The organism is Pedobacter sp. TM02, assembly GCF_059705275.1.
The window spans coordinates 3,053,795-3,111,465 of the sequence record NZ_AP046530.1 but is presented as its reverse complement, the minus strand read 5'-3'; the positions used below and the strand labels follow the sequence as shown (position 1 = coordinate 3,111,465).

The following is a 57,671-nucleotide window of genomic DNA, read 5'->3' as shown; positions in this document are numbered from 1 at the left end:
AAGTTGCAAGTTGGCTTTTAGCTCACCAGCTTCTCTATTTTGCTGAGCAAGGTATCCATTTTAAAGGGCTTGGCCATAAAATCGTCTGGTGCACATTCCATATCCTGTATTTCTCGCATGTCATATAACCCCGACATCATCAAAATAGGGATGTGGGTGGTGTCTTCATGGGATTTAAGCTGGCTGCAGATAATCCTGCCATCGATTTTACCCAGCACCACATCCAGCAATATCAGGTCAGGTTCAAATTCGGCAATACGTTCGAATACGATTTCGGCATCATTTAAAGGTTCTACATCGTATCCGCCAATTTCTAAAATCACGGCAATGGTATCTAGCACATCATCATCATCGTCAACAACTAAAATTTTCTTCATAGGATCAAATATAAAATATTGTACAGTTTAGCTATAGGTTATAACAACAAAAAACTGCGCATGTTTCTGTAAAATTCAATATACAGGCAGAAACTTTAAATCTTGGCCAAAAATAAAATTTTAGCGTGCAAAATCAGGTCTGGGAGAAATAAAAAATATATTTCAATTATTTTTGAAAGTTTGAAAATAAATTCTATATTTGAATATGGATTACTCAACTGCCAAAAACAAATTTCTGCAAACCTGGGGTGCATTGGGATCGCAATGGGGCATTAATAAAACCATGGCACAGATCCATGCCTTGCTGATGGTATCAGACGAAGCCATTTCGATGGAAGACATCATGCAAGAGCTGCAGATTTCGAGGGGCAATGCCAGCATGAACCTCAGGGCGCTGATGGATTGGGGCATTGTGTACAAGGAAAACAAGCCGGGTGAGCGCCGGGAATTTTTTATTGCGGAAAAGGACCTTGACGAACTGGCCACTAAAATTGCCAAAGAAAGAAGCAAAAGAGAGATTAAGCCTGCCTTGAAGATGCTGAAGGAAGTTTCATCTATCCAAGCCAATGAAACTCCTGCCGAAAAACATTTTGTAGAGCAGACCAAAAAACTGTACGATTTTGTAGGCCGTGCCGACGAAATGATTGATAAGGTAACCACCTACAAAGACAATTGGCTGGGCAAACTGATGATCAAATTGCTGAAATAAGCAATTTTTTTGACCTAAAATTTCAATAATTTCTGAAAATATAGTAATTAAAATATTATGAATTACAACCTGTTTGGTTACGCGACCTTTATCACCTTGATTGTGCTCATCATTGTTTTTGTGGGACGCAGCTGCTATCGGAACGGCAACCTTTTTGTGGCGGCACTGCTGCCCGGGCACCTCGACCTTTGCCAGCAAATCAATAAAATACTGCTGGTAGGCTATTACCTGGTTAACATCGGCTATTGTGCCATTACGCTCGTTGCCTGGCAACAAATTACCAGCATGCCCCAACTGATTGAAGTAATCGCTGTTAAAATGGCCATTATTATTGGTGTTATTTCGGTTTTGCATTACCTCAACATCCTTTTACTAACCACACAGATTCAAAAACTAATCCGCTAACAAATAAACATTCAATAAGATGGAAACTACAAAAATTCTGATCGGCTATGCAATTTATGTCCCTGTGGCACTTTTCTTGACTTTTTATGTATCGCGAACCTTATTCAGGAATAGCAAGGTTTACATGCTCGATATTTTTAAGGGCAGGGAAGAGATTGCCTTGGCCACCAACAAGCTTTTCGAAACTGGGTTTTACCTGCTCAACCTGGGGTTTGCTTTAATGATACTCGAACTAACGCTCTATAAGAACGACTACCAGTCGTTAGTAGAGGCACTGAGCTACAAAATAGGGACTTTCTCTATTTATTTGGGCGTAATGCTTTTCGTCAACCTCTATTTCTTTTTCAGGGGCAAAAGAAAAGCGAAAGAAAGCAATGCGCCTAAGCCCGGTCCGGTGCCTCCAAGATTTGAGGCTTAAAACAGCAAAGGCTCCACTCCGGAGCCTTTCTTTGTTTGCCTGCTATCGTTGGCCTTCTTCACCAACGATTTAGTACCTTAGTATGGCTTGTTGGTGAGGAACACCAACAAGAGCATGCTAACCTATTTTTTTATACTTGATGCGGTGCGGTGTTACATCGCCCAAACGTTTCTTGCGGTTTTCTTCGTAGTCGGAATAGTTGCCCTCAAAGAAATAAACCTCAGAATTGCCCTCAAAAGCCAGAATATGCGTACAGATACGGTCTAAGAACCATCTATCGTGACTGATTACCACCGCGCAGCCACCAAAGTTCTCTAAAGCCTCTTCCAAGGCACGTAAAGTGTTTACGTCGATATCGTTGGTCGGCTCATCGAGTAGTAGTACGTTGGCCCCTTTTTTAAGCGTAATAGCCAAGTGTACACGGTTTCGTTCTCCGCCTGATAAAATGCCCACTTTCTTTTGTTGGTCGGCACCGTTAAAGTTGAATTTCGATACGTATGCACGGCCGTTTACCGCCTTGTTGCCCAATTGGATGTTGTCTAAGCCATCAGTAATGTTTTCGTAAACGGTTTTGTTGGCATCCAGGTCGTTGTGCATCTGGTCTACATAGCCCAAAGCCACGGTTTCGCCTACCCTAAAAGTGCCTGCATCAGCCTGCTCCTGTCCGGTAATGAGTCTGAACAAGGTGGTTTTACCTGCACCATTTGGTCCGATAATCCCAACAATGCCTGCAGGAGGAAGCGAGAAGCTCAGGTTTTCGAACAAAATTTTATCGCCATAGGCTTTGGTTACATTGGTAGCTTCGATAACCACATTGCCCAAACGCGGACCGGCAGGGATAAAAAGCTCCAGTTTTTCTTCGCTCTCTCTGCCGTCTTCAGAGGCCAGTTTATCGTAGTTGGCCAAACGTGCCTTCGATTTGGCATGACGGGCTTTGGGAGCCATACGAACCCATTCCAGCTCGCGCTCTAATGTTTTTTGACGTTTGCTTTCGGTTTTCTCTTCCTGTGCCAAACGTTTGGCTTTTTGGTCTAGCCATGAAGAATAATTGCCTTTCCACGGAATGCCTTCGCCACGGTCAAGTTCCAAGATCCAGCCGGCTACGTTATCCAGGAAGTACCTGTCGTGGGTAACGGCAATTACGGTTCCTTTGTAATTTTGGAGGAACTGTTCTAGCCAATCGATACTTTCGGCGTCCAAGTGGTTGGTCGGCTCATCGAGCAGCAATACATCTGGTTCTTGCAGCAGCAGGCGACACATGGCCACACGCCGACGCTCACCTCCTGATAGCACGCCGATTTTGGTTTCAGGGTCTGGGCAACGCAGGGCATCCATGGCCCTTTCCAACTTATTGTCGAGTTCCCAGGCATTAACCGCATCGATTTTGTCTTGCAGTTCGCCTTGGCGCTGCATCAGTTTGTCCATTTTATCGGCATCAGAATAATTTTCTTCCAAACCGAAAGCCTCATTAATTTCTTCGTATTCCTTTAAGATGGCAGTGATTTCGGCTACGCCTTCTTCTACTACTTCGCGAACGGTTTTTTCTGGGTCGAGTTCAGGCTCCTGTGCCAAATAACCCACCGAATAGCCGGGAGAAAACACGACTTCGCCTTGGAAAGATTTGTCTAAACCAGCAATAATTTTCAGCAATGAAGATTTACCAGAGCCGTTTAAACCGATTACGCCGATTTTTGCGCCGTAAAAGAAAGAGAGATAAATATTTTTAAGAACCTGTTTTTGTGGCGGATAGATTTTGCTCACCCCCGCCATTGAAAAGATTATTTTTTCGTCTGACATAATTTATATAGTGTTTGTGCAAAGATGGGTAAAATGATGGAAAATGTAAGACGGAAAATGCAAGAGGCGTTTTAAGGCGCTTATCGCATAAAAAAGCCACCTCAAATTTCGAAGTGGCCTTTAAAAGATTTTCGTTTGCTTAGCTTACATGTCTATGGCTGGAGCGCAGGGATCTGGATCGCTTGGTGTGGGATCTACAGGTCTGGCGCAAGGATTTGGTTCGCAAAGGTTGGCCGAGGCATAGGCCAAATAGGCCGATGGATAAGGCCACTCGCATGAACAGATTGGACACAACGGATGCATCGGCTCTTCGCCGCCACCTCCCAAAACTTTCTTCAGCTCATTTCTGCTGAGTTTTGAAACGGATGATGTTTTCATATTTAATCAATGGTTAAGGTTGAACCTAAATATAAAAAAACAAAATGTGAATCAGGCTGTTTGAAGGCGAAATGTAAAAAAAGCGAACTTTTAAAGCTGATTTTGAGGATGCTGATCGAGCTGGCGGAAATGCAAAATACTGTCAAAACTGCTCGTTTGCCTATGGCTGATGTAACAATTTGTCAGTTTTCGGCTGGTGCTAAAACCTTACAAAAAACCGACAATATGATGGTTCTTTGCGCCTAAATTAGATTATTGATGATAAAAACCTAATTTCTATGGTATTACGTATATGCTAAAAACAGAAACTTCTTTGCGCAAATTGTTGTTTTTTGTTTAAGCTTGAATAAACTATTGTTATTATCCACCAAAATGGCGTAATTGTTGATAAAATATAAAAATCCGGAGGCCGTATTTATAAAACAAATTTATAGTTTAGAGTCGTCCCGATTACACACATATTATGGAAGCTAAATTTTCACCACAGGTAAAAGATGTGATTTCTTTCAGCAGGGAAGAGGCCCTGAGGTTAGGACACGATTATATAGGTGCCGAGCACTTGTTGTTGGGCCTTATTCGCGAAGGTGACGGTATGGCCATAAAGATTTTAAAATCATTATCGGTTGATACTTCTAAACTTCGCCGCTCCATTGAAGAGGCCGTTCGCGGTACTTCGAGCGTAACGGTTAATTTGGGAAATATTCCATTGACCAAACAGGCTGAAAAAGTATTAAAGATTACTTATTTAGAAGCAAAGATATTTAAAAGCGATTTGATCGGTACAGAGCATTTGTTGCTGTCTATCTTAAGAGACGATGACAATATTGCTTCGCAGATTTTGTTGCAATACGGCATTACCTACGAAATCTTTAAACAAGAGGTTGAGGTAAACAAAAACGGCTTTAGGGACGAGGCACAGGGAGGAGGCACTTCTAGCGGCGGCGACGACGACTACCAAGAGGAGGAAAGCTTCAGCACGCCTAAAAAAGTTTCCGACATTAAATCTAAAACCCCGGTACTTGATAATTTTGGCCGCGATTTAACCCGTGCTGCCGAAGAAGGCCGTTTAGATCCGATTGTAGGTCGCGAAAAAGAAATCGAGCGTGTTTCGCAAATCCTTTCACGTCGCAAAAAGAACAATCCGATTTTGATTGGTGAGCCTGGCGTGGGTAAATCGGCCATTGCCGAAGGTTTGGCCTTGAGAATCGTACAACGCAAGGTATCGAGGGTCTTGTTCAACAAAAGAGTAGTTACTTTAGACTTGGCTTCGCTGGTTGCCGGTACCAAATACCGTGGGCAGTTCGAAGAGCGCATGAAAGCGGTGATGAACGAGTTGGAGAAATCGACCGACGTCATCCTCTTCATCGACGAGATCCACACCATTGTAGGTGCGGGTGGGGCCTCAGGTTCGCTAGATGCGTCGAACATGTTCAAACCGGCTTTGGCCAGGGGCGAGATTCAATGCATCGGTGCAACTACTTTAGACGAGTACCGTCAGTACATTGAAAAAGATGGCGCTTTAGACCGTCGTTTCCAAAAGGTAATGATCGAGCCGGCTACGCCAGACGAAACCGTGGAGATTTTGAACCGTATCAAAGAGAAATATGAAGAGCACCACGGTGTGACTTATACCCCAGAAGCGATCAATGCCTGTGTGGCTTTAACTTCGAGGTATATTACAGACCGTTTCTTGCCGGATAAAGCCATCGATGCTTTAGACGAGGCAGGCTCGAGGGTGCATTTAACCAATATCCATGTTCCAGAAAACATTATCGCTATCGAAAGCAAGATAGAAGATATCAAGGTTGAAAAGAACAAAGTGGTGAAGAGCCAAAAATATGAAGAGGCCGCCAAACTGCGCGATACCGAAAAAAACCTGTTAGAGGAACTGGAACGCGCCAAGGCAGAATGGGAAGCCGAAACCAAAACCAAACGCTACGAAGTAAGTGAAGACAATGTAGCCGAGGTGGTTTCGATGATGACTGGTATTCCTTTGCAACGTGTTGGACAAACCGATAGCGTGAAACTATTGAATATGTACGATACCGTGGCTGAGAAAATTATCGGTCAGGATGATGCCATCAAGAAATTGACCAAAGCCATCCAACGTACCCGAGCCGGATTAAAAGACCCTAAAAAACCAATTGGATCATTTATCTTTTTGGGTCCAACAGGGGTTGGTAAAACCGAATTGGCTAAAGAATTGGCTCGCTTTATGTTCGACAGCGACGATTCGCTGATCCAAATTGACATGAGCGAGTACATGGAGAAATTTGCGGTTTCGCGTTTGGTAGGAGCGCCTCCGGGCTATGTGGGTTACGAAGAAGGTGGCCAATTGACCGAAAAAGTTCGCAGAAAGCCTTATGCGGTAATTTTGCTGGATGAAATTGAAAAAGCACACCCCGATGTATTTAATATCCTGTTGCAGGTATTAGACGAAGGCCAGCTTACCGATAGTTTAGGACGCAAGGTAGATTTCAGAAATACCATTATCATCATGACTTCTAATATTGGCGCACGCCAGTTGAAAGACTTTGGTCAAGGTGTTGGTTTCTCTACTTCGGCCAAGATGAGCCAAAACGATATCCACAGCCGTAGCGTAATCGAGAATGCATTGAAACGTGCTTTTGCACCGGAATTTTTGAACAGGATCGATGATGTAATCGTATTCAACAGCTTAGGCAAGGAAGAGATCTTCAAAATTATTGATATCGAATTGAAATCGCTGTTTGGCCGTGTTCATAACTTGGGCTATGAAGTGAAATTAACCGATGTAGCCAAAGATTTCATTGCCGAAAAAGGTTTCGACAGTAATTTTGGTGCCCGTCCGTTGAAACGTGCCATCCAGAAATATTTGGAAGATCCGATTGCGGAAGAAATCCTGAAAGGAGAAATCCACGATGGCGATACTTTAGAAATCGACTACAATAAGGAAAAAGAAGAAATTACCGTGGTGAACAAAAGCAACGGTAAGAAAAAGAAAAAAGAAGAGGGCGCTTAATACCATATCAAGTCCCAAATCGTTAAACACCTATCATGAACATGGTAGGTGTTTTTTTTGACCTTGCCTAAAGCGTTACTGAAATGAAGAGATTTATTGTTTTGCCTGTGGTACTCCTTTGTCTTGCCTTAAGCTGTAAAGACAACAAGGCCGAAGCTAATCCTGATCAAAACGGAAATGCCGATGCAGTAGGCACTAATCTGGATAACGTACTTCTACTCAAATTGGTTAACCAGGTACGGGCCAATGGTTGCAATTGTGGCACAACCGCTATGCCCCCGGTACCGCCTTTGAGTTGGAGCGATGTCATTGCCAAGGCGGCTTATTATCATAGCAACGACATGAACAAAAACAATTTCTTTGCCCATGTTTCGTCTGACGGCAAAACCTTATCCGATCGTTTTGATGCGGTGGGCTATCCTTGGAAAGCGATTGCCGAAAATATTGCCAAGGGACAAAATGATGAGCAAGCTGTGATGAATTCTTGGCTAAGCAGCGAAGGGCATTGCAAAAATATCATGAGTGCCAGTTACCAGGAAATGGGAACCGCTAGGGTTGGAAGCTACTGGACACAGGATTTTGGGACGAGGCGATAATTAGTCAAAATCCGAAGTTAGGTCAAAACTCGGCCAGTAGTAGCCACAGATTAACAAATCATTGGTTTTATGCTGATTGGAGTGTAAACCCAACGTTAAATGGGCCGAGATTGCAGATCCGATTGGCAAGTGATTAGTTGATCAACTTTATTAAGGCTTGATAATATCGTTCGCAGGCATTTGGATCTGTATCTAAAAACAGGAAAGGTTCAATCAGTTCCAGCTCCATCAATAAAAATTCTCCATTGACCACGGTTCCATCCACACGGGCATATAAACAATGCTGGGCAAACTGGTCTACATATCGTTGTGCGCTTTGAAGCAATTGGGCAGGTGCCTCTTGCGGGTGTATGCTGCCGCCATGGGCATGTTGTACCCGAAAATCGCCGATTTTGGCTTTTTTGAGCAAGGCATGACTAAATTGCTGGCCGAAGAACAAAAACGACCATTCGCCATTTTCCTCAATTTCGGCTAAGAATGGTTGTACAATAAATGCTTCTTCGCGTATCAATGCGCCCAGCTTGGCATTAATTTCATCAACATTGGCCTTGGTTACTTTAAAGGTATTTTTGGCGCCGCCACTTACACAAGGTTTTACAATGAGTTTTTCAGTTTCAAATTCGTCGAAATAGCTGTTTAGGTTAACATGGGCATCTTTCTCTAAGAAAATACTAGGCGTAACCAATAATCCTTTGTCCATGATGTTTTGGAGGTAATGCTTGTCGGCATTCCATTTTACGGTAGCTGTTGGATTAAGCAACCTTACATTTTTTGCTTTTAGCATTTCCAGCCAGGCATAAAAATCGGCAATGAGGTCAAAATAGTCCCACGGCGATTTTAAGATGGCCAAATCATAGTTCTCCCATTGGATTTGTGGATGGTTCCAAATTACCTTTTCAATGTTTAAGCCTTTATGCTGGAGAAATTCTAACAGTTTGTCGTCTTCATTTACTACAGTTGGCGAAGCATAGGCTCCTTGGTCGTGATAGGTGATTAAGGCAATTTTCATGTAATTGGGTTGAGCACCAAAAGTAGCAAATGGCCGAGTGATGCCCAAGCCGGCTTTGTAACGGAATTGCAAAAATGTGCTATTATGCTTGGGGTATTAAATATCCACAGTGATGGTAGACTGGAAAACATTTCCCGGCCAGCGCTTAAAACAGGCTCAACTGGTTTTTAGGAACCTTGAACTGGCTGCTGTCTAACTGGACTTGTTCCTGGTTTAATCCGTTTAGCCGGCAATGCAATTTGAAGGTGTCGCGTATCATTTGGGCAAAATTGCCTTCGCCACGCATCCGCATGCCCAAACGGCTATCGTTTACCTCGCCATTATGGCAGCTTTGTATGGCATGCCACACCTTTTCAAAACGGTCGGGGAAATTCTTTTGCAACCAATCTTCAAAGATGGTACTGATGGCTCCATTTAACCGAACCACTGTATAGCCTGCCGATTTAGCGCCGTTATCGGCCACGGCCTTTAAAATAGCGGGCATTTCGTGGTTGTTGAGCCCCGGAATCATAGGCGCAGCCATAACCCCGGTGGGTAGGCCAACCTTGCTCAGTTCTGCTATAATTTTGAGGCGTTGCTTGGCGGTAGTGGTACGAGGCTCAAGCTTAAGCCTCAGTTTTTCGTTTAAACTGGTTATCGACACAAATACCATAGCCAGGTTGTGTTTGGCCATTTCCTGCAAAATATCCAGATCTCGTAAAATGAGCGCATTTTTGGTGATCATCGATATGGGTTGTTTATAGGCTAAGGCAATTTCGAGCAACTGGCGGGTAAGTTTAAACTTGCGTTCGGCAGGTTGGTAGCAATCGGTATTGCCAGAAAGGGAAATAGGATAGGCATCCCAGGTTTTTTTTTCCAAGAACTTTTTGAAGAGCTCTGGTGCATCTTTTTTGACAATGATCTTTCTTTCAAAATCCAGGCCGGCACTAAAGCCCCAATACTCGTGCGAATTGCGGGCATAGCAATAAATACAACCGTGTTCGCAGCCTTGGTAGGGATTGAGCGAGTAGGCCATGCCCACATCCGGGCTATCCACCTTGTTTACAACCGATTTGGAAGTGCCTATAATGAAACTTGTTTTGCCACTGGTTTCTTCCCAATCGTCAATAGCCTCTACATGTGCCCTGCTTAAGGAGTTTTTGAGAAACCGGTTAACCGTATTGATTTGGGCGCCCCGGCCATTCAGGTAATCCTCTTTGTTTTCTTCACCGTTAACCATGTTTAAAATTGCTAAAAATATTAGTAATTTTAAAATAATGTTTTCCACATGATGGTGGATAACGATGTTTTTACAGGCTATAAAAGGACAAAAATACACTGTGAATCCCAGCAATCCCTATCAATAGGAAAATAGGATGCTGTAAGCACGAATTTACTTCTTAACAGTCGAGATGTAATCCATAGGCACCAGATCGGCTACCTTTTCGTAAGCCCAAAAGCCTTTGTACAACGTGCTTCGAGGGTCTACTACGCCCCCATTGGCATAAAACCGAACCGGAGGTTCAAGTAAGCTTACTATAGAAATCTGGTAGTTTGGCATATCTAAGGGCCTGTTTTGCCTGTTTCCTGAAAAATCGTACTCGGGCGTTTCGCGTTCATTCTTATAAATCACGTAGAGCTCGTCTTTAAAGTTCATGGTTTTAATATCGTTGTTGTAGGTTTTGACCAGGGTGTCGACCAGTACATCTGCACGACTGAGCACGCTCATGGTAAGGGGTTCGCGACGTTGCTTGAGCCAGTACGCAAGCGAATCGCCACTGGTAAAGGTAAGCGCGCGGGTAAGCCCGTTTTGGCCGGTAGTTAGGCGCTTGATGTTGGCATTGATCAGGCTGTCGGGCTTGCGGTTGGCATTGGGTATGGCAACCAGTTTGTTAATGACAAAGCCGTCTTGGGCAATGGTGTTGTGGTATAAAGATTTAAAGAAATGCTGGATAGAGCCGTTATAGGCTGTTTCGCGTGCCTGTTGCCATTTCTTTTGCTTCGATTTGCCACCCTTCATTTCCTCAAAATAAGGATGGCCTGCATAGAAAATGATTTTTGATTTATAGTTGTATTCAAAATATTCTAGCAGGTATTTAAGTCTATAGCCTAAAGCCTTGTTTTCGATGACGATAAATTCGTTGGTTCTAACCGTCAGCATTCCGTTTTCCCTGTCGTCGTTAATCATGAGCACATTGGTATTCAGGATTTTGCATTGGGCGGCATTGGGCGATTTGCCAATAAAAAAATCTTTAAACAAAGCAATATGTGCCATTCTGTTAGGGTCGGGCTTGATCACAACTTCTTTCAGCATGACGGTATTTTCTTGAAGCAATGCTTCGATGTTTACCGATTTGTCGGCAATGACTACATTTTTTGAATAGGGCAGGTAGCCGATCATCTGCACCAGTACATCGTAGTTTCCGGGGGCCAAATTGGGGATGGAAAATTTGCCTTCGTTGTTGGTTACGGTCGAAATCTTATAGCCACTGATGTAAATGGCCGCACCAGGCAGGGTTTCCTTTTGGTCTTTCACGGTACCGCTAATGGTATAGGTGTTTTGCGCAAAAATATAGTTAGAGCAGATGAGCAGCCAAACAAGGCTGGCCAGGAATTTTCTATTCATTCCGTAAATATAACTAATATTTTAGGTGCCTAAAATAAAAATGAACCTGCTGAATGTGAATTAGGTAACATTTTAATAGCTTTTTTTATGTATGTTTATCATACGCAATAGCCCTTTGTTTTATGAGCGTTCCCCTTACTTGCATTATTATTGATGACGACGATTTAGACAGATTGGCGGTAGAGGCTGAGCTTGCTAATTACGACGATTTACGGTTGATAGGAAGTTTTGGCAACTGCTTGGAAGCTATTAGCTTCGTGAAGCAACACCGGCCCGATGTATTGTTTACCGACGTAGATATGCCAGAAATCAATGGTATGGAAATGATCAAGACCATTAATCACTTGGGTTCTATCAATGTTATTATTTCCTCTCACCCTGAATATGCACTGCAGGGTTTCCAGCTAAAGGCTTTTGATTTTATCCTCAAGCCTTTAACCAGTGATCGTTTTGAAGAGAGCCTCAGAAGGATCATCGCTTTTACCCAGCTCAAAAACAAAGCCGAGGCCTACGATATTCTGTTCGAAAACGAAAAGATCATTTTTAAAGAAGGACATAAAATTGTAAATATTAGTGCCAAAGAGGTTATTTATTTAGAGGCCTATGGCGATTATACCAAAATTGTAACCGGAAACAAGGTGTACCTTAGCTTGATTACCTTGTCTAGCTTTCTCGAATCGTTGCCCCCTGGCAAATTTATCCGCATCCATCGCAGTTATGCCATTGCTATCGGCAAGGTAAAATGCCTTAACACCAAACAGGTTGATATGGGGAGTAGCCACTTGCCCATCGGTAAAACCTACCTGCGCGAAATCCGGGAGGTTTTGGGCAATTACATGGCCAATTGATGATGATAAATTGAAATAATAGCGCTTTATGTCTGCAAACGCTCGGTTTTATTTCGTTTTATGTTGCTGCTTGTGCTGTTTTGGGCTACACGCGCAACAACCGAGCTATGAAAGTAAAAAATGGCTGGATTATGCCACTCGCTTTTATAACCGGACAATTGAAAGAGGTATCTTTAGAGAATTCGACAGTGTAATTATTGTGGCCCGCAAAGGAGTGGAGATTACTTCCAAGAACGATTACCACAGTCTATCGGCCTATTCCTTTTTTATTGGCCATACCTACAAGGTGCAGCTCAAAAACGACAGTGCATTTTTCTATCTCAAGCAAAGCGTCAGGTACGCCATGCTGGGTCAAAATATGAAGTATGAAGTGATGGCGCTGCAACAGATCAACTATTTGAACCGCTACCTGGGCCGTTTTGAAGAGACTAAGCCCCATGTGAAACGGCTACACCAGTTGTTGCCACTGGCAAAGGACGATACAATTAAAGACCGCATCTTGTCAGCATTGAGCGAAGAATATCTAAGTATTGGCGATTACCATAAAGCCATTTCCTATATTCTCGAATCGTTGCCGTTAAAAGAGAAAATACTCGCACAAAAAAGAGATTACACCTCGAAAGTGAGTTTGGGTTTGGCTTATGCCAGTTTGGGCAATCTTTACCTGCAGTTGCACCAAAATCAAAATGCTCTCAACAGCTTTAAGCAGGCCGAACCCTATTTTGAAAAATACATGGGTGCCAAAATTAGGCTTTATATCAATTTTGAACAGGTTTATCTGAATATGCAAAAGATAGACAGCGCCAAGATCTACTACGACAAGGTTTATGGGGCAATGGCCGATAAAAAATTATTCTATGCCAGTTCTGAATTAAGCGCCGTGAACAGGATATTCGCTTCCTATTATTTGGATAAGAACATGGCATTGGCTAAACAGTATGCCACAAAGGCTTATCAGCTTGGCGTAGAATCAGAAAGCAAGGAAGCTTTGCTGTATGCACTTAACTTAATGGGCAACCTGAATTATGAATTGAAGCATTACCACAAAGCCATTACCTACTTAGAAAAAGCATTACCGGGATCTTATTCTTTTAGTAAGGATGTTTATGCCTCCATTATACTCAAACTTGCCCAGAGCTATGAAAAATTGGGCAATAATGGCAAAGCCTTGAAATATTATAAAGATTACAATGCTTTGTCTAGCAAAATTTATCAAGACAAATCTGATGAGCAGATTGCCAACATCGAGTTCAAATATAAAAATGCCGAAAAAGAAAAGCAGATCGATTACCTGTCTAATGAGCGTTTGGCCGCCAATAAATTGCTGAAACAGAAGAACCAGCTACAGTTGGCCCTTAGCATTGCCTTCGGACTTGCCTTGCTGGTAACCATCCTGATTTACCGAAACAACAGAAACCAGAACAGGTCAAATGTATTATTGCATCAGTCTAATGTAGCGCTAGATCTGGTTAATCAAAAACTGGCTGAAGCCAATCAAACCAAAGCACGTCTTTTTGGTATCATTAGCCACGATTTGCGTAGTCCAGTGAGCCAGTTGTTCACTTTCCTCAAGCTGCAGCAGGCCAAATCCGGATTGCTGTCTGAAGCGCAACAGGAAGCCCATCAAAAGAAGCTGATCCAATCTTCTACGGCCTTGTTGGCTACCATGGAAGACCTATTGTTATGGTCGAAAAGCCAAATGGAGCATTTTGAGCTAGATTTGTCTGATGTTTTGATCAGTGAGCTATTTGTGAAGGTGATTGCCTTGTTGCAAAATCAGGCTGAAGCCAAAGAACTGGAAATCAAGGAAGAAATGCAGGGACTATCCAGCTTGAAAAGCGATGAAAATCTTTTGCTCATCGTGTTGCGCAACCTCTTGCAAAATGCCATCAATCATTCCTTTCCGAAAGGCGTTATCGTGCTAAAGGCTGCTGTTAATGACAAGGGGCAACCGTTTATTGCCATCGTCAATAGTGGCTTGCTTATTCCTGAAGACAAAATTGCCGAATTGCAGAGTGGGTTTCATGTCAGTAGCAAGTCTAATGGCTACGGATTGCTCATTGTGAAAGAACTACTCCACCAGCTGAATGCCCAGTTGCTGATCAGGAGCAACGAACAGGAAGGTACCTGCATGCAGGTGCTTTTCGAAAAAGCCTAAGCCATTTCCTTTTATCGATTATTCCTATCCGTTCGTCGATAATTTGCCCAATTCGAATCGTGCCGAACTAATTTCATGTATCCGAAAAGATACATTAAGATGCGTTCTCCCTTAAAGTTGCCCCCGGTTTGCCTAGGCGCAAGAGGCAATTTTAGGACTTATGATTTCGGTTAACTTGTTAAGGCATTAAATTTTCAATAAAGGAACCGATATGAAGAACAATTACTTTTTCTTACTGATTTGTTTGATTGGCATTTTGCTCGGATGTTCCGAGTCGGGTTTAACGGGGCCAGAAGGTCCGGCTGGCCCTCAAGGAGCAACTGGTACAGCAGGAGCTGTTGGTGCAGCTGGCAAAGACGGCAGTGTCATCTACAGCGGCACAGGTGCGCCTGCAGGCACCTTGGGCACGACGGGCGATTATTACCTTGACCGTTCGGCAGGAAATTTATATGGTCCAAAAACCGCAACAGGCTGGGGTACACCCATTACTTTGATGGGGGCAGCCGGAACCAACGGAACCAATGGCAGCACCACTTTAAGCGGCAATGGTACACCATCGGGCTCGGCAGGAGTGGTGGGCGATTATTATTTGGATAAAACCAATTATTTATTATATGGCCCCAAAACAGCAAGTGGCTGGGGTGCGCCTATTTTGTTGCGCGGTGCTGATGGTACCCAAGGCCCGGCAGGCGCAGCAGGTAAAGATGGCAGTATCATTTATAGTGGCACAGGGGTTCCATCTAATACCATAGGCATTAATGGCGATTATTATTTAGATAAGAATTCGGGTAATCTTTATGGACCCAAAACCACGGCTGGTTGGGGAACAGCAACCGTACTGCGTGGTACCAATGGTACCAACGGAGCTAATGGCAGCACCACTTTAAGTGGTAATGGTGCCCCTGTTGGTGGAATTGGAAATTTGGGCGATTATTATTTGGATAAAACCAACTACCTCCTTTACGGGCCTAAAGATGGCAACGGTTGGGGCGTTCCTATTCTTTTGCGTGGCGCCGACGGAGCCCAAGGCCCCATGGGACCGGCTGGAGCGGATGGCACGGTTATTTATGGTGGCGACTATTTTCCAGACCCAACGCTGGGTAAAATTGGCGATTTCTTTATCGGTAAATACACCGTTATGCTATATGGCCCTAAAACGGCATCGGGCTGGGGTACGGGCACTTCATTGAAGGGAACTAATGGTACAAACGGAACAAATGGTACGAATGGCACCAACGGAAATACGGTGTTAAGTGGCAGGGGAGTGCCCGATAACGGTTTGGGCGTTGATGGCGATTTTTATTTGGATGTGATTACCTATATAATGTATGGCCCTAAGGCAAGCGGCTTGTGGGGCAGTGGTACTTCGCTTAAAGGAGCCGATGGTACGGGTAGTGTAATGGCTTTCGAAACTACCGAAGCCAGTACTTTCGATTGGATCTCTAAATTCAACGGATTTGATGGGCTTAACTTCAAGATGAGAATGGATAGGCATACCACCTTTAATGATACCACTTCGGTATTCAATTTGCCCATGTTGGCAGCGGTGGCCGCACAATCGGGCAGTACCTTGGTTTATGTTCGCATTAAAACCGTTGATCTGCAGAAAAAATGGATGCAGCTTTCCTTTACCAATTTCGATACCGGTCTGCCTCAATATTACTCGTACAATTTAACGGTCGGCCCAACCAGTGCAGCAGTAAGGGTCTTTGCCAGCCGAAGCAATATGAGCGATGTTTTGCTCGAGTTTGATAAAGTACGCATTGTAGTGGCTCCAGCAAGTACAACAGGCTTTTTGGGCAATAATGTAAGTGCAATACCGATGCAGCAAGTCATGCAGCGGCTTAACCTAAAGGAAAGCGATTTTGTAAAACTGAAATAGCGGAGCAACGATTCTTAACCATTTAAAAAACTAATGATGAAAAGATTAGTGTTGCCCATTGCTGTTGCTTTTGGTCTATTGGCCTTGCCAGATAAGCTGCTCGCCCAAGATTTGGGAACGATAGCTAAACAAAAGCCGTTTGCATTGACCGGATCTTTCGGTTTGGGCATCGGTACCTATCATGTAAATGGCATTCCCGCCAGGCAACGCGAGTTTTCCTATCTTTTGAGTGGTGCGCCAACGCTCTCGCTTTATGGCGTAGCTTTTCCGTTTTCGGTTGTAGTTAGCGACCAGCAGCGCAGCTATACCCAGCCCTTTAACCAATATGGCATTAGTCCAACCTACAAATGGGCCACCTTTCATGCTGGCTGGCGAAGTTTGGAGTTTTCGCCTTTCACCTTGGCTGGACATAACTTTTTAGGGGGCGGCGTAGAATTAAATCCTGGCAAGTTAAGGTTGGGATTTATCTATGGCCGCTTTAATAAAGCCATTGAGGCCGATCCCAATCAGCCTTTGGCCCTTGCACAGCAGCCAGCTTACAAAAGAACAGGCTATAGCGTAAAGCTAGGTGTAGGTACAGAACGCAACCATTTTGATCTTATTTTTCTGGATGCCAAAGACCATGTCAATTCTTTGAACACGCAGCCTTCGGTTGAGCTGAGCCCTTCCGAAAATATGGTACTGGGCTTTTCTTCCAGGTTTAGTTTCCTTAAGCATTTTGTAGTCGAAATGGATGCTTCGGGTAGCGTTTATACGCGCAATGTACTGTCGGATACCGTGCAGAATCTGAAGCTTGATAAAATAGGGTTCATTAAAAAACTGATTACGCTGAATGCCTCCACGCAATTGCTCACTGCAGCACAGACCAGCATCGGCTATAATGCCCAAAACTATGGCGTAAAGCTGATGTATCGCAGGGTAGACCCAGATTATAAGAGCATGGGTGCGTATTATTTCGAAACAGATGTACAAAACTATACCCTTGAAGGCATGTTGAAGCTGATTAAAGGCCAATTGCAGGTGAACGGAAGTTTCGGCATGCAGAACGACAATATCCTGCATGATAAAGCCTATCGCTCTAACCGAAAAATAGGCAGCATCAACGCATCTTTCAATAAAACAAATTATGGAATTGATGTACGTTACACCAATTATGGGATTACGCAAGATCGTGGCCTCAATCCCATTATCGATATGCTGCGGGTAGCCCGTACCAACCACAACCTGAATACGGTGCTCCGGTATAATATCAATCAGGAAAGCATGACGCACGGTTTTATTTTGGTCGGCAATATCCAGTCGCTGATCGATTTGAACGAATACACCGCACCAAATAGCAAGTCGAACAGTAAGGCGGTTAATTTTTCTTACCAGTTTGGACTACCCAAGAAGAGCTTTGCTGCCAATGCCAATATCAATTACACGGTGGCCGATGTAGCTTTCGGCCGTACGGTTTTTTATGGCCCTACTTTAGGTGTAACCCAAGCGGTTAATAACGGTAAGCTGGGGCTCAATGCTTCGCTCAGCTATCAGCTGCAACGCAATAATAACCAGAATGCCGGCAATATATTCAGTGCCAACCTCAATGGCTCCTATCGCATAGGTAAACGCGATGCCGCCAACCTGCAGGTAAACTACCTTAAAAGCAATTCGAAAGACGTTACGCTACCGTCATTCAACGAAATCAGGACGAATTTGGGCCTAGTGCACTCTTTTTAAAAAATAGCTATGAACAGTTTTAGAAAATATATCGCTTCGTTCGACAATAAAAATTGGAATCCTTGGTTTGCGGTTTCTGTTTTGATGCTGTTCCTGTTTTTATGGAATGCCAGAACAGTTTATGCACAAACCAATGCTGTAAATATTACCGTCAACATCATTCCGCCTTATTCGCCTTACTACTCAGATTATTCTGGGCCAAACGCCAGTAAGGTATTGCTTATCATCCAAAATACATCTCCCAGCCAGCTCAAGCTAAAGCTTACCGGTCAGTTACAGGGCGATAATGGCATTAAAATCTCTACCAAATCTACTTATGTGCCTTTACAGCCCATCATTTTAAATCCCAGGGAAACCAAACAGCTCAATGGTTTGGCCCTAAAGGATATTTTCGATCTTAATTCGCTTAATGTTTACGGCATCGACAAGGTAAAACTGGTACAAACCTCGCGCTTGCCCGAAGGCAACTATACTTTTTGTATCCAAGCTGTTGATATGAATACCAACCAAGTGGTTTCGGCAACAGCACCACTCGGTTGTACCACCATTAGCATTGCCTATCCTGATGCACCGGTGCTCATTAATCCGCTGGCCAATGCCAGTGTAAAAACCGTTGACCCACAGGTAATGGTATTTAACTGGATCAACGCGGGCTATGCACCACCTACTACCCAGTACATTTTGCAAGTGGCCGAAATGCCTTTGGCAGGTGGAGACCCCAACCAAATATTGAATTCAACTTCTTTTCCGCTTATCAATAAAACGCTTACTGCCACCTCTTATACGTTAAGCCAGCTCGATCCGCCTTTAAAAGTGGGCAAAAGATACGCTTGGCGCGTACAGGCCATCGATCCTACAGGGCAAACCTTGTTCAAAAACGACGGCAGGAGCGGTGCATTCGTATTTACTTATGGCTCACAGGTAATAGCGCAACAAAATATCGATAACAACAAGCTGTACGTGGTGAACCCTAACGAAAAAGACAACATCATCACCGTGACCGAGAAAAACCCGCTTAATTTCGGTTGGATATTGGCCAAGGCAGGTAGTTTGGAAGGAGCGACTCTTAGCAAATTGGCAGGTAAAGGCTTAGTCGACAATAAAACCCTAGGGGTTAACATCGACACCAACCTGTATCGGACCTTAGGCATTAAGCGCTATTTCCTGATCGTGATGAAAACCAACGCGGCCATTAACGAAGCACCGGTGCTGTTTAGCTCATCACTTTACGAAACCAATGGCGTGTTGCTGAGCAATTTTATCAAGTCGAAGAAAGAGGCTTTGGCACTTGGTTTTGTCGATCAGCAAAAGTATACGCTACAAGTGCAAGGGCTAGATGCCGAGGGCAAGGTAGTTAAAAAATCAGAGGCGATGCCTTTTACCTTTGTGGTAGGGCACGACATAGAGAAAAAATATTATGTACAAGTAAAAACCCAGCTCAAGTATAGCTTTGCCAACAAGCTGGGCGAATATGCGGTGGCCAAAACACCGGTTACGGTTAAGGTTACGGCTACCATGAAATCAGACAGGGGAAACCGAACCACTTATGTAGAAGGTAGTGCAGAAACCGATGCGCAAGGTAATTTAAAACTAACGGTAGGCATTTCCGAAAAATATAAGAATTGGGTACTTGATGCTTCCATGAGCATTGCCAATGCCTATTACGACAGCAGGAGCCTTAAGAAAATCCCCATCCCCGAATTTAAATCAGATACCAATTATGTCGATTTGGGCAAACAGTTCGCAGGTGTTTACGGCTACGGCCTTAAGCTCTATGTACAAAAAGAATTTCCTGTTTTTAAAGTAAGCGAACAGGGTAAATCGTGGCTAGCCGGCGGCAGCGCACAAAACGACTTTGGCTACGACGAAAAAGGCAATTTGGTTTATCAGGTTAAGGCAACCGAGTATGAGGCAGGCGTTAATATCCGGCTTTACCGCAAGGGCAAGCAAACCTACATTCCTCCAGGCGAAGGAAACGTAGACAGGCTGGGGCTGGTTGCCAAAGAAAAAGACGTACTGGTTGCTGAAGGGAAAACCCAGCTGGAAACCGTAAGCGGTGTAACCAAATCTTTTGTGAAATTCGAAAAACTGCTGTGCAATATTTACGAAGGCGACGAATATTATGTACTGGCAACAGCGGCTACGAATGTGTTTAAACTGCAGTCGGGCGGCACGAGTAAATATTACATTGCCGATGCCAGCCAGGCCACTTTGGGCGATGGCTTTACGGCGACAGAAAAAACCATCAAGTTTTTGCCAAAACAAGATATTCCTTATCATGAATTTACTGATACGTATGTCATTCTTTCCAATAAGCCGCCACAATCGGTAGTGAGTGGACGTATTTCTTATAAATGGGAGAAAAATCAGGATAACATCAAGCGTGCATATGCCAACCAAAATTTCCACATCGAAGTGGCTTACCGTTTTAGGGGCAGTGATGGCTCGATTGAATACATCACGCCAAATGTGGCCGACAATGGAGAAGAAAACTATTTTGTAACGACCAAAAACAATGTCGAAGACAAATTGGTACTATTCCGCGATGCAGGCGTAATTGCGGGCTCGGGTACAACCGATGCCACTGGCCGTTTTACCTTGCAAATCGATAACCTGGGCTATAAAGGCGATGTGGGTTCTGGCTTTATCAGCCGATCTAAAAACCCGATTGACAGCTGGAATAAAAAGCAGGAAAAACAGCCTGCCAAACCGAGTAAGGAAACCCTATTCGATTTATATGGACAAGGAATGGAAGATCCAGACTGGGGGCAATCGGCACTTGATATGTATGGCTCGATGAAAACCTTGCCAGGAGAAGGACAAAAGACCATTGGTGCAAATTTAGGCATGGCTGCACAGCTCTCGGGCCTTAACCTTACAGCTTCCAGTACTACTTTTGGGCAGTATCAGGTTAATGGGATAGGAAGCAATGTGGCCACACAAGGCGCAGTAAAAGGTGTTGGACAGATAAAGGGAGGCCCAGCGCAGGATGATGAAGAGATTTACAATAAAGAAGGTTATGGCGTTCTGGAACGTGTATTTGTGGTAGTACCCGATAATTACCATCTTCGCGATGCCAAGGAACCGCTGGTGGTACAGCCTTTCGAAGCTAAAGACTGTGGCGAATTTACGTCGCCGGTTTGGGAAACTAACCTCACGGTTTTGGCCAAAGGCATTGGCGATAAACCTCTGGGCAATATGAAAGTAATCATATTCCGTACCAAGGAACAGAAATTTCCAAACATGCCATTGGGCGAAGGCAATAACCTTTATAAAACCGGAAAATTGGTTAATCCACAAACCTACAGTACTGGGAACGTAAACATGCAGGGCGGCAATATTGTTGCTAGTGGTATTTACAATCAGGAGTTTGAAAAGCTTTGGGAAGGCGAAACCAAGAGCGATGGCAAGTTTTCGGCACCTCAGCTCTTGGCAGGTACCGATTATTACATGCAGGTAACCAGCAGGCCAGATGCCGGTAACGAAACCTATGAATCATATATTGCTTATGTAGACAGGATGTATGGCGCTAACGTAGAAAAGGCCGTAAGCCTTAAGCCGCTTCCATCTCGTATCGCAGGCAGGGTATTAGAGGCCGGTCAAAGTGCATTGCCTGTAATGAACGCCGTAATATTGCTTAATGGCCAATGGCATGCCACCACCGACAAAGATGGCTATTTTGAGGTGCTCGCTACCAAAAAGAACCTGCCAATGCCAATTACCAAGCTTGAAGCAAAGGCCAATGGCTACAAAGACTTCAAGAAAAACATCAACGTAGCTTCAGCAACAGGAGTACAGCATTCTGAGACGATATCATTAGAGCTTGGTGCATTGGCCAAAGGCTGGGTAGCCAATAGGGATCTGTTCAATTTGTTAAGTGGCAAGCCGATGGCCGTGCAGAGTTATGTGCGTCGCACCAGTAATGGAGCCATGGTATTGAGCGGTACTGATGGCGGTTATGCCATCAGCGTCAAATCGACTGTTGCCGGACAATCGCCCGAGAAACTCGAAATTATTCCGCTTGATGTGGCCTTCTTCCGTGATACGATTGAAGCCCATCCCGATCTTTCCGTGGTGTTGGGCAAAAAAGTTTACGACTTTGTGGTATCGCGTAACCACCGCATGAATTTTGTAACGGCTACCTCCGATGGCAAAGGCGGCATTAAAACCGTTCCCGACATTACCGTGCAGGTAGATGATTATAAAAAGGTAACCAATAGCAGTGGAAGGGCCGATTTTAATTTCCAAAACGTATCGGTTAATAACTATAACGTCATCCTGACCGGAAATCCAAAAGATAATTGGATTCCGCAGGTATATAATGTTACCAATCCCGAAACCAGGGATCCGATGTATTATTACGTCAATATGAAAACCGGTTACACGGTGAAAGGCATGGTTACGCTTGACGGCAAACCAGTTGGCAACGCCAAAGTCTACCTCGAATACAAAGCCAATAACGCGGGCTTGCTGAGCAGCAATGCTACCTTGGTTGAGGCCCGCTCAGGCAAAGACGGCAAGTTTACGCTGACGGGCATTCCGGTTGATCCTTCAAAGGCCTACGTGATCGCCTCCTTGGATACCAATTTTACGGTAACTGGCAATAAGCAACTGGCTACGGCCAACGGCGCAAACGGACCGGTATTGGCGCTTACTTCGCTCAAAGGAGCTTTGGTTAAATCTTTGCACGGCTTCCCGCTTTCGGTTGAAGAGCTTAAACCCGGCCTCAATGGCAACGAGTTCTTGGTAACGGGTTTGATCGACCTGAGCAAAGGTGCCACACCATTTAAGCTTCACCAGGAAGATGCCATGGTGAGGGTAAGGGATGTTCGCTATAAAGCCGAGGGCGATAAACTATTGCCGGTAAACAATGAAATACCGATTGAGGGCGTAAGCAATATCTCGCTCAAGTATCTCGACCGATATAATGTTTTGCTGAGCAAGGCTGCGGGTGGCACCAAGGAGCTTACCATTGCCAAGAATGGGGCTGGCAAGGGCGAAATTTTGGGCCTGGCCAAAATCATCGATAATTCATTCAATTATCCGGGTTCTTACCTCAACTTTACTGCCGGACAGGATTTCTACCTAGCCGATAAGGTAAACGATAACTCGGTAACTACCAAAATTGCCGGAATGACGGCAGTTTCTACAGACGAATTCTACCTGAATTCGATCAAGAGTGGTTATCCGATTTTCTACGTGATGACCAAAAAGAATTTCCAAATCAGCAATGCCGCGGGCGCCCCGATTAAATTCAAGTTTATCGAAATTGGAGCTACTGCAGATCCGCTGAATTCTTACATGGCTACCGATGGCAAGATACACCTTAACGTAAATCTCGATTGTACCATTGCCAATGCCAAACCCAACAAGTTCACGGTTAACCTTAAAGATGTAGTGCTCGATAACGACAAGGTCTATCCAGGTACGGGAGCACCGATAGAGCTGCAATTGGAAGATTGGAAGCTGGTGGTCAGCAACTGGACTTTTGATCCTAAAAAAGGAGGGATTTATTCTGCCAATTCGGTTATCAAAACTAATAAGCTCGATATTCCGATCAAGTTCTTTAACCTGCGCAGCGACATGATGGCGATTGATAGCATCGATGTGAAGAAATTCACTTTGGGTGGCGGTGTAGCCTCGCTCCAAAATATAGACGATAAAAAGGCCGTGCTGGTTTACGATACGAAAACAGGCAGCGACATGAGCCCGCACTGGCGCTTGAGCATTGCAGGCACAACGGCGCAACCGGCCGCCAAACTGATTGGCTTATATGGATTGGGCAATTTGGATATCAGCTACATCCAATTGCTGAGCAACAACGAAAACGTCTTGAGCTTGGCGCCAATCAGCACGCCGAAGTATATCTTAGACAATCCAATGGCGGCCTTTACGCCTACAACCATCACCAATGGAACTGATTATTTTGAGGTAAATGGAGCTCTTGACCTCAAAGCGCCGAGAATGGCCCCTTTTAATGTGGGTTTGAGCTATGGAAAGGCTGGTTTGTCGTTTACCAATGTCAATACAGAATTCGAAGGCAAGGGTTATGTACATTTCATGGCGAATAACAAAGCCATTAATATCACCAAAACCCAGGTAAAAATAGATGGCGAAGTGGTTGAAAAACCTAATCCGAGCTTTGAAGTGATGAAAGCTACCTTCTTTGCCGAAAACAAGGGCTACCATGTTGATTTGCCGGCCAACTTGATGCTGTCGTTAACCCCCGATAAAAACCAGCAATTTCAGATTGCCAATGGCGGCATGAAGGTAATAGATAAAGATTGGACAATCCTTTCGTTTAGCGGTAAGCTTATTTCGGCATCGGAAGGCCTACAAAATAACCAAATGACCTTTAATGTTTATGGCGATGTGCAGGTAGACGGCGATAAAATACAAACCGGTTCCCAAACCGAATTTGGCAAATTCAAAATGGTGTACGATTTCAATAAGCGAAGCCTCAGAGGGTCGCTCAATTTCGATGAAAAAGATTTTGGAGCTTACAAACTTGCAGGCAACGTAGAAATGCTGATGGAATCAAAAGGTTTTTATTTCTTGGGCAGTGGCAAGCTCAATACGGCCATCCCGATAGTGGGCGGAGGTTATACGGTGGGCTTTCTGATCAACAGTTATAGCGATAACGGCCTCGCCATTTCCCAAGCCAACTGGAATGCCCTGCAGGCCTTTCAGCTCAATAAAAACAATTGTTTTTACGAAATGCGCAAAACCGATTTCAAAGGTTTTTACCTAACCGCGGGCCGTAGCTTGATCGATTATCAAAAAGATTTCGATTTTGTGCTGGTTTCTGGTTTTGTAGAAGCCAAGGCGGCCGCAGAGCTGAGTATCTGGGCTTCGTTTGGTGGCAGTACTTCCGTTGGGGCTTCTATTGGAGCCACAGGCAGGTTGCGCGCAGGGATGTCGGCCATTACCGGTACAAGCATGTCGGGTGGCTTTGATGCCACAGGCTCGGTAGTGATGCAATATACGGGGGGAGCTTTTAGCTTGGCCGCCAATGCCGAAGCCAGTTTCGATGCGCATGTAAAGCAAAGCCTCGTATTCACCTCCATCAAGATTGATAAGCATGTAGCCGCGCGTTTGCACTTTGGTACAGACGGCTACTCATTAGAATTCTCATCTGGAGACAAGTTGCCAGATTGTCCGCCTCCACCTAAAAAATAACGTATGAAAACCCTAGTCTATTTGTTTCTTTTCCTTGCTTCCCTAACCGTATCGGCGCAGCCATCGGCAAAACCTGCCAAAAATGGGGTTTATTTGAGCTTGGGCAATCAGCTGCCGGTCAATTTTCGTTATGTTATTGCGCGCAGGTCGGCAGGCGAACGCTATTGGAAAGAGCTGGCACAAACAGATTTTCCCAGCTCAAGTGTCATGCTCAAAGCAAGGCTCATGACGGTTGATCCCATCTTGAGACAGGGCCAGGTATTGTCTGATACGGCAGTGAAAGTGCTGTGGCGCAGGGCAGAAGGAGCCTTGTTTACCGATTCGATCAGGCCCTACCACGAAATGCCTTTGTATGCTTCGGCGGTTGGAGTAGGCTATCTCGATACCACGGCCAAGCCCGGTGTTTACGAATACCGTATCTACAAACGCAACAGCGATGAGGTGAGTATGGATTCCGTTACCCTGAAAATTGATTATAAACCCATCAAGTTGCCTAATTACCTTACTCCAGTTAGTTACGAAGCCGCAGATGAAGCCGTGTCGATTGCCTATGTATTTCCCGGCGATGAAAAATTGGGTGGCGTTAGGCTTTTGAGAAGCAGGTTCGGCTATAACCAGTTTGAACAGGTGCCAGCCTTTACCATTTTCTCCAAAAAGCAAGATACGCTGATGGTACGGGTTACCGATCAAACAGCAGCCTATAAAATAGCTTATCAATACATCGCCATCCCTTTTGATGAGCTGGGCAACGAGGGCGACAAATCAGATACCTTATATATCTACAACAATTCGAGGGCACATGATATCGGCTTTTTTAAAAGGGTAACAGCCCATGCCGTAGATCAAGATAAAACGATTGAACTGCAATGGAAATTAAGCAATCCAGGCGATGTCACAGCCGTAAAAATTTACAAGTCATTTAGCTGGGACGGCGAGTACGTGCTTGTTGGAACAGCTCCGGCAAAAGACACCACCTGGACCGACATTAAGGTTAAGCCTATGGTTACTTATTACTATCGATTGCAGGCCCAAGGGCCCTATAGCAGCTCTGTTGGCAGCATTAGGGTACAAGCCTTAATGAAAGCGCCCAAAAAAATGGTAATGCCGCCACAAGGTTTAGCCGCAACAGCCAATGGCAATGTGGTGAAGCTTGCCTTTAGAAAAGTAGACCGCGATGCCAGGGGATATTATGTGTATCGCAGCGAAGGCTATAATGGTAAGCCCGTGCAGCTGTCAAGGTTGTTGCTGAGTAAAGATTCGCTGTTGGCTTATCAAGATACCATTAAAAATAGCTTCAAAGCAGGAATTTATACCTATACCGTAGCTACCATTAACACTTCTTATGAAATCAGTGGGCCAAGTGAAAGGGCATCGGTCATGTTAAGTGGACAAATTCCGGTTCCGGCGAAAGTAAGGGCGCAGCTCAGCAAGGAACAAGCCTTGGTATTTTGGAACGACATGACCAAAGAAAACAATATTTCGGGTTATATCGTTTACCGAAGCGAAAAGCTGGAAAATGAAGAAAGCTACGGAGAAATAAAGAAAATAGCTGATTTATTGCCCGAAACCAATTCATATGTAGACAGTACGCTGGCCGAAGGACACCATTATGCGTATTCCATTCAATGCAAGGGTATTGGTAATGAAGGAGCAGATCTTGGCGCATTAAGCCAAGCGGCCACCGTGCATTACAACGCACAAAAACTGATGCCACCCAACAACGTCATTGCCTTGGCTCAAGCCGATGGAATCGCATTGAGTTGGAACAATCCTTTAGGCATACCGTTAACCAAAGTCAAAATTTACAGAGGCAAGGTAAATGGAGAATTACAATTGCTTAAGGAGCTCAGCGCCAGCGAAAAAGATTTCTTAGATAAGAGCGTAGAAAAAGAAACAACTTATTTCTATACGTTAAGCATTATCGATGCGAGAGGCAAAGAGAGTGTGCAAACCGATCCTTTGGGCGTAAGGAGCAAATAAAGGCCATTTTAGTTCTCTCGCATTTGTATCGCCATTGGTCTTTTTTTGCCAACAGCATTTGGGCAATGGCTACTATTATTTTCTTTTGGGGTTAGTTTGCAAGGCCAGTGGTTTTTTGATCACTGGCTTCATTTTTTAGACGAAAGGTGCTAATCAGTTAGCTTAAAAACAATGTCTGTCTGATAAATTACATGAATAGGTCTTCTGTTTCTTATTCCCGGATTCCATTTTCTGCTTTTCTTCAAAACTTCAAGCACAGCCTCGTCACAACCATAGCCCAAGCCATTGATGATGCTTGGAAATAATAAACTACCATCTTTTGCAATGCTAAATCGAACGGTTACTGTGCCCTCAATGTTGTTTTTTATAGCATTGGGTGGATATTTTAAGTTCTTGTAAATATATTCTTCAAATTTAGACGGTCCGCCTGGATAAGATGGGTCTTGTGCGATGTAAAGACATCCGTCTACAAAATCTTCTGTTTTAAATTCCCTTTTCTCCTTTTGGATTGTTCTTTTTGCTGATATAATCAGGGCTTGTGGAGTAGGATATCTCAACGTACCAGGCCAAATAGTGATGTTTAAAAACCTGCTTCCATTATTTATAAAAGTATGTTCTTGATTTAAAGCAAAAAAAGTAAGCGTATCAATAGGTTGGCCCCCCTTCAATTTAAAATTTCCTAAACTATCTGTGACAGTGGTATATTTTAGATTAGAATTGCCGAGGCTTTGAGATCTGGTTTCAATAATAATATTGGAGAGTTTGGAGCCATCTCCCGCAATCAATCTGCCAGATACGTGGATCGTGTCAAGCTGCGCCCTATTGAGGTTGGTTTGTGCAGATGTAGCCTGAGTGAATACAAAATGAATGAAAAACAGTATAAATTTATTCATATGCAGATGATGAAGGCTGGAATAAAATTCCATAATTAGCCCAACAATTCTCTCGCATTTTGCATCGCCGATTCGCCAGGGTTTTTGCCACTCAGCATTTCGGCTATGGCTGTAACTCTTTCTGCTGGACTTAGTTTGCGAATGCCGGTGGTTGTTTTATCACTGGCTTCATTTTTATACACAAAATAATGCGATTCGCCTTTGGCCGCAATTTGCGGCAGATGGGTAATGGAAAGGATCTGCATGTTTTTGCCCAAATCGGCAATCACTTCGCCAACCTTAAGTGCCGTTTCGCCCGAAATGCCGGTATCAATTTCATCGAAGATCAGGGTAGGCAACGAGGTATGTTTGGCCAGTAGTGCCTTGATAGCCAACATCAACCGCGACAGTTCTCCTCCAGATGCAATTTTGTTGACTGGTCCGGGGCCCTGGCCTGCATTGGCTGTAAAGAGCAACGTAATTTGATCCAGGCCATCTTTGTTCAGTTCGGCCAGTTCTTGCTGATCTAGCACCAGCTTGGCATGAGGCATACCTACCAGCTTTAAAGTACGAGTGGTCTCGGTTGCGGCCAGTTCTGTAGCTTGTTTTCTGTTTTGGCTCAGTTCCCTGGCCTGAATATAAAGCACATCGGTAAGCTGCTTGATGTCGTTTTGTAGACTTTCAATCTGCTCATCCGAAGAAAGCAACTGGTTAAGATTGGCTTCAAGCTCCTGCTGTATGGCCAATAGCTCGGCATTGTTGGCTACACGGTGTTTTTGCTGCAAGCCATAAAGTACATCTAAACGTTGCTGTACCTGCTCCAGTCTTTCGGCGCTGTGAGCCGTATTTTCTTCTATGCCGGCTGTTTCTGCCACAATATCCTTGATTTCGATAAGGCTTGATTTGAGGCGTTCGTACAGGGCATTAATGGCCGGATCGTATTTTTCTACGTGCCCAAGTTGCGAAGAAGCTTCCTTAAGCAAGTCTAAGGCATTGCCCTCGTTTTCGCTGAGCAAGGCATTTGCGGTAAGCAAACTTCTTTTAATTCCCTCGGCATGGTTTAGCCGTTCCAGCTCCTGTTCCAGTTCTTCCTGTTCGTTGGGTTGCAGTTGGGCCTGTTCCAACTCGTTAAACAAAAACTGTTCATAATCCTGTCGGCCACGGGCTTCGTTGGCTTTTTGGCGCAGTTCTTTGAGCAGCTGCTGGTTTTGTTTCAACTGCTTAAATCCGTTTCTGTAGCGCGCCAAGAGCGCAGTGTGGTTGGCTAAAGAGTCGACCAGCAACAACTGAAAATCTGAATTGTTGATTTCTTGGGTGGCATGCTGCGAATGGATGTCAATCAACGATTCGCCAATCTGCTTTAACAAGCTCAAATTAACTGGCGTATCGTTTACAAAGGCACGCGATTTTCCATCGCTAGAAATTTCGCGCCTTAATATACTTTCCTTAAAAAAATCGAGGTCGTTTTCTTCAAACAAGCCCTTGAGCTTATCGTCGGGCAGCACAAAAGTACCCTCAATCACACATTTTTTATCCTGGTTAAAAAAGTACCTGCTTTCCGCGCGCTGACCCAAAATAAGTGATAGCGCACCTAAAATAATCGATTTTCCGGCACCCGTTTCACCGGTAATGATGTTTAATCCCTGGTCAAATTCGATGTCGAGGCTATCGATCAGTGCGTAATTGCGTATAGAAAGTCTTTGTAGCATACCGTTGCTAAATTACTACAAAAGCCCATGGTTTTCAAGAAACCACGGGCTTTTAATTCAAAAGCTATTTGCCAAAACAGGTTATTTTTGGTTCAGGATTTGACTGGTCTGTTCTACCCATTGATAAGGCGGAATGCTGCGGTCCATAAAGTAATCAGGCTGTATACCCTTGGCATCGATGGTAAAATCAGGTATTCTCATGCTTCTGGTTAGTGAATAGCCTAATTCAAATTCCTTACAGGGCGAATCAACAAAGTACATATTAGAAATATCGAGTACGCCGAAAGTCGTGGTGCCAAACAGTTTTACCTTTTTGCTTTGCTTGGCGGCCAGCAGAAACTGTTCGTCGGTGCTGCCATTGCCACCGTTGATGATGATGCCGACATTTTTAGGAAAAGGCAATACCTTGTCTTTCTTGATCAAGCCCACCACATCGTCGTTAAGGTTTACAAACTTGCCCAATTGCTTTTCCAGTTTGTCGTACGATTCCTTGGCCCATTTTTTATCTTCTTCGCTAAAGCCATAATCGGGCTTGTTGATGAAATCGAGCATTCTTTGGTTGTTCAGTTTGGTCGAAAGGTATTCAACTCCAACTTCGCGTATCGGGTTGGTATAAATAAGCGGAATGAGGCTCGAAAAGCTGTTGTCGCTGCCACCGGTTCCGCTCCTGATATCGATAATCAGGTTAGGGGTTTTCAAGATTTTTGCCTTGTTGATATTGATGACGCTGTCTATCGATTTCTTTTGCTGCGGCTGAAAGGAAGGAATCCGCAAGTAAAGCGTAGTAGGATTTAGTTGCGTTAAGTAGGGCTTGCTCGAAGAGAGCAATTTAAAATAATCAACAAATATTTGATCGTCTTTGAGTTCCGGATAAGTTCTGCTCAAAGAAAAATTGCCGATTTGCAGGTTGTTTTTTCCGGTCATCTTCACCTGGTTGGATTTGGTGGCAGAATGGTCTCTCATGTAAAAAACGCTGCTGGTCGAATCCATGCCTGGCGTAATTCGCAATTTGATTTGCCCTTTGGTCCAGCTTGCCGCACCCGATTCGATAATAAAACCAAGATATTCGTTGTTTACCTTTTTTATGCCGATTTGATAAGGCGAGGTTTGCCAAATGCCTTCGTAATCTACTTCTTTTTTGTTTTTAAGGTAGGTTTTGAAGTTTTCTAGATCTACCGGTAGCGTTTCCCAATCAGGAAATTGTTTTTCAGCCACTGCTGGCGTGCTAGTGGTGGAGCTGTTTTGGTTCTTTTGCCTGATGGCAATGTGGCCAGAGCGGAAAAAAGTAAGCCATTCGTACAAAATAGGGGTACAGTCGTTTAATGTCTTGGCTTCCTTTATTTTGGCCAAAATCCGTTTGTTATGGTCTTCGTAGGCCTGTTTGCCTTTGCTGTCGATTACATATTTAAAACCGGCATCGTTTTGCTCGAAGGTCTTTTTTACCCATTCGAAATTGGTTTCGCAGTTGCAACTTTGGGCCTTCGCCAAATTGGCTGTAATCAAGGCAACGATTAGTAGGAAGTAGAGTTTTTTCATTTTAATAATAGTTGGTGTGGACTTTACTACTTCAAAGACGTTGCCGATTGGCAAAGGTTGCACGATAACCTCAAATTAATAAAAAAGCTTATTGTTTGTTACAATAAGCTTGATTTGGACTTTTCTAATTCTTGGCTAATGACTGGATTTAATTGCCATTTGCTTTTTTATAGGCTTCTACATCCCATTTCATCTGGAAGCTCTTTTCGAGGTATTCGGCCAATGGTTGCAGCCCCATGGCTTTTCGTCTTTCATCCACATGGTCTGGGTCTTCGAGCGGGAAAAGGGATTTCTCACCCGTTTTGGCATCAGATTTCACTTGGCTGCCATACAGCTGTTTTTTGCCTTGTCTTAAGGCTACCCGGTCTTCTAGAATAGCCAAGTTGCTCGATAAGATTCGTCCGTCTTTTTCGGCCTTCCTGATCATGGGCAGGTATTTCTCCTGCATAGGCAGATTGGCATGCTGTATCACCAAAAATATAGCCTGGCTAGCGTTGAAACCCACATCTTGAGGTCCTTGCCAGCCATATTGGTTCAAGACTTTCTCTACAAACAGCTGATTGAGCGAATCGGTAGTTTTCATTTTGGCCATGGCCGCTTTTCCTTCAGGCGTATTCAGTTGCTTGGCATTGGCCAATTTGATAAAGGCAACACGGGTGTCTTGATCTTCCTTGTAAATGGAGTCGAGCTGTTTCATCAAAGGTTTATTGAACTTGGCGCTATCGAGCATAAAGGAAGTAACTTGGGCTTTGCTGCATAGGGCTGCACAAAATAATGGGGTAAATAAAATGGGGAGCAGTTTCATAAATTATTTCTTTTGGTTAAAATCGTTTATCAATTCGGTTTTGGTCCAACAATAGGGTCAGGTAAATGATCGGCCTGCCAAATACATAATGGTTTAGGAGGTACATTTTAAAAGGATGAAAAGTAAAACCTTATACAAGACAAGATTTGGGAAATAATGTTGCAATCGGCAATGAAAAAGGCAGGATTGCACCTGCCCGTTACTGTTTGTTTGGTTTTATAAATCTCCTTCGGAAAAAAGCGCCCGACTGGGCGCTTCTTAGGTTTTATTTGTTGTCGATTTTAATATTGAATTTAGCGTCGCCCTCCATTTTAAAAGTAGTTTTGAAAGCTTCTTTAAAAGTTGCAGGAGCGGCTTCGAACTTAAAGGTGTTGTTTTTGTTGAACACAACAGGCGTGGTATTGGCAAAAGCAAAATAAGTATCGAAAGCTTTGGTGTTAGGCAAAAAAGACAGATCTACAGTATGGCTGTTGTCGAACATCAAAAAGGTTTTGTCGGTTTTGATGCCTTTCTTCTTTTTGAGTTCTTCCAAATCGCTTTCATATTTTTTTCTCAATTCTTTGTACTCAGGCGATTCTTGCAGCTTTCTGTATTCTTCCATTTTTTCTTTCCACTCTGGCGAATTGAATTTTTTCTCCAATTCCTTGCTGTTCTGCTCTATCTTGAACATTTTATCTTTCCACTCGGCCGAGTTGAATTTTTTCTCGAGTTCCTTGCTGTTGAGTTCGATTTTAGCCATCTTGTCTTTCCACTCCGGTGAATTGAATTTTTGCTCCAGCTCTTTAGCATTGAATTCAATCTTGGCCATTTTTTCTTTCCACTCCGGCGAGCTGAACTTTTTCTCCAATTCTTTATTGTCGAACTCTATTTTGGCTATCTTGTCTTTCCACTCTTTCGAGTTGAATTTCTTTTCGAGTTCCTTGCTGTTGGATTCGATCTTGGCCATTTTTTCTTTCCACTCTGGCGAGCTGAACTTTTTCTCCAGTTCCTTGCTGTCGAACTCTATTTTGGCCATCTTGTCTTTCCACTCTTTCGAGTTGAATTTTTTCTCGAGTTCCTTGCTGTCGAATTCGATCTTGGCCATTTTGTCTTTCCACTCCTTCGAACTGAATTTCTTTTGGAGCTCTAAGTACTTGGCCTTGATGCTGTCTGGCATTTCATCGATCGACCTATAGGTTATTTCTTTGCCACTTTGGTTGGTGGTATACCAAATTCTTTCGATTTTCTTTTTCGATTTGGCCGTATCGGTATCAGAAACAACGATTAAATGGTTTTTGATGGGGTTGCCTTCACTAGGCACTATTTTTACGGTGAGCAAATTCGGCGCTTTCTTTAATTTGGCGGCAACTGATTTGCTAGGGTTCATCCAGGCCAGCGATATAACGGTTGCAATGGCTAGGGTCAGGATGAAAAACTGCTGTTTGGCATTGATGTAATTGGTCTTCATAGCGGTTATTCGTTTAATGCGTTGATACAAATGTTGATTATTGCCTGTGGCCGCAAGTGCCAAAGCAGGCGATTGTTTGTCTTTTAACAGCTCAAGCTTCAAGAGGGCATGGGCATAGGTTATCGGACTGCCTGTGAAATTAACCACCAAGTCGTCGCAGGCATGTTCTCTTTCTATGTGTATGAATTTGGTGGTAAGCCATACAAACGGATTGAAGAACAATAAGGTTTCTATAAAGGTTTTGGCCAGGTTGATCAGGTAGTCGTTTCTGCGGATGTGCGAGAGTTCGTGGATCAGGATGGCTTCTACTTGTTTGGTGTCTAACTGGGTTGCCAAGGCAATAGGGAACAGCACTACCGGTTTAAAGAAACCAATAACTACTGGTACGTTTACCCTCGACGATAGGTAGAACTGAACTCTTTTTTTGATTTTTAGCTGGGCCAGGGTCAGTTCAAAAATAGCCTTCCAATGGGCAGGAATAGCATCTACATGAGCTTGTTTCAGCTTTTTGAGTTTGGCATAGCTCGAAGAGAGCACCACCAGCTGGAAAAGGATGCCAATGATATAAACTACCACTACAATCGGAAAATAGGCTTCGGTTTTGGCATTGAAGCTGTTGGCCATGCCGGTTAGGCGCTGATAAATAGCAGGTGTGATGACGATGCTGTTGATTGCAGAACCTGTGCTTGGCCATTGGAAAATAGAGCCAAAGGTAAAACAGAAACTTGCAAAAATCAGAAATAGCGAACCAAAGGCAAGGTTATGTTTGATACGCGCGCTTATTTTGGGCCAAATCATTAACACCGCAAATAAGAAGGCATAAATAATGGCCCCTTGCCATAAAGAGTGGAGAATGCTCCAGCCGATTGCCTTAACAAGATTATTGATCATAGCTTCCATAGCTTATTTGTTTTCAAGTTTGCTTAAATATTCTTTAATCAAATCAATCTCCTCCTTGCTTGCCGTTTTGTTGCCAAGGGCCTGCATCACCAAACGGGCTGCAGATCCGTTAAATACATTGTCGATCATTTTGTTGACCAGTTGTTGCTGGGTTTTTTCGCGGTTGATCAACGCTCTGTACACATGTGTTTTCGAACTGGTGTCACGGTCTACCATTCCTTTTTCGTGCATAATCTGCATGAGTTTCAAAGTAGTGGTATAGCCAGAATCCTTTTTGTTCAGGTCTTCGTGAACTTCGCGTACCGTACAGTGGCCTTTTTTCCAAAGCACCTGTAGGATTTCCATTTCGCCTTCTGTGGGTTTGATGTTATTGTTGCTCATTTTGTTACACTACGAATTTTTTCGTATTCAAATGTACGAATATGTTCGTATAATCAAAATGTTTTAACAAAATTTTAACAAAAAAAATAAAAAAGCCCTCTGCAGTTAAGTTGAGGGCCTGTTTTTTTAATAGAAAAATGTTATTTCGATTTTAATGCTTCATATTTTCCAATGTTTGCCGGATCGATGTCGCTCAGCAGGTTATAGGCTTTGATCTTGTCTGGTGGGAGGCAGTTAGCCAGTACATTGGTAATTTCTTCGGCCTTGCTGGCAAAGTAAACATTGGGAAATATAGAGCCCAGCTTCTGTTTGTCCATCTGTTGCAGCGCAGGCAAAAAGCCCAAAATCGCTTTGGCACCATCGGCTACATTGTCTTGCAACTTGTCTAGCCCATTCCGGTGATAGTCGTAAATAAATACCCTCAGTTCCTTAAATACATTGTTCAGCAGGTTTTCGTTTAGCCAATAGCGGTTGCGCAAGCCATCAAATGCCTTCCAGCCTTTATTGCCCGAAGTTTGGGCCACGTTCAATACATTTTGGGCTTTTAGAAAAAATGGGGTGCCAGCCAGTCGACTAAAGCTGTCTTTGTCTATGCCGATAATGGTGTAGGCATAATAGCCTAAAAGCGAGCTCAGGTTGCCGATAAAGTTCTGGTCGGAAAAGTCTAGCGATTGGCCATCGTTATAGTTGAAATCAAAATCCTTGTCGTTGATGTTGAGCAGCGTGCTGTAATAGGAACTGCCAAAAACCGGGCGGCTCGATTGGATTTGTGCTTCGGCGCTATAGCCAGAGCTGCCATCCCAGTTGGTTACGGTAATTACAAAATTGCATTCGATGCGTTCTTGCGGCAAATAGGTATCGTTTGTCCATTTGTTGTTGTTCAGGAAATCGCGGATGGTATTTTGCAGCAGTTCGAGGTTCTTTTTGTTGATGTTGGAGATGTTTGGCGCCAGGATCTGTACCCTTGCATTGAGTTCCTGTGCCTGCGTTAAGGTTGCAAAGGCCATTAAAAGAACAATACCTATAATTTTTTTCATTACTTCAGCAATTTGATGATTTGAGCGCAAATGTCTTTGGCCACCTCGGTTTTGGACTTGGTTTCGAAGCTGGTTTTTTCCAAATTTTGATGGAAGATAGTGATTTTATTGGTAGCTGTTTTAAACCCCGCGCCTTTATCGTTCAGCGAATTTAAGACAATAAAATCCAGGTTCTTCTTCTCCAGCTTTTCCTTGGCGTAGGTTTCTTCCTGGTTTGTTTCTAGGGCAAAGCCCACCAGCACCTGGTTCTTTTGTTTGAGTTTGCCTAACTGCGCCAGGATATCGGTTGTTTTTTTGAGGGCTATGCTAAAGCCTTCGTCTTTCTTCTTGATTTTCTGGGCGGCCACATCAATGGGAGTATAATCGGCCACGGCAGCACTCATTACGGTGATGTCGCTTTCGGCAAAATGGGCCAGGCAGGCTTCTAGCATATCGGCTGCGCTCACTACATCGATGCGTTGCACTGGTGTGGTGGCCTGTTCGGCGGTTGGGCCGGCAATCAGGGTCACGTTTGCGCCGAGGTTGGCCAATTCGTTGGCCAGGGCAAAGCCCATCTTACCCGACGAGTGGTTGCCGATAAAGCGTACCGGGTCTATGGCTTCGTAAGTAGGGCCAGCAGTAACCATGGCTTTTTTGCCTAATAACGGCAGGTTTTTCCTGATTTCCTCTTCCAAAAAGGCCACAATCTCTTCAGGTTCTGCCAAACGGCCTTCGCCATGAAGCCCGCTAGCCAGTTCGCCCTTGCGGGGTGCAATAATGGTGTTGCCGAATTCCTTAAGCCTGGCAATATTCTCCTGTGTGCTTTCGTGCTTCCACATGTCGAGGTCCATGGCCGGTGCCACGAAAACGGGACATTTGGCCGACAGGTAAACCGCGGTGAGGAGATTGTCGCAAAGGCCGTTGGCCATTTTTCCGATGGTATTGGCACTGGCAGGGGCAACAATCATATAATCGGCCCAAAGGCCCAGTTCTACATGGTTGCTCCAAACGCCGGTTTCGGCTTCGAAATATTGGGTATATACAGGATTTTTGGAGAGTGTGGCCAGGGTAAGGGGCGTAATGAAATTACTCGCATCCTGGGTAAGAATAACCTTGACGTTTGCGCCAGCTTTGATAAGTGCCCTTACCAAAATGGCCGATTTGTAGGCGGCAATACTGCCACAAACGCCGAGGATAATGTTTTTGTTGCTAAGCATAGTACCTTTGTGCAATTACAAGGTGCAAGTTACGCAAAGCCTTTATTATTTTTGCTCTTTTGAGGGATTTCTGTGGTAAACTTTACCATTCAAGAACTCGTCGATGGCAATCAAAGTAGGTTTAGGCAAACGCTCATAGTGCTTGCTGATTTCGATCTGCTCCCTGTTCTCGAAAATTTCTTCCAAATTATCGTTAGACGAAGCGAACTCGGCCAATTTGCCGTGAAGCTCTTCTTTCATATTGTTAGAAATCTGATTAGCCCTTTTAGAAATAACCACTAAAGACTCATAGATGTTATCTGTAGCCCTGTCTAAATCGTGCACATTTCTTGTTACCGTTGTGTTCGGTATGGCCGGTTTTGGTGTATTCATTATGATTTGTTTTTAATATCGATTTTATTTGTTGTACTGTCTTTGCGTTTTTCGCTTTTCTTTTCTAATGCCTGATACTTGGCAATTTCGGCAGCCTGCTCGGCGAGGGCTTTTTTGGCGCTTACAATACCGGCTTCGCTATCGTCTTTCAGCTGTTTGGCCTCTTTGGCGTATTTGCTGTTCGGGTAAGCTTCTATAAATTCGTTATAGTAGCCTATTGCTTCGTTAAAACGGTCTTCCTGTCTGTTCGGATAACTATTTTTTGCATACATGTATTGCGATTTTACGATGAGCAAATTCATTTCTTCGGCAAATTTAATGTCGGGAAACTCAATCTGCGCATTTTTTAGGGCAACCACCGCCGATTTGTAATTGGTAATATCATAGCCACCCAATTCGTAATACATCTTGGCATTGTCAAAAGCCTTGGTTTCTAGCTTGTTGCGCAGGTTGGCAATGTATTGCGCCGCTTGTACCGCGCGGTCGCTTTTAGGATATAAGTTGATGAACAATTGCAAAGCGTCTATGGCCTTATAGGTATTTTCCTGGTCTAACGACGATTTAGGAGAATCCAAATAGTAGCAATAAGCACCCATATAGCGACATTCTTCGGCATTTTTGCTGGCAGGATAAGTATCTGCAAATTCCTTGAACTTGTAACGCGCCGTGGTATAGTCTTTCAGGCGGTACAGTGTAAAAGCATAATAATAATTCAGGTCTTCTGCTTCTGCGGTGCCTCTGTATTTTTGGGCCAGCCCCTCAAACAGAATGAGCGCTTTAGAATAGTCCTTTTTGTTATAGAGCCTAATCCCTTCCTGGTATTTTCGGCCCACATCGTTGCTTAAGCGCAATTTTTCGAAACTGCTTTTGCAACCGGAGGTACCTAATAAAAGGGCAGTGAAACTTAAAATGAGTAGGTGTTTAATTTTAAACATTTTGCAAAGATAATCAATAATATAAATAACGTCAATAAAAAACAAATCTGCGCTAAGCTATACAAAGGAAACAGCATGCTGAAATGCTTAACAAATTTTAACATTTGCGATAAAAAACTGGCTGCGTTGTTGCGAACCGGTTAGCTTGGGTTTGGAAAATACGGTCATTGCTTATGGTCAATGGAGACTTTCTGCAGCGTATCAAAACAGTAGGGTGGGATATGAAACCGGTCGGGCCTCAAGTGTTGCTGCCTAGTTTTATAATAAGTTATAGGTCGGTTCATGACAAAGTGGCTGCAGTTTGAAGTCTTGTACGTATATCATTACATCACTATTATGTATTATATATATGTAGCAACCGGCTAGCCTGTCACATCGAATAAATTAGAGACAGCAGGCTTGGTTAAACCATGCCAGGATAGTTTAATCGTGTGGCGTATATGATTTAGAGTGGAGCCACGTATGGCAGTCTGATCAGGAATAGGCGAAAAACGGATATGGCAGCAGCTAAACAGGGCCTTATTGGTTGACTTACTTCCTGTGATGTATGGGGTTTGGCAGAGGATCGTATTAACTAAAAAGCCTTTTTGAAGTCAATTAGGCAGCAATATATAGCAAGATGTTAAATTTTTGTGCAACATTTACAGCGAGTTAGCAATTAGTTGCCGCTATTTACTTTAAATTGTTTTGCAAAAACGAAAAAGCTTTCTACTTTTGCATCCCGCTTCGGAAGGAAGGGGACACGGTGAAAGGTTAGAACAAAGGGATAAAGAGCGAGAGAATAACCCCAGCCATTGAATAGCAGAAAGGGAAAATAAATTTTAAAATTTATTTTCGGGAAACGAAAAAGTTTTCTACCTTTGCAACCCGCTTCGGAAGGAACGGAAAACCCGGAAGGGGAGTTTGAAAGGCAGAAAGGGAAAAGAAAAAAAATAAAATTTTTTTCTTGGAAATCAAAAAGAAGTTTCTACCTTTGCAATCCCAAACGAAACGGGAGCTTAATTACGGATGTAACGAAAGCATAAACAAGATTGAAATAAGCGAGAAGAATTGAGGAACATGAAGACCGATAGGAAGCAAGCTTAAAGATATAAAATGACTGCCGAGAGGTTAAGTCGAGAAGTTCTTAAAAGAGATATCAAATGTAGCGCAAGCGAGGTATAAAAGTACTAATCAAAGTACATGATACAAGTAGCTTGAATTTTAAGTCTAAATCCAACAGACAAATTTTATTAACAAAGACTAGTGTTAACATTAGTTAACTTAGTCAGGAAAACAAACTTTACAATGGAGAGTTTGATCCTGGCTCAGGATGAACGCTAGCGGCAGGCCTAATACATGCAAGTCGAGGGGTATGGCGGTGCTTGCACTGCCAGAGACCGGCGCACGGGTGCGTAACGCGTATGCAACCTACCTTGATCAGGGGGATAGCCCGGAGAAATCCGGATTAACACCGCATGAAGACACAGTTCCGCATGGAGCAATGTCCAAACATTTATGGGATCAAGATGGGCATGCGTGCCATTAGCTAGTTGGCGGGGTAACGGCCCACCAAGGCGACGATGGCTAGGGGATCTGAGAGGATGGCCCCCCACACTGGTACTGAGACACGGACCAGACTCCTACGGGAGGCAGCAGTAAGGAATATTGGTCAATGGGCGCAAGCCTGAACCAGCCATGCCGCGTGCAGGAAGACGGCCCTCCGGGTTGTAAACTGCTTTTATACCGGAATAAACCTTCCTACGTGTAGGAAGCTGAATGTACGGTAGGAATAAGGATCGGCTAACTCCGTGCCAGCAGCCGCGGTAATACGGAGGATCCGAGCGTTATCCGGATTTATTGGGTTTAAAGGGTGCGTAGGCGGCCTGTTAAGTCAGGGGTGAAAGACGGTGGCTCAACCATCGCAGTGCCCTTGATACTGACGGGCTTGAATCAACTAGAGGCAGGCGGAATGTGACAAGTAGCGGTGAAATGCATAGATATGTCACAGAACACCGATTGCGAAGGCAGCTTGCTATGGTTGTATTGACGCTGAGGCACGAAAGCGTGGGGATCAAACAGGATTAGATACCCTGGTAGTCCACGCCCTAAACGATGAACACTCGCTGTTGGCGATACACGGTCAGCGGCTAAGCGAAAGCGTTAAGTGTTCCACCTGGGGAGTACGCCCGCAAGGGTGAAACTCAAAGGAATTGACGGGGGCCCGCACAAGCGGAGGAGCATGTGGTTTAATTCGATGATACGCGAGGAACCTTACCCGGGCTTGAAAGTTAGTGAATGTTCCAGAGATGGGACAGTGAGCAATCACACGAAACTAGGTGCTGCATGGCTGTCGTCAGCTCGTGCCGTGAGGTGTTGGGTTAAGTCCCGCAACGAGCGCAACCCCTATGTCTAGTTGCCAGCATGTAAAGGTGGGGACTCTAGACAGACTGCCTGTGCAAACAGAGAGGAAGGAGGGGACGACGTCAAGTCATCATGGCCCTTACGTCCGGGGCTACACACGTGCTACAATGGTCGGTACAGAGGGCAGCTATCCAGCAATGGAATGCCAATCTCAAAAAGCCGATCACAGTTCGGATAGAGGTCTGCAACTCGACCTCTTGAAGTTGGATTCGCTAGTAATCGCGTATCAGCAATGACGCGGTGAATACGTTCCCGGGCCTTGTACACACCGCCCGTCAAGCCATGGAAGCTGGGGGTACCTAAAGTACGTAGCCGCAAGGAGCGTCCTAGGGTAAAACCGGTAACTGGGGCTAAGTCGTAACAAGGTAGCCGTACCGGAAGGTGCGGCTGGAATACCTCCTTTCTGGAGTAGATTGGACTACTCGCTGCGCAACATGATATTCTCTATTAATTAAAAAGAAACAAAAGAAACACCAGAAAATTAACCTGACGTTTTGTAAGCTATCCAGGTAGCACGGAACGGTAAAGTTATTGTGTAGAAGTTAGGCAGTAGCAGTAATATACTATATACTACTGTATAATTGTCTAAACTTAACCAAACCATAGTCCCGTAGCTCAGCCTGGTTAGAGCACTACACTGATAATGTAGGGGTCTCCAGTTCAAATCTGGACGGGACTACAGCGCCTGGGTTGTTTTTTTGGGGGATTAGCTCAGCTGGCTAGAGCGCCTGCCTTGCACGCAGGAAGTCAACGGTTCGACTCCGTTATTCTCCACCACCACCGGTGCCTGTTACAGAAGGCATGTTTATAATAGGGGCTTTGGCCTCCGGGAGAGAAAAGTTCTTTGACATATTGGAAGAAGTTAAAACAAGAAGAGCACACAGCAGTGCGGACGCGTTCTTTTGGACGCGCGAGCACGCAACAGCACGCATGCCGGCGCAAAAGGCGGCATAGCGGAAGAAAGTAATAAAGGGTATACGGGGGATGCCTTGGCTCTCAGAGGCGATGAAGGACGTGATAAGCTGCGATAAGCCCTGGGGATCAGCAAATATGACTTGATCCGGGGATTTCCGAATGGGGGAACCCGCCATGCTGAAGGCATGGCACGATAAGAGCAAACCCGCCGAACTGAAACATCTAAGTAGGCGGAGGAGAAGAAAATAACAATGATTTCCTGAGTAGTGGCGAGCGAAAGGGAAAGAGCCCAAACCATTCCCGTTACGGCGGGCGTGGGGTTGTAGGACTGCGATGTGGCACGGCAAAGTGAACTGGAACGGGATGGGAAGCCCGGCGATACAAGGTGATAGCCCTGTACAGGAAAGCAATGTCGGCCTAGCAGCATCCTGAGTACCGCGAGGTCGGAGACGCCTTGTGGGAACCAGCCGGCACCATCCGGTAAGGCTAAATACTCCTGAGAGACCGATAGTGAACCAGTACCGTGAGGGAAAGGTGAAAAGAACCCCGAACAGGGGAGTGAAATAGAACCTGAAACCGTATACCTACAAGCGGTCGGAGCAGACGAGTTCTGTGACGGCGTGCCTTTTGCATAATGAGCCTACGAGTTACTCTTCACTGGCAAGGTTAAGTGCTTATGGCACGGATCCGAAGCGAAAGCGAGTCTGAACAGGGCGCACAGTCAGTGGAGGTAGACGCGAAACCTTGTGATCTACCCATGGACAGGTTGAAGGTGCGGTAACACGTACTGGAGGACCGAACCGATAAGCGTTGAAAAGCTTCCGGATGATCTGTGGGTAGGGGTGAAAGGCTAATCAAACTGGGAAATAGCTCGTACTCCCCGAAATGTTTTTAGGAACAGCGTCGTGGCAGAGTTAGATAGAGGTAGAGCTACTGATTGGGTGCGGGGGAGTCAAATCCTACCAAATCCAGACAAACTCCGAATGCTATCTAATATACACGGCAGTGAGGCGCGGGGTGCTAAGGTCACGCGCCGAGAGGGAAAGAACCCAGACCATCAGCTAAGGTCCCCAAGTTGCAGTTAAGTTGAACTAACGAGGTGCGATTGCACAGACAGCTAGGATGTTGGCTTGGAAGCAGCCATTCATTTAAAGAGTGCGTAACAGCTCACTAGTCGAGCGATCGTGCATGGATAATAAACGGGCATCAAACTGCGCACCGAAGCTATGGGATTGAAATATATCGGTAGGGGAGCATTCCAGCGGCTGCGAAGCCATACGCGTCAGCGGTGGTGGAGCTTCTGGAAAAGCAAATGTAGGCATAAGTAACGATAAGGCGGGAGAGAAACCCGCCCACCGAAAGGATAAGGTTTCCTGATCAACGCTAATCGGATCAGGGTTAGTCGGGGCCTAAGGCGTACCCGAAGGGGGAAGCCGATGGACAACGGTTTAATATTACCGTACTCTTTGTAGATGCGATGTGGGGACGGAGTAGTGACACTGCCGCGAACTGACGGAATAGTTCGTTGAAGGCCGTAGGTATAGGAATTCCAGGCAAATCCGGATTTCCTGCCGAAAGCCGATAGTACGCAGAACCTTCGGGGGATGCGATAGCGCAGGTAATCAGACTTCCAAGAAAAACCGCTAAGCTCCAGTCTGCAAAGACCCGTACCGCAAACCGACACAGGTATCCGGGAAGAGGATTCTAAGGTGCTCGAGTGAATCATGGCTAAGGAACTCGGCAAAATGGCCCTGTAACTTCGGGAGAAGGGGCGCTGGCAGCAATGCCAGCCGCAGTGAAAAGGCCCAGGCGACTGTTTAACAAAAACACATGGCTTTGCAAAATCGAAAGATGAGGTATAAGGCCTGACACCTGCCCGGTGCTGGAAGGTTAAGAGGGGATGTCAGTCGCAAGGCGAAGCATTGAATCGAAGCCCCAGTAAACGGCGGCCGTAACTATAACGGTCCTAAGGTAGCGAAATTCCTTGTCGGGTAAGTTCCGACCTGCACGAATGGTGTAACGATCTGGGCGCTGTCTCAGCCATGAGCTCGGTGAAATTGTGGTCCCGGTGAAGACGCCGGGTACCCGCAACGGGACGGAAAGACCCCATGCACCTTCACTACAGTTTAACATTGACATTGGGTACAGGATGTGTAGGATAGGTGGGAGGCTTTGAAGCGGGCGCGCCAGCGTTCGTGGAGCCAACGTTGAAATACCACCCTTTCTGTATTCGGTGTCTAACCCCGCCCAGCGGGGGACATTGTTTGACGGGTAGTTTGACTGGGGTGGTCGCCTCCAAAAAGGTAACGGAGGCTTTCAAAGGTAAGCTCAGTACGCTTGGTAACCGTACGGGGAGTGCAATAGCATAAGCTTGCTTGACTGTGAGGCAAACAGGCCGATCAGGGTCGAAAGACGGATATAGTGATCCGGTGGTTCTGCATGGAAGGGCCATCGCTCAAAGGATAAAAGGTACGCTGGGGATAACAGGCTGATCTCCCCCAAGAGCTCATATCGACGGGGAGGTTTGGCACCTCGATGTCGGCTCGTCACATCCTGGGGCTGGAGAAGGTCCCAAGGGTTCGGCTGTTCGCCGATTAAAGTGGCACGCGAGCTGGGTTCAGAACGTCGCGAGACAGTTCGGTCCCTATCTGTTGTGGGCGTAGGAATCTTGAGTGGGGCTGACCTTAGTACGAGAGGACCGGGTTGGACCAGCCTCTAGTGAATCTGTTGTTCCGCCAGGGGCATTGCAGAGTAGCTACGCTGGGAATAGATAAGCGCTGAAAGCATCTAAGTGCGAAACTAGCCACGAGATGAGGGTTCCATACAGGACCGTAGGAGACTACTACGTTGATAGGCTACAGATGTAAAGGTGGCGACACCACAGTCGAGTAGTACTAATAGTCCGAGGCTTTCAGGAGCAGGAACGCTGGGTGCTCTTCTGAACTAACTTCTTTCAATAATATGTCATTGCCTGCGCCCTGGCGCACGCAATAAAGATATTCAGGTGCCTATATCGGCGGTGTCCACCTCTTCCCATTCCGAACAGAGAAGTTAAGCCCGCCTGAGCCGATGGTACTGCGGTAACACGTGGGAGAGTAGGTCGGCGCCAAATTTTAAAGCAGGGGCCATCCAAAAGGATGGCCCTTTGTCGTTTACAGAATTTTTAAGACACAATTACCCACCGTTTTGTTCAGAACTTTTACATAAAGACCTGTTTTAATTGCAAATAAACTAAGGCTAAGCAAAGCATTATGCGTATCTTTGCACTCTAATTTAAGTATAATGAATATCAACTTTGGATCGAGAAGGGAAGTAATGAAGCATATCGAAAAATATATGCTTGAAAAAATGCCCGAATACCTTAAACCTATAGATGATATCTGGCAACCATCTGATTTTTTGCCCGATGCAAGTAGGGAAGATTTCTTTGCCAAGGTAAAAGACCTACAACAAAGCGCTAACGAACTTTCTTACGACCTGGTAGCTGTTTTAATCGGCGATACCATTACCGAAGAAGCACTACCGACTTACGAATCGTGGCTAACTACGGTAGATGATGTTTCTAGAGACGAAGAAGGCGGCTGGATGAAATGGACCAGACATTGGACTGCCGAAGAAAACAGGCACGGCGATCTTTTAAATAAATACTTATACCTTTCTGGCCGTGTAGATATGCGCCAAATGGAAATCTCTACCCAATATCTTATTGCCGATGGCTTTGATATCGGTACTGGAAGAGATCCTTACAGAAACTTTATTTATACCTCTTTTCAGGAGATGGCTACCAATATTTCGCACCGCAGGGTGGCTTCTTTGGCTAAAAAGGATGGAGATGCCCTGTTGTCTAAAATGTGTGGCGTAATTGCTTCCGATGAGGCTAGACATGCCAAAGCCTATAAAGATTTCATCTCTCGCGTGTTTGAAGTTGATGCCAATGAAGCGATGTTGGCTTTTGAAGACATGATGCGCAAGAAAATCGTAATGCCGGCACATTTCCTAAGAGAGATGGGCCTCAAAATCGGCCAAACTTTCGGCCATTTTACCGATGCCGCACAACGCTTGGGTGTATACACTTCTACCGATTACGTAGATATCCTGAAACAGTTGATCGGCGATTGGAAAATCGAGAGCATAAGAGAATTGAATGAAGCCGGCGAAAAGGCTAGGGATTATATCCTTGCTTTGCCTGATAGGCTGCTCAGGGTGGCAGAAAGAATGAAGAACCCAAGCATGGAATACAAATTCAAATGGATTTTAGCATAAAACGAAGCGACTTTAGGGTCGCTTTTTTTATGGCAGGAGCTAGGGCTCTATAAAATGCGGTGTAACATTCTTTTCATCAAATCTTATCAATAGCTAAGCGTGCAGAATGTTTTTTATATTTGGGTTAAACTACAGCTAACCTATGTCTATCCTAAAATCATCCAAAATTGTCTTTTTGACAATAGGGATGGCTATATCTGTTTATAGCTATGCCCAAACTGCAACCAACCCGGTGCCCCATGTTATTCCTGCATTAAGAGACTGGAAGGGTTCTAATGGCCAGTTTCGCTTAAAGAAGCAAGTCAGTATTGTTGTGCAGCCTGTTGCCAAGGCCATGCTGATGCCTTATGTCCAAACCTTTCTGAACGATTTGCGCCTTGCTTTCCCAAAACATCGCTTTGTAATCAAAAATAGCCATCCTGCAAACGGAGATATCTATTTCAGCTTGAAGGCCGATAGCTCGATTAAAAAAGAAGGCTATATTTTGAAAATTGGAGACCGGATTGATATCGAAGCGCTTGAACCAAAAGGCGCATTTTGGGCTACGCGAACAATTTTGCAAATGCTGGAACAGGATCAGCAACAGGCCAATCTGCCTAAAGGCATTGCAATCGATTATCCGCAGTTTGCCGTACGGGGCTTCGTATTGGATGTAGGCCGAAAGTTTTTTAGCCTGCAGTTTCTGCGCGATTATGTAAAGCTGATGGCTTATTATAAGCTGAATGACTTTCAGATACACCTGAACGACAACGGTTTTAAACAGTTCTTTAACAACGACTGGAACAAAACCTACTCGGCATTCCGTTTGGAAAACGAAACTTATCCCAATTTAACGGCGAAAGACGGGAGTTACAGCAAGAAGGAATTTATCGAATTGCAACAGTTGGCCACAGCTTATGGCGTAAAAATCATTCCCGAAATCGATGTGCCAGCCCATTCCTTGTCCTTTGTAAAGGCAGTGCCCGAAATCGGGAGCAAGAAATATGGGATGGATCACCTCGACATCAACAATCCGAAAACGAAGGAAGTGATTAACAATGTGTTTAAGGAATACCTAAGTGGACCTCATCCGGTTTTTATTGGTGATGAAGTGCATATTGGTACCGACGAATATGCCAAGGCCGAAGCAGAAAAATTCAGGGAATTTACAGACGATTACATAAAGTATGTGGAAGGTTTTGGTAAAAAGGTAAGGCTCTGGGGGGCGTTAACACATGCCAAGGGCAGTACGCCGGTTAAGGTGAAAGATGTTACCATGAATGTATGGTACAATGGCTATGCCGATCCCAAAGAGATGATCGATCTGGGCTACAACGTGATCAGTACCCCCGATGGCTGGCTTTACATCGTGCCCAAAGCCGGTTATTACTACGATTACCTGAACCTCAGGAAAATCTATAACGAATGGACGCCAAACGTAATTGGCAACCAAACTTTTGATGAAAACCATCCTCAAATTAAGGGGGGATCCTTTGCCGTTTGGAACGATCATGTAGGCAACGGAATTACCGAAAAAGATGTGCACGACCGTGCCTTTCCGGCTGTCCAGGTATTGGCGCAGAAGATGTGGGATGGCACGGCAGCCACAAAACTGCTGAGCTATGACGAGTTTGCCAAATACAGCAAAAGCCTGGGCGAAGGACCAGGACTTAACATGCGAGGCCAAATTGTTGGAAAAGACAGCCTGGTATTGCACTATAATTTTAATGCTAAAAAGTTTGTGGATGCAAGCGCAGATGAGCGTAGTGGAACCATAGTCCAAAATGTGGGAACTGCTCAAACGGAAGGGCATCAATCGGCCTTTTTTAAAGGTGGCGATAGCTTTGTTCAAACACCATTAAAAGGTATTGGCTATGATTATACGGTTTCCTTTTGGATCAACCCTGATCAAAGCAATGCAGCTGATGCCGTTTTGTTCTCTTCGACTGACGCAGTAGTGAAGCTAAAGCAACAACAGACCAATAAACTGGGATTTTCTAGAGAGAATTACCATTATAATTTTAACTACAGTGTGCCAGCAGATACATGGACACACATTACCATTACAGGCAATAATAAAGGTACCAGTTTGTACGTGAATGGTACTTTGGTTGAGCGTTTGGAAGGGGCTATGCAAGAGTTTAGCAATACCAAGGATAAAATTGCCAAGGTACAGACCCTGTTTTTTCCGTTGCAATATATCGGAGCTCCTCAAGGTAGTTTTAAGGGCTATATGGACGATTTAAAGGTATATAATAAGCTTTTATCTGCAGAAGAAATCAAGAAGCTGGCACTTTAAAGTGTTTAACTAAAAAGGGATGGTTGATGGCCATCCCTTCTTGTTTTATTTTAGTTCCCTGATTCTGATATTTTTAAACCAGGCTTTAGCAGCATGGTCTTGAAATACGATTTTGCCAGTTTTGGCGCTGCCATAATCGGGATAATCTTTCCATTTGCCTTCTTTTTTCTTTTTCTCCCAATCGCTGGTCCAGGCTTGAAATTCTACGATTTTTTTGCCATTTAACCAATGTTCTACATGGCCTTTGTTAAATACAATGCGGCTGCTGTTCCATTCGCCAATAGGTTTAAGCACTTTTTGGCTGTTATTGGTAAGGTTCATGGCATAATCAGCGCCTGTTTTTTGCCATTCTTCTAATTTGCTTGGAAAGCCTATGTCATCAATTAATTGATATTCTGGACCAGTTTCGTATGGACCCTTGTATTTGGCCTGCTCAACTACATGGTACATTACCCCGCTATTGCCGCCTTTTCCTAATTTCCATTCCCATTCCAGCTCAAAGTTATCGTAGTCTTTATCGGTGGCCAAATCACCTCCGGTATCGTGTGCGGCTGCGCCTAAGCATATCAGGCTGCCATCTTCAACAATCCAATTGCCTACTTTTTTATCGCCTTTATTATAGCCATGCCATCCGGTTAGGCTTTTGCCATCAAAAAGTTTTACCCATTTACCTGCCGGGGTACTGATATTGGTTGCTGTTGTTTTGCGCACGGTGTTTGTTTCTGAAACGGAGGCATAGGTCAGGAAAGCTCCTGCCAAGGCCATGGTTAATACATACGTTGTTTTCATCTGTTAATAGTTTTATTTTTATTGGTGATGGTTCGTCGCTTATTTTTTCTTGATTTGCATTTTTTCTGGATCCCAGAATATAGGTGTTTCTTTAAAGTAGCTGTCGTTGCACAATAGGGCAGGTGCCGCTGCACGGTAGCCAAATATGGCATCTTCAACTACATTTCCCTTGGTGCGTATCGCATTGAAAAAGTTTACAAAATGATCGTAAGGACCTCCTTTGTAGCCTTCTTCGGCCGCATATTTTGTAATTTGCGGAGGTAGTATCTGCTTGCGTTGCGAAATAGCCTTTCCTTGTTTTTTCATTTGTTCGATGAAAAAGGGATCATCTGAAACAATCTCTTTGTTTCTTTTTACGGTTACATCATCCCAAGTTACATCCATGGAGCCCTCGCTGCCTACTAATTTAAGGTAGGTGTTGCCACTGGTACCATCAATGAAGTTACAACGTAACGACAGGTTAAATGCCGGATGGCTCTGCTGTTGAGCATAATCAAAAGCGCCCAATTGCATATCGGGAACCTCTCTTCCATCCTTCCAATAGCGCAAACCGCCAGTTGAATAGATTTTCTCTGGCCCCATTGACCCAGTGATGAAGTGAAGGCTAGAGAACAAGTGTACATATAAATCGCCCGACATGCCCGTGCCATAATCACGGTAATTTCTCCATCTAAAAAAGCGTTTGGCGTCAAACGGACGTTTATTGGTGTTGCTGATATAAGCTTCCCAATCAACAGTTTGTGGAGAGGCATCGGCTGGAATGTTATATTGCCAAGCGCCAATTGGCGAGAATCTGGCCCAAAAACCTTCGGCATAGTTGAGCGTGCCGATGGCTCCTGACTCTAAAAGCTGTTTGGCCTTCTCATTGCCTAATGACGATACGCCCTGGCTACCTACCTGAAAAACCATGCCAGTTTCTTTTTGGGCTTTAATCACATCGTGGCCTTCGTCTATGGAGTGTACCATTGGTTTTTCACAATACACATGTTTGCCAGCTCGCATGGCATCGATAGAAATTTGTTTGTGCCAATGGTCGGGAGTGCCAACAATAACGGCATCCACATCTTTGCGATTAAGAATTTCTTTGTAGTTGCGCGTAGTAAAGATATCATTTCCCCACATTTTTTTGGCATCCTGTAACCTGCCATCATATAAATCGCAAACGGCAACCAGCTTTACACCAGGTACTTCTAATGCGGTTTTGGTATCCGAAACGCCCATGCCTCCAGCACCAATTAAGGCAATTTGGATGTTGTCGTTAGCAGAAAATTGCGAAGAACGCTTGAGATAGGTAAAAGGAGCAGAAAAATTATCTGCAGCCAGAACAGAGGAACCTGTAGCCAGCACAGCAGAGGTGGTAGCCAGCTTTTTGATAAAACTTCTACGCGAGGATTCAGAAGGTGTTTTCATTTTTTTTAATTGGTTAGCTTGTTAAGTAAACGATATCAATTTTCTTCTATACCGCCCTATGATTTCTGAAAAAAATGCAGAAACAACCCAAAACCATTAACATCGTTTGATGAATATAGCTATATTTTTATTTGTTAACTGTAACGAAAATCAATTTTTTTATTGAAATATTTTAGTTTAATAAAATTTTTATATAACTATGAGATAATTATATGATAACTTAATAAACAAGATGAATCTTTCCTTATTAAATAATATAATCTTAGCAGAGAATAGCAGTGACAAACACCTTAGTCATAAGTACAAAATTCTAAAACATCTTTTTAGTACTGGGCCTTCTTCTATTTCGGCATTATGCGAAGCGGTAGGTATAAGTACGCCAAGTATGTTGAAGCTTTTGGCAGATCTGGTAAGCATAGGATGGATTGAAAAAAGCGGTACTGGAGCATCTATTGGCGGCAGGAGACCAGATTTATATGCCTTAAGAGATGAAAGAGCGCTGATCATTTGTGTAGATATTGAGTTATTCAGTACCAAAATTGCCGTTCTGGATAACAACTGTAACTTCATTTCGGAGGTTAAAACGGTTTCCTTGCCTATTTCTAAGAACAGAAGCGATTTTTTTTCTGTGCTGGTACCGCTATTGCAGGAATCGATCGAATCTGTTCCTGCCTTCAAAAGCAAAATCATTGGTTGCTATGTGGGCATGCCGGGATTGGTAAACACCGAAAAAGGCGAAAATTATAGTTATCTGATAGATGATCATGGAAACAGCTCGTTGGCCGAAGCCTTTGAAAAAGCCCTTAGTTTGCCTGTGATTGTGCAAAATGACATGGCAGGATCGACTATTGCCGAGTTTCGACATGGATTGGCCAAAGGGAAGAAAAATACCCTGGTTTTGCTGATGGATTGGGGTGTTGGATTGGGAATTATTATGGATGGCAAGCTGAGAAGGGGCGCTACGGGATTTTCTGGCGAATTTGGGCATATTCCTTTTGTGGAGAATGGTGCCTTATGTTATTGTGGCAAGCATGGTTGCTTAGAAACCATTGCCTCGGGAAATGCCTTGTCAAAAACAGCACGTGAAGGTCTTTTGTTGGGCGAAAAATCGATGCTGAACGAGTTATCGAAAGAAGAACTGGAAAGAATTGAACCCGAAGCCATTATCAACGCGGCAAATCGGGGCGATCAATATGCCATCAGGTTATTGTCGAGCATTGGCGCAAATATGGGGAAAGGAATATCGATCCTGATCCAGTTATTTAATTCAGAACTCATTGTGCTGACGGGTAAAATTGCAAAGGCTAAACAATATATTACCTTACCGATGCAACAATCTATCAATACGTACTGCATGACGCAGATTAGGGAAGAAGTAACGATAGAAAGTTCTGTACTTGGCGAAAACTCAAGACTTTTGGGCTATGCCACCGACGGAATAGACCGCTTTCTGGAGGCTTATTTGATTAAAGCCAAGAAACTAAAGAAATAGTTACCATATTTGATTTTCTAATGCAAAATTAAAACCTGCTTGGTTTAATTTCTTGCCAGTAGCCTTATCCCAAAGCAGGGGATTGGTATGATTAAAGTGAATGAAATAGATTTTTTTCTTCACCGCCGTGGGTTCATTTTTAAATAAATCGACAGTTTCAGTGACCAAGGGATGTGGCACTTCGGCTATAGGCCTGTTGCCCAATTCGGTGTTGGTGTAGAAAGTAGCATCGAGCAGTGCAATATCTACCTGCTTAACCTGGTCGATAATATTTTTGTTCCACTTGCTCCATTTATCGATATCCGGGATGAAAAGATATTGCTTATTGGCGGTAGTGATTTTAAAACCTGCCGTTTCTGAATATTCGTCGCGGTGGGGCACCGTAAAAGCAGTAACGCTGTTGTTTTCGATGTTGAGTGGTTCATCGGTTTTTAAACTGATCAGGTCAATGTTTTTTAGCTTGACCAATTGGCTCCATGGGCCGTTTTGTGTTAAAAAAGCCTTCATTTGAGGAAGGACATAGACCTTTAATCCATTGGTATTCATGGCTTCCCGGCCAAATTCCATCAAACCAGTATAATGGCCAATATGGGCGTGGGTTAAGAAAACGCCTTCGGGCAGATAAGGATATTGGTTTTTGGTTTGATTTTTGAAATTTTGCAGTTGTTGCCTAATGTCGGGCGTAGCTTCGAAGAGCCACCATTTTTTGTGGGCAGGATCAACCAAAGCCAAGGCTACTACGTTGCGTCGCATTTTAGGATTGCTCCAGGCTTGGGTGCAACATGTTTTGGTACAACCCATTTGCGGATAACCTGCATCTTGGGCCACGCCTAATACCAACAAGTAAGAAGTTTTAGGCTCCACGAAGCTAAATGCATTAAGTTTAGCCAATAAAAGGGCTATTGCTAAAATCAGTTTTCGAGGAGCCATCGCTTACATATTTCTTCTGTATTGTCCGCCAACTTCGTAAAGCGCTTTGCTGATCTGTCCCAAAGAACAGGTTTTACACACTTCCATCAATTTTTCGAAGATGTTTTCGCCAGCTATGGCCGCTTTTTGCAATGCTTTGAGGGTATCTTCGGTTTTGGCCGAATTTCTCTCCTGGAAGGCTTTAAGCGCTTCAATCTGGTATTGTTTTTCTTCTTCGGTGGCCCGGATTACTTCGCCTGGTACAATGGTTGGCGAACCGTTTTTGTTCAGGAAAGTATTGACGCCCACAATCGGGAACTCGCCGGTATGCTTCAAGGTTTCATAGTACAAGCTCTCTTCCTGTATTTTTCCCCTTTGGTACATGGTTTCCATAGCGCCCAGTACGCCACCACGGTCGTTAATGCGTTTAAATTCGGCCAGTACGGCTTCTTCTACCAAATCGGTCAAGTCTTCGATGATGAACGAACCTTGCAAAGGATTTTCATTTTTGGCCAGACCTAGCTCACGGTTAATGATCAGCTGGATAGCCATCGCCCTGCGTACCGACTCTTCGGTAGGGGTGGTAATAGCCTCATCGTAAGCATTGGTATGCAACGAGTTGCAGTTGTCGTAAATGGCATAAAGCGCCTGCAGGGTTGTTCTGATATCGTTAAAATCGATCTCTTGGGCATGCAATGAGCGACCAGAAGTTTGAATATGGTATTTTAATTTTTGCGAACGATCGTTGCCTTTGTATTTATTCTTGATGGCTTTGGCCCAAATTCTTCTGGCTACGCGACCAATTACCGAATATTCTGGGTCGATACCGTTACTGAAGAAGAATGAAAGGTTGGGCGCAAAATCGTCGATATGCATGCCACGGCTCAAGTAATACTCCACAAAAGTAAAACCATTACTCAGCGTAAAGGCCAATTGCGAAATCGGGTTGGCTCCCGCTTCAGCAATGTGGTAGCCCGAAATAGAAACCGAGTAGAAGTTGCGTACTTTCTCGTCGATGAAATATTTTTGGATATCGCCCATCATGCGCAGCGCAAATTCGGTAGAGAAGATACAGGTATTTTGCGCTTGGTCTTCTTTTAAAATATCGGCCTGAACGGTTCCGCGAACCGAGCTGATGGCATGTGCCTTGATTTTTTGATAAACGTCGGCAGGCAGCACTTCATCACCGGTTAGTCCCAATAGCATCAGCCCTAAACCGTTGTTGCCTTGTGGCAGTTCGCCTTGGTAAGTTGGGCGTTCAATGCCTTTAGCTTTAAAGATCTGCTTGATTTTTGCTTCAACTTCGGCCTGTAGGTTATTTTCGATAATGTATTTTTCGCATTGCTGATCGATGGCCGCATTCATGAAAAAGCCCAACAGCATAGGTGCAGGCCCATTGATAGTCATGGATACCGAAGTAGAGGGCGCGCAAAGGTCGAAGCCCGAGTAGAGTTTCTTGGCATCGTCTAAAGTAGCGATACTTACACCAGAGTTGCCGATTTTTCCATAAATATCGGGACGAACGTGCGGATCTTCGCCATATAGGGTCACCGAATCGAATGCGGTTGACAAACGATGGGCTGGCTGACCGAGCGAAACATAATGGAAACGCTTATTGGTTCTTTCCGGGCCTCCTTCGCCGGCAAACATCCGGGTTGGGTCTTCGCCCTCGCGTTTAAGCGGGAATACACCTGCTGCATAGGGAAACTCGCCAGGTACGTTTTCGGTGAGCAACCAGCGCAAAATATCGCCCCAATCTTCGTATTTAGGCAAAGATACCTTCGGAATTTTAAGCTTAGAAAGCGATTCGTAGTTTAAGGCCTGCTTAATTTCCTTGTCGCGCACCTTGTACACAAAGAAATCGGCTGCGTATTTTTCTTTTACGCTTGGCCATTGGCGCAATAAGCGTTTGCATTCGCCATCCAATTGTTCGTCGAGATAGCTGTAAGCATCGTTCAAGCCATCGCCAAAGCTGTTGTCGAAATCTTTAGCCATGGCCATTACACCCTGCAACTGGTACAGTTTGCGGGCAATCTGGCATTGCTTAGCTACCCATTCGTTATAAGTTTCGCTGGCTTCGGCAATTTCCGATAGGTAACGGATGCGGTCTGGCGGAATGATATAAATCTTTTCGGATTGGTTGCTGGTCATTTCCATGCCAGCTTTGAAATCGACATTGGTTTTGGCCTTTAAGCGATCCATTAGGGCAACAAACAGGTTGTTCATGCCCGGATCGTTAAATTGCGAAGCCATGGTGCCATAAACCGGAATTTCTTCGTCTTTGGCATCGAAAAGATTATGGTTGCGCTTGTATTGCTTGCGTACGTCGCGCAACGCATCTAAGGCTCCACGTTTGTCGAATTTATTGATGGCTACCAAATCGGCAAAGTCTAACATGTCGATTTTTTCCAATTGCGTAGCGGCGCCAAATTCTGGTGTCATTACATATAAAGAAACATCACAATGCTCGGTAATCTCGGTATCGGATTGGCCAATACCCGAAGTTTCTACGATAATGAGGTCGTAGCCAGCGGCTTTGCAGATGTCGATGCTCTCCTGAACGTTTTTAGACAGGGCCAAGTTGGCTTGGCGCGTAGCCAGCGAGCGCATGTAAACCCTCGGGTTGTTGATGGCGTTCATGCGGATCCTATCGCCCAAAAGTGCACCACCGGTTTTGCGTTTGGAAGGATCTACCGAGATAATGGCCAAGGTTTTGTCTTTTACCTCGATGAGGAAACGTCTTACCAGTTCGTCAACCAAAGACGATTTACCCGAACCGCCGGTACCGGTTATCCCCAATACAGGCGCCTGGTTTTTGCTGGTCAGTTTTTTAAGCTCGTCTACAAACTGTTGTGCACCTTCTGGGTCGTTTTCGGCCACTGTAATCGCCGATGCAATGCTTTTAACCTCTTTTTGAGGAATATGTGTCAATTCGTTGGTAATGGCTTCGGTCGTAATGAAGTCGGTTTGCTCCAGCATGTTGTTGATCATGCCTTGGAGGCCCATTTTACGGCCATCGTCTGGCGAGTAGATCCTGCTGATGCCGTAAGCCTGCAGTTCTTCGATTTCAGATGGCAGGATTACCCCGCCACCGCCACCAAAAATCTTGATATGGCCCGCACCACGCTGTTGCAACAGGTCGTACATGTATTTAAAGTATTCGATATGGCCGCCTTGATAGGAAGTCATGGCAATACCTTGGACATCTTCTTGGATGGCACAATTCACTACTTCTTCTACCGAACGGTTATGACCCAAATGGATTACTTCTGCGCCCGACGACTGCAAAATGCGGCGCATGATGTTAATAGTGGCATCGTGCCCATCGAAAAGAGCTGCAGCGGTTACAAAACGGATTTTATGCTTGGGTTTATAGACTTGAACTTGCTCCATGGAGTATTTTATATTTGGTGAGCAAAGTTAACAAAAACTAGGTATTGAGCATAACCCCCACCGAATAGATACAAACGTTTGACATACAAAAAAGCCCTATCTTTATTGATAGGGCTTTTGAAGGTCATATGGCTTATTGGTGCGTGAGCTCTGTAATTGGCTCGCCTACGCAACCACTTGGCATTTGGATGTGCAGCATGGCGGCTAAGGTTGCCGAAATGTCGGTCATGTAATGGGTTTTGTTGGTTTTGCCTGGTTTTACTTTCCAGCCCATAAATACCAATGGGATGTGAGAATCGTAAGGATACCACGCGCCATGCGTAGTTCCCGTATCGCCACCATCAAACCAGTTTGGCTTCAGGATGAAATAGATATCGCCACTGCGACGGGCATTGTAGCCATTGGTTATTCTTTTTCTGATTTCTTCCGGAATGGTTGAGGTATTCATGATCTGCAGATCGACTGCATCGGCAATAGCCTCTTGTTTTCTCAGGTAATTTACGGTAGCCTGTTTGATTTCGGCAAAGTTTGCTTTTTTCTCGTCAATTACGCTATGGTCGAAATAAACCTCGTTGTTCATGACCGTAATTACGGATTTTTGCAATTTGAACTGGCTAACCATGATGCTATCGATGCCTTTGCGCAATTTAGAGTTGCTAACCAAACCTCCTGGCAATTTGTTCTCTTTCATAAATCCAGGAACGTGCGCTACCGCGTGATCGGCTGATAGGAAGAACAAATAATTGCCTTTGCCCAGGGTTTTGTCCAAATAATTGAAGAAGTCTTCCAGGTCTTTGTCTAAGCGCAAATAGGTATCTTCAATTTCGATAGAGTTTGGACCGAATTGGTGGCCAACGTAATCGGTTGACGAACAGCTGATGGCCAAGAAGTCGGTGTTGCCGGTTTGGCCCAGTTTTTCTTCTTTGATGGCAATTTTCGACAGGTCGAAGGTCATGGTGTTGCCATAAGGCGTGCTCCTGATCAAATCGTAGTTTTTGCCGATGGCATTGTCCAATTTGTGAGGGAAAGCCGAAGTATTTTCGCCCCTGAATTTGCCTTCATAAGGCTTATCGTCGGCCGTACTTTGGATATAAGTAGCAATTGGATATAAAGTATTCCAGTTTTTGGCGTAGAAATCGTTGGCTACTTTTCTTTTGTTGTAATCAGACACCCATGTAGGCAAAGTCTGCATGTAATAGGTGCTGGTAATCCAATCGCCGGTACCGCCATCGTACCAATAGGCTGCATTGGCTGCATGTCCGGCCGGTAGGATAGAGCCCCTGTCTTTTTGCGAAATACCGATTACCTTGCTCCTGAAATTGGTTGCCAGGCGCAACTCGTCGGTAATGGTAGTCACTAACATATTTTTTGGCGACATTTCGCCTGCTCTGGTGGTGCTGCCCACTGTTTTTACGTCTCTGTCTTCCGAGCAGTAAACATCCCGGCCCAGCTCCGGATCGTACCAATTGTTGCCAATGATACCATTAATGGCAGGAACTGAACCTGTATAGATAGAGGTGTGGCCACAGGCGGTGTAGGTTGGCGTATAGGGAATGAAGGTATTTTCG

The 57,671-nt window shown here is 44.5% G+C and carries 36 protein-coding genes, 2 tRNA genes and 3 rRNA genes (1 of these 41 cut by a window edge); 20 read left to right on the top strand and 21 right to left on the bottom strand.

Annotated elements, in window-relative coordinates; translation table 11 throughout:
- Positions 1-17: 17 nt before the first annotated feature.
- Positions 18-377 carry a response regulator gene (locus tag AC6H1S_RS13215; RefSeq protein ID WP_199141394.1) on the bottom strand — a complete coding sequence of 120 codons (360 nt, stop codon included), beginning with the start codon at positions 375-377 and terminating at the stop codon, positions 18-20.
- 205 nt (positions 378-582) lie between these two features.
- On the opposite strand from AC6H1S_RS13215, the gene AC6H1S_RS13210 reads away from it, so the two are divergent.
- From AC6H1S_RS13210 to AC6H1S_RS13200, 3 genes are read left to right on the top strand one after another with little or no spacing between them, the layout of a single operon-like run.
- Positions 583-1,086, top strand: coding sequence for a GbsR/MarR family transcriptional regulator (locus tag AC6H1S_RS13210; protein ID WP_199141393.1), 504 nt, complete (start codon positions 583-585; stop codon positions 1,084-1,086).
- A gap of 57 nt (positions 1,087-1,143) precedes the next feature.
- Positions 1,144-1,491 (top strand): hypothetical protein, encoded by a 348-nt coding sequence (locus tag AC6H1S_RS13205; protein WP_497563917.1) that lies wholly within the window; start codon positions 1,144-1,146, stop codon positions 1,489-1,491.
- A gap of 19 nt (positions 1,492-1,510) precedes the next feature.
- Positions 1,511-1,909, top strand: coding sequence for a hypothetical protein (locus AC6H1S_RS13200; protein ID WP_199141391.1), 399 nt, complete (start codon positions 1,511-1,513; stop codon positions 1,907-1,909).
- A 117-nt stretch (positions 1,910-2,026) separates the two neighbouring features.
- Here the strand turns inward: AC6H1S_RS13200 and ettA are convergent, their stop codons facing one another.
- Positions 2,027-3,706 carry an energy-dependent translational throttle protein EttA gene (gene ettA, locus AC6H1S_RS13195; protein ID WP_497563916.1) on the bottom strand — a complete coding sequence of 560 codons (1,680 nt, stop codon included), beginning with the start codon at positions 3,704-3,706 and terminating at the stop codon, positions 2,027-2,029.
- A gap of 144 nt (positions 3,707-3,850) precedes the next feature.
- Positions 3,851-4,084: a hypothetical protein gene (locus tag AC6H1S_RS13190; protein WP_199141389.1), complete on the bottom strand. Its 234-nt coding sequence runs from the start codon at positions 4,082-4,084 to the stop codon at positions 3,851-3,853.
- 9 nt (positions 4,085-4,093) lie between these two features.
- Here AC6H1S_RS13190 and AC6H1S_RS13185 point away from each other — a divergent pair, with 9 nt between their 5' ends.
- The 3 genes from AC6H1S_RS13185 to AC6H1S_RS13175 all read left to right on the top strand — a co-directional run bounded on the left by AC6H1S_RS13185 (position 4,094) and on the right by AC6H1S_RS13175 (position 7,681).
- Positions 4,094-4,330 (top strand): hypothetical protein, encoded by a 237-nt coding sequence (locus tag AC6H1S_RS13185; protein WP_497563915.1) that lies wholly within the window; start codon positions 4,094-4,096, stop codon positions 4,328-4,330.
- A 217-nt stretch (positions 4,331-4,547) separates the two neighbouring features.
- Complete coding sequence (locus AC6H1S_RS13180; RefSeq protein WP_199141387.1) at positions 4,548-7,085, top strand: ATP-dependent Clp protease ATP-binding subunit; 2,538 nt, start codon at positions 4,548-4,550, stop codon at positions 7,083-7,085.
- Between the two features lie 83 nt (positions 7,086-7,168).
- A complete protein-coding gene (locus tag AC6H1S_RS13175; RefSeq protein WP_497563914.1) occupies positions 7,169-7,681 on the top strand; it encodes a CAP domain-containing protein in 513 nt (170 codons plus the stop codon).
- A 133-nt stretch (positions 7,682-7,814) separates the two neighbouring features.
- Here AC6H1S_RS13175 and AC6H1S_RS13170 read toward each other — a convergent pair whose 3' ends face one another.
- The 3 genes from AC6H1S_RS13170 to AC6H1S_RS13160 all read right to left on the bottom strand — a co-directional run bounded on the left by AC6H1S_RS13170 (position 7,815) and on the right by AC6H1S_RS13160 (position 11,295).
- On the bottom strand, positions 7,815-8,690 hold the full coding sequence (locus AC6H1S_RS13170; protein ID WP_497563913.1) for an ATP-grasp domain-containing protein: 876 nt from the start codon (positions 8,688-8,690) through the stop codon (positions 7,815-7,817).
- 145 nt (positions 8,691-8,835) lie between these two features.
- The gene (locus AC6H1S_RS13165; protein WP_497563912.1) at positions 8,836-9,909 is read right to left on the bottom strand and encodes a PA0069 family radical SAM protein; all 1,074 of its coding nucleotides are present in this window, start codon (positions 9,907-9,909) and stop codon (positions 8,836-8,838) included.
- A 153-nt stretch (positions 9,910-10,062) separates the two neighbouring features.
- Positions 10,063-11,295 (bottom strand): carboxypeptidase-like regulatory domain-containing protein, encoded by a 1,233-nt coding sequence (locus AC6H1S_RS13160; protein ID WP_497563911.1) that lies wholly within the window; start codon positions 11,293-11,295, stop codon positions 10,063-10,065.
- 122 nt (positions 11,296-11,417) lie between these two features.
- Here AC6H1S_RS13160 and AC6H1S_RS13155 point away from each other — a divergent pair, with 122 nt between their 5' ends.
- The 6 genes from AC6H1S_RS13155 (at position 11,418) to AC6H1S_RS13130 (ending at position 27,061) form a co-directional block, all read left to right on the top strand.
- Positions 11,418-12,143, top strand: coding sequence for a LytR/AlgR family response regulator transcription factor (locus AC6H1S_RS13155; protein WP_497563910.1), 726 nt, complete (start codon positions 11,418-11,420; stop codon positions 12,141-12,143).
- Between the two features lie 28 nt (positions 12,144-12,171).
- Positions 12,172-14,301, top strand: a complete 2,130-nt coding sequence (locus AC6H1S_RS13150; protein WP_497563909.1) for a tetratricopeptide repeat-containing sensor histidine kinase — start codon at positions 12,172-12,174, stop codon at positions 14,299-14,301.
- Between the two features lie 211 nt (positions 14,302-14,512).
- Complete coding sequence (locus AC6H1S_RS13145; protein ID WP_199140846.1) at positions 14,513-16,183, top strand: collagen-like domain-containing protein; 1,671 nt, start codon at positions 14,513-14,515, stop codon at positions 16,181-16,183.
- Between the two features lie 33 nt (positions 16,184-16,216).
- Positions 16,217-17,902, top strand: coding sequence for a hypothetical protein (locus AC6H1S_RS13140; protein ID WP_497563908.1), 1,686 nt, complete (start codon positions 16,217-16,219; stop codon positions 17,900-17,902).
- Between the two features lie 9 nt (positions 17,903-17,911).
- Complete coding sequence (locus AC6H1S_RS13135; protein ID WP_497563907.1) at positions 17,912-25,081, top strand: hypothetical protein; 7,170 nt, start codon at positions 17,912-17,914, stop codon at positions 25,079-25,081.
- A gap of 3 nt (positions 25,082-25,084) precedes the next feature.
- Positions 25,085-27,061: a fibronectin type III domain-containing protein gene (locus tag AC6H1S_RS13130; protein ID WP_497563906.1), complete on the top strand. Its 1,977-nt coding sequence runs from the start codon at positions 25,085-25,087 to the stop codon at positions 27,059-27,061.
- 149 nt (positions 27,062-27,210) lie between these two features.
- On the opposite strand, the gene AC6H1S_RS13125 is transcribed toward AC6H1S_RS13130, so the two are convergent.
- The 10 genes from AC6H1S_RS13125 to AC6H1S_RS13080 all read right to left on the bottom strand — a co-directional run bounded on the left by AC6H1S_RS13125 (position 27,211) and on the right by AC6H1S_RS13080 (position 38,251).
- A complete protein-coding gene (locus tag AC6H1S_RS13125; RefSeq protein WP_497563905.1) occupies positions 27,211-27,987 on the bottom strand; it encodes an energy transducer TonB in 777 nt (258 codons plus the stop codon).
- Positions 27,988-27,989: 2 nt separating this feature from the next.
- Positions 27,990-29,642: a DNA repair protein RecN gene (recN, locus tag AC6H1S_RS13120; protein ID WP_497563904.1), complete on the bottom strand. Its 1,653-nt coding sequence runs from the start codon at positions 29,640-29,642 to the stop codon at positions 27,990-27,992.
- An 81-nt stretch (positions 29,643-29,723) separates the two neighbouring features.
- Positions 29,724-31,178, bottom strand: coding sequence for a S41 family peptidase (locus AC6H1S_RS13115; RefSeq protein WP_497563903.1), 1,455 nt, complete (start codon positions 31,176-31,178; stop codon positions 29,724-29,726).
- 148 nt (positions 31,179-31,326) lie between these two features.
- Complete coding sequence (locus AC6H1S_RS13110; RefSeq protein WP_497563902.1) at positions 31,327-31,983, bottom strand: DUF6624 domain-containing protein; 657 nt, start codon at positions 31,981-31,983, stop codon at positions 31,327-31,329.
- A gap of 265 nt (positions 31,984-32,248) precedes the next feature.
- Complete coding sequence (locus AC6H1S_RS13105) at positions 32,249-34,321, bottom strand: M56 family metallopeptidase (RefSeq protein ID WP_497563901.1); 2,073 nt, start codon at positions 34,319-34,321, stop codon at positions 32,249-32,251.
- A gap of 12 nt (positions 34,322-34,333) precedes the next feature.
- On the bottom strand, positions 34,334-34,711 hold the full coding sequence (locus AC6H1S_RS13100; RefSeq protein WP_497563900.1) for a BlaI/MecI/CopY family transcriptional regulator: 378 nt from the start codon (positions 34,709-34,711) through the stop codon (positions 34,334-34,336).
- A gap of 140 nt (positions 34,712-34,851) precedes the next feature.
- Positions 34,852-35,748 (bottom strand): type IX secretion system protein PorD, encoded by an 897-nt coding sequence (porD, locus tag AC6H1S_RS13095; RefSeq protein WP_199140836.1) that lies wholly within the window; start codon positions 35,746-35,748, stop codon positions 34,852-34,854.
- Positions 35,748-36,944, bottom strand: coding sequence for a bifunctional phosphopantothenoylcysteine decarboxylase/phosphopantothenate--cysteine ligase CoaBC (gene coaBC / locus AC6H1S_RS13090; RefSeq protein WP_497563899.1), 1,197 nt, complete (start codon positions 36,942-36,944; stop codon positions 35,748-35,750). The genes porD and coaBC overlap by 1 nt, the downstream gene beginning before the upstream one ends.
- A 45-nt stretch (positions 36,945-36,989) precedes the next feature.
- Positions 36,990-37,316: a DNA-directed RNA polymerase subunit omega gene (locus AC6H1S_RS13085; RefSeq protein ID WP_199140834.1), complete on the bottom strand. Its 327-nt coding sequence runs from the start codon at positions 37,314-37,316 to the stop codon at positions 36,990-36,992.
- Complete coding sequence (locus AC6H1S_RS13080) at positions 37,316-38,251, bottom strand: outer membrane protein assembly factor BamD (RefSeq protein WP_199140833.1); 936 nt, start codon at positions 38,249-38,251, stop codon at positions 37,316-37,318. Before AC6H1S_RS13080 ends, AC6H1S_RS13085 begins: the two co-directional genes overlap by 1 nt.
- Positions 38,252-39,535: 1,284 nt before the next feature.
- On the opposite strand from AC6H1S_RS13080, the gene AC6H1S_RS13075 reads away from it, so the two are divergent.
- The 7 genes from AC6H1S_RS13075 to AC6H1S_RS13045 all read left to right on the top strand — a co-directional run bounded on the left by AC6H1S_RS13075 (position 39,536) and on the right by AC6H1S_RS13045 (position 48,110).
- Positions 39,536-41,057, top strand: a 16S ribosomal RNA gene (locus AC6H1S_RS13075).
- 201 nt (positions 41,058-41,258) lie between these two features.
- Positions 41,259-41,333, top strand: a tRNA-Ile gene (locus AC6H1S_RS13070).
- A 21-nt stretch (positions 41,334-41,354) separates the two neighbouring features.
- Positions 41,355-41,431 (top strand) — tRNA-Ala (locus tag AC6H1S_RS13065).
- 180 nt (positions 41,432-41,611) lie between these two features.
- Positions 41,612-44,486: ribosomal RNA gene (locus AC6H1S_RS13060) — 23S ribosomal RNA — on the top strand.
- 83 nt (positions 44,487-44,569) lie between these two features.
- Positions 44,570-44,681 (top strand): 5S ribosomal RNA (rrf, locus tag AC6H1S_RS13055).
- Together the 16S, 23S and 5S rRNA genes with 2 tRNA genes alongside form the textbook arrangement of a ribosomal RNA operon.
- A gap of 170 nt (positions 44,682-44,851) precedes the next feature.
- On the top strand, positions 44,852-45,832 hold the full coding sequence (locus AC6H1S_RS13050) for an acyl-ACP desaturase (protein WP_497563898.1): 981 nt from the start codon (positions 44,852-44,854) through the stop codon (positions 45,830-45,832).
- Between the two features lie 187 nt (positions 45,833-46,019).
- Positions 46,020-48,110, top strand: a complete 2,091-nt coding sequence (locus AC6H1S_RS13045) for a glycoside hydrolase family 20 protein (RefSeq protein WP_497563897.1) — start codon at positions 46,020-46,022, stop codon at positions 48,108-48,110.
- Between the two features lie 45 nt (positions 48,111-48,155).
- Here the strand turns inward: AC6H1S_RS13045 and AC6H1S_RS13040 are convergent, their stop codons facing one another.
- Together AC6H1S_RS13040 and AC6H1S_RS13035 are read right to left on the bottom strand one after the other, a co-directional pair.
- Positions 48,156-48,899 (bottom strand): 3-keto-disaccharide hydrolase, encoded by a 744-nt coding sequence (locus tag AC6H1S_RS13040; protein WP_233166046.1) that lies wholly within the window; start codon positions 48,897-48,899, stop codon positions 48,156-48,158.
- A gap of 39 nt (positions 48,900-48,938) precedes the next feature.
- On the bottom strand, positions 48,939-50,309 hold the full coding sequence (locus tag AC6H1S_RS13035; RefSeq protein WP_497563896.1) for a Gfo/Idh/MocA family protein: 1,371 nt from the start codon (positions 50,307-50,309) through the stop codon (positions 48,939-48,941).
- A gap of 232 nt (positions 50,310-50,541) precedes the next feature.
- Between AC6H1S_RS13035 and AC6H1S_RS13030 the strand changes: the two genes are divergently transcribed.
- Positions 50,542-51,801: an ROK family transcriptional regulator gene (locus tag AC6H1S_RS13030; RefSeq protein ID WP_497563895.1), complete on the top strand. Its 1,260-nt coding sequence runs from the start codon at positions 50,542-50,544 to the stop codon at positions 51,799-51,801.
- On the opposite strand, the gene AC6H1S_RS13025 is transcribed toward AC6H1S_RS13030, so the two are convergent.
- The 3 genes from AC6H1S_RS13025 to pafA form a co-directional block, all read right to left on the bottom strand.
- Entirely contained in the window at positions 51,802-52,692 is an 891-nt protein-coding gene (locus AC6H1S_RS13025) for an MBL fold metallo-hydrolase (RefSeq protein WP_497563894.1), read from the bottom strand.
- Positions 52,693-52,734: 42 nt separating this feature from the next.
- Complete coding sequence (locus AC6H1S_RS13020) at positions 52,735-56,103, bottom strand: methylmalonyl-CoA mutase family protein (RefSeq protein ID WP_497563893.1); 3,369 nt, start codon at positions 56,101-56,103, stop codon at positions 52,735-52,737.
- 133 nt (positions 56,104-56,236) lie between these two features.
- A protein-coding gene (gene pafA, locus AC6H1S_RS13015) for an alkaline phosphatase PafA (protein ID WP_497563892.1) crosses the window boundary here: on the bottom strand, positions 56,237-57,671 show its 3' portion. 233 nt of this gene lie beyond the right edge of the window; 1,435 of the gene's 1,668 nt are visible here — the last part of the coding sequence; its start codon lies off the right edge, out of view; the stop codon is at positions 56,237-56,239.

What these genes read in the sequence shown, in the direction of transcription:
- AC6H1S_RS13215 (WP_199141394.1), bottom strand. Translation starts at nt 377, where the DNA reads ATGAAGAAAATTTTAGTTGTTGACGATGATGATGATGTGCTAGATACC.
- AC6H1S_RS13210 (WP_199141393.1), top strand. Translation starts at nt 583, where the DNA reads ATGGATTACTCAACTGCCAAAAACAAATTTCTGCAAACCTGGGGTGCA.
- AC6H1S_RS13205 (WP_497563917.1), top strand. Translation starts at nt 1,144, where the DNA reads ATGAATTACAACCTGTTTGGTTACGCGACCTTTATCACCTTGATTGTG.
- AC6H1S_RS13200 (WP_199141391.1), top strand. Translation starts at nt 1,511, where the DNA reads ATGGAAACTACAAAAATTCTGATCGGCTATGCAATTTATGTCCCTGTG.
- ettA (WP_497563916.1), bottom strand. Translation starts at nt 3,706, where the DNA reads ATGTCAGACGAAAAAATAATCTTTTCAATGGCGGGGGTGAGCAAAATC.
- AC6H1S_RS13190 (WP_199141389.1), bottom strand. Translation starts at nt 4,084, where the DNA reads ATGAAAACATCATCCGTTTCAAAACTCAGCAGAAATGAGCTGAAGAAA.
- AC6H1S_RS13185 (WP_497563915.1), top strand. Translation starts at nt 4,094, where the DNA reads ATGGTTAAGGTTGAACCTAAATATAAAAAAACAAAATGTGAATCAGGC.
- AC6H1S_RS13180 (WP_199141387.1), top strand. Translation starts at nt 4,548, where the DNA reads ATGGAAGCTAAATTTTCACCACAGGTAAAAGATGTGATTTCTTTCAGC.
- AC6H1S_RS13175 (WP_497563914.1), top strand. Translation starts at nt 7,169, where the DNA reads ATGAAGAGATTTATTGTTTTGCCTGTGGTACTCCTTTGTCTTGCCTTA.
- AC6H1S_RS13170 (WP_497563913.1), bottom strand. Translation starts at nt 8,690, where the DNA reads ATGAAAATTGCCTTAATCACCTATCACGACCAAGGAGCCTATGCTTCG.
- AC6H1S_RS13165 (WP_497563912.1), bottom strand. Translation starts at nt 9,909, where the DNA reads ATGGTTAACGGTGAAGAAAACAAAGAGGATTACCTGAATGGCCGGGGC.
- AC6H1S_RS13160 (WP_497563911.1), bottom strand. Translation starts at nt 11,295, where the DNA reads ATGAATAGAAAATTCCTGGCCAGCCTTGTTTGGCTGCTCATCTGCTCT.
- AC6H1S_RS13155 (WP_497563910.1), top strand. Translation starts at nt 11,418, where the DNA reads ATGAGCGTTCCCCTTACTTGCATTATTATTGATGACGACGATTTAGAC.
- AC6H1S_RS13150 (WP_497563909.1), top strand. Translation starts at nt 12,172, where the DNA reads ATGTCTGCAAACGCTCGGTTTTATTTCGTTTTATGTTGCTGCTTGTGC.
- AC6H1S_RS13145 (WP_199140846.1), top strand. Translation starts at nt 14,513, where the DNA reads ATGAAGAACAATTACTTTTTCTTACTGATTTGTTTGATTGGCATTTTG.
- AC6H1S_RS13140 (WP_497563908.1), top strand. Translation starts at nt 16,217, where the DNA reads ATGATGAAAAGATTAGTGTTGCCCATTGCTGTTGCTTTTGGTCTATTG.
- AC6H1S_RS13135 (WP_497563907.1), top strand. Translation starts at nt 17,912, where the DNA reads ATGAACAGTTTTAGAAAATATATCGCTTCGTTCGACAATAAAAATTGG.
- AC6H1S_RS13130 (WP_497563906.1), top strand. Translation starts at nt 25,085, where the DNA reads ATGAAAACCCTAGTCTATTTGTTTCTTTTCCTTGCTTCCCTAACCGTA.
- AC6H1S_RS13125 (WP_497563905.1), bottom strand. Translation starts at nt 27,987, where the DNA reads ATGGAATTTTATTCCAGCCTTCATCATCTGCATATGAATAAATTTATA.
- recN (WP_497563904.1), bottom strand. Translation starts at nt 29,642, where the DNA reads ATGCTACAAAGACTTTCTATACGCAATTACGCACTGATCGATAGCCTC.
- AC6H1S_RS13115 (WP_497563903.1), bottom strand. Translation starts at nt 31,178, where the DNA reads ATGAAAAAACTCTACTTCCTACTAATCGTTGCCTTGATTACAGCCAAT.
- AC6H1S_RS13110 (WP_497563902.1), bottom strand. Translation starts at nt 31,983, where the DNA reads ATGAAACTGCTCCCCATTTTATTTACCCCATTATTTTGTGCAGCCCTA.
- AC6H1S_RS13105 (WP_497563901.1), bottom strand. Translation starts at nt 34,321, where the DNA reads ATGATCAATAATCTTGTTAAGGCAATCGGCTGGAGCATTCTCCACTCT.
- AC6H1S_RS13100 (WP_497563900.1), bottom strand. Translation starts at nt 34,711, where the DNA reads ATGAGCAACAATAACATCAAACCCACAGAAGGCGAAATGGAAATCCTA.
- porD (WP_199140836.1), bottom strand. Translation starts at nt 35,748, where the DNA reads ATGAAAAAAATTATAGGTATTGTTCTTTTAATGGCCTTTGCAACCTTA.
- coaBC (WP_497563899.1), bottom strand. Translation starts at nt 36,944, where the DNA reads ATGCTTAGCAACAAAAACATTATCCTCGGCGTTTGTGGCAGTATTGCC.
- AC6H1S_RS13085 (WP_199140834.1), bottom strand. Translation starts at nt 37,316, where the DNA reads ATGAATACACCAAAACCGGCCATACCGAACACAACGGTAACAAGAAAT.
- AC6H1S_RS13080 (WP_199140833.1), bottom strand. Translation starts at nt 38,251, where the DNA reads ATGTTTAAAATTAAACACCTACTCATTTTAAGTTTCACTGCCCTTTTA.
- AC6H1S_RS13050 (WP_497563898.1), top strand. Translation starts at nt 44,852, where the DNA reads ATGAATATCAACTTTGGATCGAGAAGGGAAGTAATGAAGCATATCGAA.
- AC6H1S_RS13045 (WP_497563897.1), top strand. Translation starts at nt 46,020, where the DNA reads ATGGCTATATCTGTTTATAGCTATGCCCAAACTGCAACCAACCCGGTG.
- AC6H1S_RS13040 (WP_233166046.1), bottom strand. Translation starts at nt 48,899, where the DNA reads ATGAAAACAACGTATGTATTAACCATGGCCTTGGCAGGAGCTTTCCTG.
- AC6H1S_RS13035 (WP_497563896.1), bottom strand. Translation starts at nt 50,309, where the DNA reads ATGAAAACACCTTCTGAATCCTCGCGTAGAAGTTTTATCAAAAAGCTG.
- AC6H1S_RS13030 (WP_497563895.1), top strand. Translation starts at nt 50,542, where the DNA reads ATGAATCTTTCCTTATTAAATAATATAATCTTAGCAGAGAATAGCAGT.
- AC6H1S_RS13020 (WP_497563893.1), bottom strand. Translation starts at nt 56,103, where the DNA reads ATGGAGCAAGTTCAAGTCTATAAACCCAAGCATAAAATCCGTTTTGTA.